The following is a 54,805-nucleotide window of genomic DNA, read 5'->3' on the forward strand; positions in this document are numbered from 1 at the left end:
TCGCCTTTGCAGAATTGAACGCACACACCTGGACGAGACATTCAAGTGCAGATAACGATCGTGCCGATCGCGTATTCGACCGTCGACATCCCGGCATCGTCGACCGCCGCCAGCACCACTCGCGCCTTCAATCTTCGAAACATATTGTTGCTCAATTATTTTCCTCCCTTGATACCTTTACAAAATTCCCGATGCGAAGACGTCACCGGCCAAGCCGGCCACCACCGGCACGATGCCCAGGCAGACGAATGCCGGCAGAAAGCACAGGCCCAGCGGTCCGGCGATCAGCACCGAGGCTCGCTCTGCCGCCGCCGCCGCGGTGTGGCCGGCGTCTTGCCGCGACTGCTCGGCGAGTTCGGCCACACCCTGTGCCAGTGCGCTTCCCGACGACGCCGACCGACGCGCCAACCTGGCCAGGGCATCGCTGTCCTCGCCGGGTTGCGGGCACCAGGCAGTGTCGGCGTCGGCGCCCAGCGCCAACAGGTCTGCTGCACGTCGCAAGACCGCACCGAGCCGATCCGGTGCCGAGGGCGCCGTCGCCGCGGCCGCAGCGGACACCGACATTCCGCCCGCCAGGCATACCGCGAACACGTCGAGCGCTGACGAGATCGCCAGCGGGTCGGTACTTGCGTCTGCGCGGCGGACGGGTGCAGAGGCACTGGTGGACAACCCTATTCGGCGACGGACCACGAGCGGTCCCGGTGCGAGCAGCACTGCGGCGGCCAACAACACTGCGGCCGTGGTCACGTCAGCAGCCGATCGGTGATGCGATCAGCCCACGCCAGTCCCGCGCAGACCAGCGCCACACCCACGGTCAACAGCCAGCCGCCCGCACCGCCGCCGAGGAGAAATCCGACCGGATGCGCACCGATCAGCTCACCGAGCAGGATCCCGAGCAGCGGTAGTCCGGCCAGGATCGCCGCGGTCGCGCGCGCCCCGGCCAGGCCGGCCTCGACCCGCGCGGTGAACCGTTGCCGCTCGACGATGTCGCGGTGAGCGGTTCGAATCAGCGCCGCCATCGCCAGCCCGTGATCGGCCGCCAGTTGCCAGCACACCGCAAGCCGCTCCCATTGCGCGGGAACCGATGTCGACTGAGCGAGCGCCCGCAGTCCGGTTCCGACGTCAGCGCCCAATCCGGCGCGGGCCGCGACCGACCGCAGCGCGGTGCCGATGGCGCCGCCGGACTCCCCGGCGGCGACGGCGAAGGCGCGCACCGGATGCGCACCCACTCGCAGCTCGCCGGCCAGCGTCTCCAGCGCCCCGGCCAATGTGGAGCCGGCCTCGCTGCGGTCCTGTCGCCGCAGTCGGCGCCGCCGCCGGTGGATCAGCGTGACACCCAGCGTCACCGAGGCCAGCAGCACCGCAGGCGGCAGCGCCACGGCGACGACCGCAAGCGACGCCACCAGCGCGGGCACCCGCGCACCGGCCCGCCGCGGCCCCAGCCCCAACCGCGACCGCGGGGGTGGCGGTGCCGCCAGCACCGCCAGCCCCAAAAGCAGAGCAGCAAAGGGTATTCCGGTCATGGACGCCGCCGCTGGTCGATCAGCGTCTGGAGTAGTTGCCGACCGTCCTGCCAACCCCGATCGGCATGCCACGCCGTGATCGCATGCACGCCGCCGGCGTCCGCGCGGGACAGCACCGCGATCTCGGTGAGCCGGCGTGTGCCGTCGCGGCGGCGACCCACATGCACCACCGCCTGAACGCCTTATCTGTAACGGGAACTGTGAAACCGTTCGCTGCCGCTGGTAGGCACGTAAGTTACATGTGTACTACCGACCGGGTAGGTCTGCTAATCCGTACGCATGTGTAGGACGTGTGTCAGGGGTCTGACTTGGATCCCCGCGTGACAGATCTGTTGTCCAATGGGCGGTCGACAGAAGTCAGGCGCCACTGAAGTGAACGCTCCTGCGTAGCGCTCATGGCGACCGCCCATGATCTCCAGATCGATCCGGGGCATCGTCGATCGGTATTGGTGAGCTAGTGGTTCAGTGAAGATTCGATGAAGAACGCGGCGTTTCGATTCATCGCCTGGGTGGCATCGGCATGATCGAGTCATGACCGAAACGCCCGAATCCCGGACTGAACCGACCGCGGTGGCCACCGAGCAGGGGCGCGGGGAGCTGTCGCCTGGATCGGACCGTCCCAACAGGCTCACCCAGAGCGCGGCATGGGTGGGCATCGTTGCTGGTGTCGTGTTCATCGTCGCGGTGATCTTCTTCTCCGGGTTCTTCGTCGGAAAGCAGTACGGCGGCGGTTACCGCGACGGGCGCGGAATGTCTTACCCCGGCGGGATGATGGGGCCCGGCGGGATGATGGGGCCCGGCGGGATGATGGGGCCCGGCGGGATGATGGGCCCCGGAGGACCCGGCGGGATGATGGGCCCCGGAGGACCCGGCGGGATGATGGGCCCTGGATCGTGGGGACCGGGCGGGATGATGGGGCCTGGATCGTGGGGACCCGGGATGATGGGCCCCGGTCAGCAGCCATCGCCGACCACAACTCCGGCCGTCCCAACCACGCCTCAGCGGTAGCCCTTTCACCCCGCGGGTTGGGCTGCACCAAGCCCCTACCGCTGTGCTGCGACAGGGTGGTGGAGCCACCTCGTTAGGGCATCGGCGGCGTGCTTCTTGCTATGCGCGTCCGAAGAGTGGTTCGCCGTCGTTGCCAGAGTAGGAAGATGAACCGGTCCAGGTCGGCGCGCAGTTCATCGGCGGTGCAGCCGGGATGACCGACGTAGTGGGTCAGTGATGCGTCGAGGCGCCCGGTGTCGGAGGCGAGCCAGTCGTTGACGAACTGCAGCAGCTCGGTCAATTCGACGGCATCGGCGATATCCAAGCGGCATAAACACGCCTCCGGATCGGGGTTGCCGTCGACGACAATCGGATTAGCCGGCCTGACGAGTGCAGGTCGGCCTTTGATTGCGGGTGTTCTCCAACAGCGTGGCCGGTGGCCTACCGCCCCAGCAGCACGCACTTGTCATCGTTCGCGCGGCGAACGCGGCCGGGGGAGGGTTAGGTGTGGTCGAGTGCGTCGATGACGGCTTGCAGTTTGGTGGTGACCTGTTCGGCGACCTGTGCTACTCCGGGTGCGTCGCTGAGGTCGGCCATCAGCGCGGGATTGATGGCATCGACGATGACGGTGTCGTTGCCGTGGGTGGTGTCGGCGCGCACGACGACGTTGCAGGGCAGCAGCAGCCCGATCTCGGGGTCGCTGAGCACGGCTTGATGCGCCAGGGGCGGGTTGCAGGCTCCCAGGATCAGATAGTCGGCCATGTCGACGTCGAGTTTGGCCTTCATGGTGGCTTTCACGTCGATCTCGGTGAGCACCCCGAACCCGTGGTCGGCCAGGGCTTTTCGGGTTCGCGTGACCGCGTCGTCGAAGGAGGTGTGCAGTGTGGTTGATAGTGCCAGTTTGGTCATCGTTGTCTCTTTCCTGCTCAGCGGTGTGCGGCGTTTCCGATCTGTGCTGTCGCGCGGCGGGTGCTCACCCGCCGGCCGTGTGGTTGCGGGATCCCGGCTAGGGGTTGGGTGCGCCCGGCGCGGACGCCGTTGGCGATGACGACGATTTCGGCGAGTTCGTGCACGAGCACCACGGCGGCCAGGCCGAGGACACCGAGTAGGGCCAGGGGCAGCAGGATGGTGATGATCGCCAACGATAGGCCGATGTTTTGCAGCATGATGCGCCGGGATCGGCGGGCGTGGGACAGCACTTGGGGCAGGTGGCGCAGGTCTTGGCCCATCAGGGCGACGTCGGCGGTTTCGATGGCGACGTCGGTGCCCATGGCGCCCATCGCGATGCCCAGGTCGGCGGTGGCCAGGGCGGGGGCGTCGTTGACGCCGTCACCGACCATCGCGGTGGGCCGCCGGGAGCGCAGTTCCTCGATGATGCGGGCCTTGTCCTCGGGCCGCAGGTCAGCGTGCACGTCGTCGATGCCGGCGTCGGCGGCCAGCGCCCGGGCGGTGCGCTCGTTGTCCCCGGTCAGCATCGCCACCTGGTAGCCGTGGGCGCGCAGCCCACCGATCACCTCGGGGGCTTCGGGTCGCAGTTCGTCGCGCACCGCCACCGCACCCAACACGGCGCCGTCGCGTTCGACGAGCACCGCGGTCGCCCCGGCGCGCTGCATCCGGTCGATGACCTCGGCCAGCGGGCCAGGTTGGATCCAGCCGGGACGCCCGAGCCGGACCAGACTCCCGTCCAGCCACCCGGACAGCCCGGCACCGGGTACCGATTCAACATCGCGGGCCGGAGTGAGCTGATCGGTGGCGGCGAGGATGGCCGCGGCCAGCGGGTGTTCACTGCGGGCCTCCAGCGCGGCGGCCACCGCCATCACCTCGCCGCCCGAAACCCCGTCGGCGGGTACCACGGTGATGACGGTGGGCTGGTTGCGGGTCAGCGTGCCGGTCTTGTCCAGGGCGATCCCACGGATGCGGCCCAATGCCTCCAGCGCGGCACCGCCTTTGATGAGGACACCCATCTTGCTCGCGGCGCCGATCGCGGCGACCACGGTGACCGGCACCGCGATCGCCAGCGCGCACGGTGAGGCCGCGACCAGCACCACCAGCGCCCGTTCGATCCACACCCGCGGATCCCCGACCACGCTGCCCGCCACGGCGATGATCGCCGCGGCGACCATGACGGCCGGCACCAGCGGGCTGGCGACCCGGTCGGCCAGGCGTTGGCTGGAACCCTTGCGAGCCTGCTCGGCCTCCACAATCGCCACGATCCGGGCCAGCGAGTTGTCGGTGGCGGTGGCGGTGATCTGCACGTCGAGCACCCCGGTGCCGTTGATCGAGCCGGCGAACACCGCATCACCGGGGCCGGCTTCGATCGGCACCGACTCCCCAGTGATCGCCGAGGTGTCCAGCGCGCTGCGGCCCGCGGTGATGACCCCGTCGGTGGCGATGCGCTCCCCGGGTTTGACCACCATCACCTCGCCCACGGCGAGTTCGGTGGGGGCGACCCGGTATTCGCGCCCACCGCGGCGCACCGTGGCGACGGCAGGGACCAGCGACAGCAGCGCCCGCAAGCCCCGGCGGGTGCGGGTGATCGAGTACTCCTCGAGGCCTTCGCTGATCGCGAACAAGAACGCCAGCATCGCGGCCTCGCCGACCTCACCGAGGGACACCGCACCGACAGCGGCGATCGTCATCAGCGTGCCGACACCGATCTTGCCCGCCACCAACCGCTTCAACGTGGACGGGACGAAGGTCACACCGGCGATCACCAGTGCCGCGGCCTCCGCCACCAGCGTCACCGGCCCGGGTCCGCCAGCCCAGCCCACGATCAGACCCGCCAGCAGCAGCACCCCGGCCAGCGCGGCAGCCCGGATCTCGCTGACCTGCCACAGTTTCTCCGGGCCCCGCTCGCGCTCATCGCGCTCGGCACCGGGGTCGTCGTGGCCGCAGCAGGTGTCACTCACAGGCAGACCCCGATGCGCTGCCTGTGCCGTAATTGGGGCACAACGCGACCGCGTTGCCGGTGGCCGCCAGCAGTGTTTCGGCCGCCGCCAACAGATCGAGCAGTTCCGGGCGGGTCAACGAATAGAACACCTGCCGTCCCTGCGGACGGCCCGCCACCAGACCGCACTCGCGCAGACACCCCACATGCGCCGACACCGTCGACTGGGCCAACCCCAACTCCGCAACCAGGTCGGCCACCCGGGCCTCCCTGTGAGCCAACCGGCCCACGATCGCCAACCGGGTGCCATCAGAGAGGCCACGGAACAACGCCACCGCCGCATCCACACCCGACGCCGGTCCGGCCAGACAACCCGCACTATCCATCGTCATTGGACGATAATACTGTGTTTTAGCTGGTAATACCGAAAGACACCGATCATTGAGGACCATCGGCCCTACCTGGCATCGGCACTGCGCGAGCAGGCTGGCCTGAGCAGCCCCCGGTGCGGGGCTTGGTATTTCAGGCGAAAGGGACACGACCATGATGTATGACGGCTGGGGCTGGGGCGGCATGGGCTCCGGTGGCTGGATCCTGATGACCGTGCTGATGGTGCTGTTCTGGGCGGCGGTGATCACCGCCGTGGTCCTGGCCATCCGCTACCTGACCGGTCCGCGGCACACCGGCGCGCACCCGCCCGGACCGGGGCCGGCACGCGCGGAAGGGCTGCTCGCCGAACGCTTCGCCCGCGGCGAGATCGACGAAGACGAATATCAGCGGCGTATGACCCTGCTGCGTGAACACCGTTGACCGCGATGCGCTCCCACCGTCTCTGGCTGATCTTGGCCATCGCGATCGCATCGGTGATCCTCGGGGTCACCACCACCGCGATCTGGCACCCCGGCGGGCCGTTCGGCCGCCAAACACCGGTCGCCAACGCCCCCTACCCGAACGCCCCAGGCGCCTGGGGTCCGGGCTCGATGGGCCCGGGCATGATGGGCCCCTGGCGGTACCCGGCCGCCCCGCCGCCGTCCTGTTCCGCGCCCGCCCTACCCGGTGCGGTGGTCGACGTCACCCTCGCCGACATGGGAGCGATGATGGGCCCCGGCGGCATGATGGGCCCGGGCATGATGAGCCGCGGCGGCATGATGGGCCCCGGCATGATGGGGCCGGGCTGGAACGGCCCGAATGGCCCGGGGCAAACCGGCTACCGATGGCCGGGCATGGGGATGATGCGCATCGTCGTCACCCCGGCCTCCGTTCCGGCGGGACCGGTGTCGTTTCGGGTACTCAACACCGGCGGGTTGAGCCACGAGCTCGTCGTGCTGCCCCTGGCACAGGGCCAGTACCCCGGATGGCGTGTCACCGGTCCCGACGGCAAGGTCGACGAGGCCGGCAGCCTAGGTGAGGCCTCCCGCACCTGCGGCGCCGACAAAGGTGACGAACAGTCACCCCAATACGGCATCGGCCCTGGCGGCACCGGCTGGACCACCATCACCCTGACCCCGGGACGCTACGAGCTGATCTGCAACATCGCCGGCCACTACTGGGCCGGGATGTATGCCGAACTCGACGTCACCAGCCCACCCAAATAAGCGAGACGAACCATGTTCACCAGACGTGCAACGATCACCACCGCGACCATCCTCGCGCTAGCCGGATCGGTCGCAATCGGGCTCAGCGGCGGCGAGACGACCACCCTCGCACAACCCCCAGGCGGGGTTTCATCGACCAGCGGGCCCGCACTGCCGGTCCAGGGCCCATGGGACCAGTGCTGGGGACCCAACGGCTGGGACCCCAATTGCTGGGGACCCGGACCATGGGGTCCCGGCGGATACGGACCGGGCATGACGGGCCCCGGCGGATACGGCGGACCGGGCATGATGGGTCCCGGCGGATACGGACCGGGCACGATGGACCCGGGACAGTGGGGGCCAGGCATGATGGGCCCGGGACAGTGGGGTCCTGGACAGTACGGACCGGGCATGATGGGCCCCGGGCCGTGGGATTACTAACAGCGCTGCCGTCGCACCACCGAAGCCGCTGTGATCGCCGAGAGTTCGGTGACGTCAAGCCCAGGCGCATCCGCGGTCGGCGCGAGGAATCCGGCGAGAATGCGGACGGCGTCGAGCGACACGCACTCACCGGTTGACCAATCACACCTGTCTCACCTGTCACACTCACACACGTGTTCGATGCCTGCGCGGCCCTGACTTCGGCGCCCGGCAGCGTCGCAGGGTCGGTTCGCTCGGGGCGGCTCACTGCAGCGGATTCGACACCGCCGCACCACCTAAAACCAGTCGAAATGGCCGTGTTTGCACAGCATTTCACCTCTTACACATGTATACTACGAAGGTGCCTGACCAGCAGAAATCGTCCACGCGACACACGGCGCGCCTCCGTGACGATGTAGGAATAGACGTGCAATATTTCAGCCATGGACCTACAGGAGTTGGTCGAGCGGCTGATGAAGCAGCATCGCTCCGCCTTCGCCCGGCTGCTCGGGGAGATCGAAGCGGCCTACGACGAAGTGGTGGCCCTGCACGCGCGGCGGTTTCCCGACCCGCGTCAGATCCCCGGGGGCATGCTCTGCGGGGACGTGCGGGCGACCGTGCTGGCGATGAACGGTATGGATGCGCTGACCCGTACCGGCGAGTCGACGCGAGAGGTGCCCACGAGCGCGTCCTGCGGCCCGGATTCCACGTTGCGGATGACCTCGGGGTCCAATACGTCGGTACGGCTTGGCGATTCGAATATGGCCATGGCCAGGGTGCGCAAGCTGGCACCCGACGTGGTGGACGGTCTGGCGCTGTTTCTGCCGCAGGCCACACCTGCGGCGAAGCCGGGGGTGCAGTTGTTCCTCGACGACGGTGCCGCCGAACCGGTGATGGGGCCGCCGGGCTTGGAGCAGGAATACGAGTTGATCGTCTACTGGTGGCCGACACCGGACAAGGCGTCGGTGGCGGGTGCGATCCTGGCCGCGGTGGCCGACTTGAACACCAACGACGAGCGGATCCTGGTGTTCACCGCGTTGCCGCCGGCGATCCGGCCCAAGACGGCGGCCGAGGAGCAGCAGGCAGTCACCGATTACCAGCCCGACGGGGACTTCAACGAGATTTTCGGCAAGAAGTCCACCGACACTGGGGATCCGGGCGCGTAAATGAGTGCGGGGTACCGGCCGGGGTTTACCGGGGACGAGGTGGTCGGTGATGACGGTCGAGGTGTTCGGCGCACGGGTCCGCCAGGCCCGGGTGCTGCGGCAGATGACCGCCACGGCGGTGATGGAGCACATGGGGTGGCGTTCCCCGCGCCAGACGCGTCTGGAGCAGGCCGAGACCGCCACCTTGGACGCCCTCGAGTTCGAGGCGCTGGTCGCGTTGTTGCGTTTCCCGGCACGGTTTTTCACCACTGCACCGGTGTCACGGGTCGCAGCGCGGGATCTGCTGTTCCGGGCGCCCAAGGCTACGACGGTCACCGAGAAGGAGTATTTGGCGGTGTTCGCCAACGTGGTCGGTGATCTGGTCGATCAGCTCAACGGCGTGGAGAAGGGGCCCGTGGTGGCGCTGGAGCCGTTGCCGGTGGGCACCGATGTGGTCACCGCGGCGGCCAAGGCCAGGGCGTGGCTGGGCCGCGAGGCGTGCGAGCCGATCCGCTATCTGACCTATGACTTGGAAGCGGCCGGGGTTCCGGTGGTGTTGCGCACCAAGCATTCTCGCTCCACGGGTCGCATCGACTGGGACACCCAAGACGAGGAACCCGCCGGTGGGTTGACCGAGAAGCATCTGGGCTGCTCGGCGCGGACCGGGGAGTTCCGGCAACGCCCACTGGTGTTGATGCGCAGTATCGACTCCTGGGAACGCAGCCGCTGGACGGTCGCCCACGAGATCGGCCATCTGGTGTTGCACCGCCATGGCGAGGTCAGCGATGACCAGGAGAACGAGGCGTCGCGGTTCGCGTCGGAGTTCTTGGCGCCGGCGGCGGCGATCGCGGCCGAGATCACCGATGCCCCGACCCTGAATCATCTGATGCCGGTGAAGTTGAAGTGGGGAATTTCGTTGGGCGCGTTGATCATGCATCTGCGCGAATCCAAGCTGATCGATGAGCACCGCGCGGCGATGCTGCAGCGCCAGCTCTACACCCGGATCAACTCCGAGACCGGGCGCACCTGGGGAAAGACCGAACCTGGGTGGGACGCCCGCCTGCCCGAGCAGCCGCGGCTGCTGATCAAGTGGGTCGAGGCCTGCTACGGCGCGACGTCGGTGGAGATGCTGGCTGCATTGGATTTGATCTTCCCGGCCGATCTGCTGGCCGACATCCTAGCCGGACAGCGCGGGGCGAGCGCGCCGCGGCCGGCGCGGGTCGATGTTGCGCTGGCCCCGGTGGGCGGCACCGACCGTGGTGACACGGTGGTGGTGGCGGCCTCGGAGCGGTTCCGGTCGCGCCGGCAAGCCTGAACGGATTCGTGGGACATCGGCGATGGCACGCACGCAACGCATCGCCCTGGCCGAGGACACCGATACGTTCACCGTGGTGGGTCCGGATTTTCTGCCGATCGACCCGGCCGAGGAGTTCCTGCAGTTTCTGCGCGACGACGAGGCCTCCCCTAACACGGTGAAGGCCTACGCCGCGGGGCTGGCGGCCTGGTGGACGGTGCTGGAGCACACCGGTACCGACTGGCGTGAGATCAGCACCAGCCTGTTCGGGCAGTTTCTGGCCTATCTGCGCACCGGGGACCTGCCGGGCACCGCCCGCATCGGCGCCCCCGAGGGCTGGCTCGGCGCGGCCAGCACCGCGTTGCGGGCCGCGGCGGTGCTGGCCTGCTACCGCTACCACGCCGACGCCCACGGGCTCGTCGGCCCGTATCAGCGGCTGCACACCAGCCGCGGCAAACGTGGCCGGTCACGTTACATCCCGATGCTGGCCGGGGTCGGTGCGGCGCGGCCGGCCAAGGACCGCCCCATTTACACGGTGCGCCGCGGCAATCGCGCCGCCACCCCGGTGCTGCTGCCCGCCCAGGTCGGGCTCATTCTCGATGGCTGCGCCACCCAAACCGGCCATGAGTGGTCCGGGCCGGCATCGGGGCTGCGCGACCGTTTGTTGTTCGCGGTGCTGGCCGAAACGGGGATGCGGTTGGGGGAGGCATTATCGTTGCGGCACCACGATTTCCACATCGGCGCTGGCGGCACCCCGTGGATCGATATCGCCGCGCGCCAAGACCACCCCCGCGGAGCGCGCGGCAAGACGCTCTCCCCGCGGCGGGTCTATATCGGTGACGACCTGGAGGCGCTGTATTCCTCCTACGTGTGGCATCTGATCGATCACGGCGCGGATCTGGCAGTGCCGGACCTGACCACTCATTTCGTGTTCGTCAACCTGACCGCGGGGACACCGTTCGCGCCGACGCGTCCTGAAACCGTCTACGCCAAAGTCGATTCGGTCACCAGCCGCGCCGCCGGGGCGCTGCCACAGGGGTGGTCTCCGCACTGGCTGCGCCACACCCACGCCACCGCGCTGCTGCTCTCCGGCGCGGCCCCACACGTGGTGATGCGCCGCCTGGGCCACGCCGACATCCAAACCACCCTCTCCACCTACGGGTGGGTCACCGAGGACGCCGAGATGCGCACCCTGGCCCAATGGCGCAACTACGTGGCCGGCTGGAAAGGACTCACACCGTGACCACACCGATGGACCCACCGCCGCCCCGGGGCGCGGCCTCATCCCCGGTCGCGGTCAGTTCCTGGCAGTCCCAATGGGCCCGAGTGCCCGGGCAGTGGCGTAAGCCCGTCTATCCGATCGACACCGCACCCTTCCAGGAGGTGTTCCTGCGCAACCAGTTCTACCTGCGGGGCAACCGCGCCGGGGCCGCCCACGACTTCACCCCCGCCGCACCACCGCGATTCGCCGAGGAAATCGCTTGGTGGGTGTGGTGGTGCTGGGATCAGCAGCTGCGCAAGATCGAGCCGTCGCTGCTGGCGTGGCTGGTGCGCACCCTGCCCGCGGCCATCTCCGAGCACACCACCCGCACCGGCGCTGCGCCCACTAGTATCGCCGAGCTCGATCCCACCGAGCTGATCCGCCAGGCCGCGTTGAGCTTTCAGCGCCGCAACAACCGGCTGCCCTCACCCGGATCGCGGCGCAACATCAGCCACCTCATCGAACACCTGCACTTGAACGTGTCGGTATCGTGCACCGACACCCCGTGGTGGGCCCACGACATCTGGGATCTGCGCGCCGATCCCCGCATCCCGCAACGCCCGCACGAACCCTGCCACGACCAGACGGTGCGGCTGCGCGGGATCACCCCAGACTGGCTGCGCGAAGGCCTGCGGTTCTGGCTGCGCAGCGCCCTGACCTACGACCTGCTCACCTGGTCCTCGGTCGTTGACCGGGCCCGCAACCTCGGCTCGCAGCTGGGCCACTTCGCCACCACCGCAGGTCATCTGCAAGACCCCTTGATCAGCACCGACCCCGACCAGCTGCGCACGGTGTTCCTCGACTACCTCGACTACCTGCGCTCACCGCAGGCCGCCACCCATTCCGAGCGGCTCACCTCCGACACGGTCGCTAGCCTGCAAGCCCAAACCCAGTCGTTCTACACGTTCATGCACGACCACGCCGCCGAGGCAGCGACGGCCACCGCCACGGCACGCTGGCGCGACATCACCCTGACCCACACGGCGTTATGGTCGCCCATCAACGCCCCCAAACACCGCCGCCGCGCACGCGAACTCACCTGGCATTCCACCGCCGACCTGCAACGCATGCTCGCCTACCTCGACGTTTTGGCCGCAGAACCCAAACAGAAAGTGGTGCTCACCGGCCCCGACGGGGACCTCTCGGTCCTCGCAGGCCTCGGTGACCCCCAAGCCGCCCGGATCTGGCTGCTGCAAGCACTCACCGGCAGGCGGGCCTCGGAGATCTTGATGCTCGATTACGACCCGCTCGAGGCGATCCCGGGCCAGGACCGGCCCGTCGGCACCGAACCCGACAACGGGGCGTTCGTGGCGCGGCTGCGCTATCAACAGACCAAAGTCGACGGGATCGTCCCCACCATCCTGGTCGAGCAAGCCATCGTCGACATCATCGGTGAGCAACAACGATGGCTCACCACCAAATACCCTCAGCTGCAATCCAAATACCTGTTTCTCGGGCTGAAGAATCAGCACCGCGGGCAACGGCCCCGCTCCTACACCACCTACCGGGCCATGCTCGACAAACTCGACAAGTGCCACACCCTCACCGACAGCGCCGGGCGGGCACTGCGATTCACCCAAACTCACAGGCTGCGTCACACCCGGGCCACCGAACTGCTCAACGATGGCGTTCCGTTCCACGTCGTGCAGCGCTACCTCGGCCACAAAAGCCCCGAAATGACCGCCCGCTACGCCGCCACGCTGGCCGCGACCGCCGAAGCGGAATTCCTCAAACACAAGAAGATCGGGGCACACGGTGCCGACATCGACATCACCCCGCACGACATCTACGAGATGACCCAGCTGGCCGCCCGCACCGACCGCGTCCTGCCCAACGGGGTCTGTCTGTTGCCCCCGCTCAAACAATGCGACAAAGGCAACGCCTGCCTGGGCTGCGGGCACTTCGCCACCGACACCACACACCTGGACGAACTGCGCGCCCAGCTCGCCGCGACCGAGGCGCTCATCGCGACACGGCGCGACCAATACCGGCAACGCGCCGGCCGCGAACTTGGTGACGACAACATCTGGATCATCGAACGACACCGCGAAATCGACTCGCTGCATGCCATCATCGACCGCCTCGCCGCCACCGCCGACAACTCCGTCGCCGGCCCAGGCACAGGCAAACGACTGCCGCTGCTGCAGATCCAAACCCGCGGAGCCCACCAATCCGCCCTCGACAAGGCCAGCCGACCCCGCACCGGTGAGCAATGACCACACCGCGCTCCACCGACGCGATCGTCGCCCACGCCAAGAAGCGCTACGCCGCCACCGAAAACAAGATCGCCAAAGCGATCAAGGACATGCGCCGAAAAGGGCTCACGATCAACCCGCAAACCGTCGCCAAACACGCACGGGTTTCCCGCAAAAGCGTCTACAACCACAGCAACCTGCTCGACCAGATCCACGCCGAATCAGCCAAACCCACCCTCAACCCGGCACCCACGACACCCCAGCCCGACACCGAATCCAGCATCGTCACCGCCTTGCGCGAACAACTCCGCACCCAAAAGCAGCGCTACCAGACAGAGATCGCCGAACTCAAAGCCGAGAACAAAACCCTCGAACAAGCCCTCGCCACCGCACACGGCGAACTGCACCGCCTCCGCAACACAGCAACACCCACCGCGAGCCAACGTCGGTGACACCGTTACAGATAACAGTGTCCCCTACGAGAAAACCCCATCTAAAACCCACGTGGGTGACAGTCCTACACACCCCACAACCCGTTACAGATAACACCGCCGCGGCCAGTTGACTGTGCAACGCCGCGCGGTCCAGACCGCCGAGGGCCGCGAGAGCTTCCAGCCGGGCCGGCACCTCGGCCGGGCTGTTGGCGTGCACGGTCCCCGCCCCGCCGTCGTGGCCGGTGTTCAGAGCCGTCAGCAGGTCGACGACCTCGGCGCCGCGCACCTCCCCGACGACGATCCGGTCCGGCCGCATCCGCAGGGCCTGCCGGACCAGCTGCCGCATCGTGACCTCGCCGGCGCCCTCCACATTGGCGGCCCGCGCCACCAGCCGCACCAGGTGGGGGTGGCGCGGCGCCAGTTCGGGGGCATCTTCGACGCACACGATCCGCTCTCCCCCGTCCACCGCCCCGAGCACAGCGGCCAACAGAGTCGTCTTGCCTGCGCCCGTACCGCCCGAGATGAGTAACGCCAGCCGGGCGTCGATGATGCCGGTGAGCAGCTCGGCGGCGTCCGGCGCGATCGCCCCCGCCGCGATCAGGGCGGCAAGATCCTGGGTCGCGGGCCGCAACACCCGCAGCGACACGCAGGTGCCCGCGACGGCGACCGGCGGCAGCACGGCGTGCAGACGCACCGAGAACTCGCCGGTTCCGACCCCGGTGAGCTGTCCGTCGACCCAGGGCTGCGCGTCGTCCAGTCGTCGCCCCGCGGCCACGGCGAGCCGCTGTGCCAGCCGGCGCACGGCGGCTTCATCGACGAAGCGGACCGAGGCGGAACGCAGGCCGGTGCCGTCGTCGACCCACACCGCGTCGGGGGCGGTCACCAGAACGTCGGTCGTTCCCGGTGCACGCAGCAACGGCTCGAGCGGCCCGGCGCCCGTGAGTTCGGTCTGCAGGACCCGCAAGTTGTTCAGGACCTCGGTGTCGCCAAGCACTCCCCCAGATTCGGCACGGATGGCGGCCGCGACAGCCGCCGGCCGTAACGACGATGACTCGGCAGCCAGTCGCTCGCGGACCCGTTCGACGAACGACCCGTTCATGCCACGCGCACCTGTCCGCCGACGGCCAGGACCTCGAGCACCGTTCGGGCCGCCGCACCGAGCGGAGAACGCCGCCGCAGCCGCAGCCCACCGCGCTCCAGACGTTCCGCAAGCATCGGCTCGGGGCGCATGGCCGCCAGAAGCGGCAGGTCCGCGAACTCGGCCGCCTCGGCGGCGCGCAATCCACCGGGGGCCGGACCGCGCACCACGAGGCCGACGTTCGGGTTGGTCCCGCGCAACACCGGCGCCAGGGCCGCAGCGGCCGCGACGCCCCGGACGTCGCAGCTGGTGATCATCACCACCAGGTCGGCACTGTCCAGTGCGGAAGTGACCGCCGCAGTCATTCGCCGCGGCAGATCGCAAATCACCAGAATTCCGCCGCGTCGCCCGGCATCGACAACAGCCTCTACGGCCCCTGGTTCGATCTGGTGGCCGTGCCGATCGCCGGACAACACGCTGACACCGTGGTGCCTCGGGAGTGCATCCCGCACCGCCGTCCACGCCAATCGACCGCCCTGCAGGCTCAGATCGGGCCACCGCAGCCCGGGCACGGCCTCACTTCCGATCACGAGGTCGATCCCGCCGCCCCACGGATCGAGGTCGACCAGCAGCGATGACGACGCTACCTGCGCCAGCGCCGTCGCGAATGTCGATGCGCCTGCGCCGCCCCGGCCGCCGGTCACGGCGATCACCCGCCCGGTGCGAGGGCCGTCCCGAACCGCCTCGGCAGCGTCTGCGAGATGCCGCACAAGCTCAGCGTCTTGCGCTGGAAGTGTGCAAACTTGCTGAGCGCCAACGGCCATCGCCGCTGCCCAAACTGGTCCATGCGGGTCGGTCGGGCAGACCAGAATCACCCCGTCGCGCCTGGGTAGGCCGTCTCGCTCGCAGCTTCTGGCGGCGTCCTGATCGAGGATGACGGCGACGGCGGCCGACCACGCTTTGCGACTGAGCGGCGCAGAAACCGCCATCGGGCGCAAGCCCACCGCTGCGGCGACCCGCTCAGCTTGTTCGCGTAATTCGGTGTCGCCCGAGAGGACGAGGACGACACCCGGACTGCTGCTCACCACGTAAGAGTCGCCGGCGCGACGCGTCAACGCCAGTCGCCACGGAAGGATCCTGTGGATGAGCGCCGATCTGGGGAGTGGCCATCGACACCCAGACAACACAGAAGTGATCCCGGCAACGTTTCGCACGTTTGCCCGGGATCGCCGGAGATTTCTTTGTCAGAAAAAAAGACGACCCCCGCCAGGGGGGGAGGAGGCGGAGGTCGTCGTGTATCAGCCCCGGGGGGTCGGGCTGATGCACACCCGGCATAAGCCGAGTGATTCTCACTATACACACGACATTGCGGAGTCGCGCAAGTGTTGCTACCAGTTAGAAACCGTGTATTCGCTGTGAAAATGCAGGGTGCGACACGTGGCTTGGCCTGCCACTTTGCCCTCGCGTCCGAACCGGGGAGTTCACCACGCCTATCCTGGGCAGCGTGACCGACCCTGCCTCGGCCGCCGACCAGCTAATCCACGTTCATCCAGAGCCCGCGACTGGGCTCAGTTCGCGGACGGCGGCGTTCTTCGACCTCGACAAAACGGTGATCGCCAAGTCGAGCACGCTGGCTTTCAGCAAACCCTTCTTTGATCAGGGCCTCCTCAACCGGCGCGCGGTCTTAAAGTCGAGTTATGCGCAGTTCCTCTTCCTGATGTCCGGCGCTGATCACGACCAGATGGACCGGATGCGCTCCTACGTCACCGCGATGTGCGCAGGCTGGGATGTCGAACAGGTGAGAGCCATCGTCACCGAGACGCTCCATGACATCGTCGACCCCCTGGTCTTTGCGGAAGCTGCCGAACTGATCGCGGACCACCGATTGTGTGGGCGCGACGTCGTGATCGTCTCGGCCTCCGGCGAGGAGATCGTCGCCCCGATCGCGCGTGCGCTGGGTGCCACCCACGCCATGGGCACCCGGATGGTCATCGAGGACGGCAAATACACCGGCGAGGTTGCCTTCTACTGTTATGGCGAGGGAAAAGCCGCAGCCGTCCGCGAGCTGGCCGCGCTGGAGGGGTACACCCTCGAGCACTGCTACGCGTATTCCGATTCGATCACCGACATGCCGATGCTCAAATCGGTCGGCCACCCGACGGTCGTCAACCCCGACCGCGCATTGCGCAAGGAAGCCACCGCACAGGGCTGGCCGGTGCTGACGTTCCTGCGCCCGGTGCCGTTGCGCGACAGGATCCCGGCGCCGTCGGGCGCGGCGGTGGCGACGACGGCCGCGTTGGGAATCAGCGCGCTGGCCGCCGGCGCACTGACGTACTCCGTGCTACGCCGGCTGTCGTTCTAAACGCATCCAATTCGTTGCCGATTAGCCCCTTGCTGTGACCGTGGTCACGGAGTACAAAGGAAGGCACGGACGCCTGGCAAGGCCAAGATAGCGCCGGAAGAGAAGGCACTATCTCCCAAGCCAAGCGGCCCAGCACGGTTCCCGGCACCCACGCGGAGCACGCCGCGATAAAGGCAGAAGTGTTGCGGGCCTGCGTAATTGCGAAGAGCGGACGGACAGAACGACTCCTTGGGTGGGGTTGTAAACGAAACGCGTCGCAAGACCGCCGAGGCCAACCCACGCAGCCCACCTGGCACGCTTGGTAACCGAGAAACCGTGCTAGCGGGCGGCGAGCCGAAGACCTTCGGATCGTCGCCCGCTTCGCTGTCCGGGTCTATTTGGCGGCCGCGTCCGCGATCGATATCGCCTCTCGCGCACCGTCTTCCAACGCTCGGCACGACATCAGCAGCCAGGCTCCGACGGCCGAGGGGTCGCCCGTCGCGAACGCCCGCGCGCGGTCCTGATACTCATCGGCGCGGCGCATCCAGTACACCTCCGGCACCCCCAGCCCGTGCGGGTCCAGACCCGTGGCCATCGTGACAAGCCGCGACACCGCGCGGGCCACGACCCCGTCCCCTGGACCGAACGGCGCCAGGGCGAGAAGCTCGCCGTGCGCGACGGCCGCCAGCACCGGCGCCGGCGTCGAGCTGCCGCCGGTGGTCAGCCGGGTGACCAGATCCAGCCGAGCGGCCACCTCCGGATTCTGGCGCGGCCGGCCAAGAAGGTCCCCGTCGATCAGGTCGGCGGCGGCCAGCGCGTGCAGCCGCGCCAGCGCCTGCAGAGGGGCGCGCTGCCACACTCCGACCAGGTTGGTGGTTCCGCCCTCCAGCGCTTGGCCGACGCGCAGCGCACCGGCCAGCACCGGATCGTTGGGCTCGGCACCGGAGGCATCCAGTTGCACAGCGCCGCCGTCGAGGGCTGATGACGAGCGCGCTCCGCGGACGGCTGACTCTGCGGCGGTCACCGGCCAATTCCGCAGATTGGTGCGATGCCGGTGCGCCTTGGCCAACGCTTCCCGGGCGGCCTCGGCGGCATCAGCCACCCCGGGCAGAGTCATCAGCGGGGCCAGGACATCACTCACGTTCGGTCACGCTATCCGATTCCCAGTTGCCGTTCGGCGCGCGGCAGTAACCGCCCGCCGACGATTGTGACGTGCCAACTCCTATGCAACCTTCGGTGACTACGCTCACAGACATGACCGAGGCGCACACCGAAGTTCAGTCAAGTTTCCCGGCGTCGGACGATTTCGCCGCCACCGCCAACGCCACCGCCGCCCTCTACGACGAGGCCGAGGCGGACCGGTTGGCGTTCTGGGCAGAGCAGGCCAACCGGCTGTCGTGGGAGACGCCCTTCACCGAGGTACTGGACTGGTCGGGCGCGCCGTTCGCGAAATGGTTCGTCGGCGGCAAGCTCAACGTCGCCTACAACTGTGTCGACCGGCACGTCGAGGCAGGCAACGGGGACCGCGTGGCCATCCACTGGGAGGGCGAACCGGTCGGCGACTCGCGGGTGCTGACCTATGCCCAACTCAAGGACGAGGTGTGTAAAGCCGCCAACGCACTGACAGACCTCGGACTGGCGGCGGGCGACCGGGTGGCCATCTACATGCCGATGGTCCCGGAGGCCATTGTGGCGATGCTGGCCTGTGCGCGTCTGGGCGTGATGCACAGCGTGGTCTTCGCAGGGTTCTCGGCAGCGGCGCTGCGGGCCCGCGTGGAGGACGCCGAGGCCAAGGTGGTCATCACCACCGACGGCCAGTATCGGCGGGGCAAAGCGGTGTCGCTCAAAGAGGCTGTCGACGAGGCAGTGCAAGGCCAGGAGTGCGTCCAGCACGTTCTGGTGGTGCGCCGCACCGGCATCGACATCGGCTGGACCGAGAACCGCGACCAGTGGTGGCACGAGGTCGTGGACTCGGCGTCGACTGAGCACACCCCCGAGGCGTTCGACTCCGAGCATCCGCTGTTCCTGCTGTACACCTCCGGCACCACCGGTAAGCCGAAGGGGATCATGCACACCTCGGGCGGCTATCTGACGCAGGCGTCCTACACCCACTACAACGTGTTCGACATCAAGCCGGAGACCGACGTGTATTGGTGCACAGCCGATATCGGCTGGGTCACCGGCCACACCTACATCGTCTACGGGCCGCTGTCCAACGGCGCGACTCAGGTCGTGTACGAAGGCACCCCGGCCTCCCCCGATGAGCACCGCCACTTCCAGGTGATCGAAAAGTACGGTGTGACAATCTATTACACGGCGCCCACATTGATCCGCACGTTCATGAAGTGGGGCCGGGAGCTCGCATTCGAACATGACCTGTCCAGCCTGCGGCTGCTCGGATCGGTCGGCGAACCGATCAACCCGGAGGCCTGGCGTTGGTACCGCCTGGTTTTCGGCGCCGACAAGACTCCCATCGTCGACACCTGGTGGCAGACCGAGACCGGCGCGATCATGATCTCGCCGCTGCCCGGTGTGACGGACTGCAAGCCGGGTTCGGCGATGCGGGCGCTTCCGGGCATCTCGGCCAAGATCGTCGACGACGACGGAAATGAGCTGGCCCCCAGCGTCGACGGTGGTGAACACGTCACCGGCTATCTCGTGCTGGACAAGCCGTGGCCGTCGATGTTGCGCGGCATCTGGGGTGACCCGGAGCGCTTCAAGGAGACGTACTGGTCGCGCTTCGGCGAGCAGGGCTGGTACTTCGCCGGTGACGGCGCCCGGTACGGGAGCGACGGCGAAGTGTGGGTGCTCGGCCGCATCGACGACGTGATGAACGTGTCAGGGCACCGGATTTCGACCGCTGAGGTGGAGTCCGCACTCGTCGGGCATGCCGGAGTCGCCGAGGCCGCCGTCGTCGGCGCCACCGACGACCACACCGGGCAGGCGATCTGCGCGTTCGTCATCCTCAAGGCGCACCACGCCGAGATGCCGAGCGATCAGATGGTCGAAGAGTTGCGCGCCGAGGTGGCCAAGGAGATCTCCCCCATCGCGAAGCCGCGCGAAATCCATGTCGTCCCAGAGCTTCCCAAAACCCGCAGCGGCAAGATCATGCGACGGTTGCTGCGCGATGTCGCCGAAGGCCGGGAACTCGGCGACACGTCGACCCTGGTCGATCCCACGGTGTTCGAAGCGATCCGGGCGAGCAAGACCTGAGTCAGCCGACGTCGGCCGTCGGTACGAACCCGGTGCCGGGCCGGTTCTTGCCTGCGACGTCGCCCAGGATCGCGTTGATCGACATCGTCACCGCGGGTGTGTGCAACGGGATGAACTTGACCACGCAGGTGGGCAGGTCTTCGCTGAACGCGCCGTGAATCATTCCGACCAGTTTGTTGTTCACCGTGACCGGCGCACCGGAGTCGCCCGGTTGGCCGCACACCTGATTGATGATCGTGCCCGGATCCTGGCCGGGGCCCCAGGTGACGCCGCACGAGTAGCCGGTGGTGCGGCCGAGCTTGCAGGCGACCTCACCGAACGTCGGGTCTGGACCTATGCCGTCGATGACGAAGCCCTTGTAGTTCGAGATCGGCTGCACCTTGGCAGGGTCGAACCGGATCACCGCGTAGTCGAGGCCGTCGTTGCCGGCGACCATGGTGCCGATCACGCCGTCGGCGGGACGGTCCTCGGAGGCGACCTGGGCGCCGGGGCCACCGCAGTGCGCGGAGGTGAAGCCGATGAGCGCGCCGGTGTTGTCGTTGCCGATGGACGTCAGAGTGCAATAGGTGTCGCCGTTCACGACGATGCCCGCCCCACCGCCCATCGGCACCTTGCCGTCGGCCGTCGCGACCGGTGCCACGCCGGAGATCAGGGCGACAAGGGCCACCACAACGGACCCCGCGATCAGGCGTACACGCTGCGCGGTCGTCACTGGCAACCTCCATTCACCGTCCGCCCCGACAGGGCGAGTCTAGCTTGATCACACCCGTACCTTGCGTAACAGCTCAGTGGGTATCCCCGCTGCGGGCACGGCATGGCAACATGAACCGCGACGACAGAAAGTTGGAGGACAGCCGTGAGCAATGGCGATCGCAAGACCGGTGTACCCACCACCGTCACCTCGATCCCGCTGGTGGATCCGAACGCGCTACCGGCCAATCCCTCCGTCGGCGACCTGGTCAAGGACGCCACAGCACAGATGTCCACCCTCGTGCGCGCCGAGGTCGAACTCGCCAAGGCGGAGATCACCCGCGATGTGAAGAAGGGTCTCACCGGCAGCGTCTTCTTCATCCTCGCGCTGGTCGTGCTGTTCTACTCGACGTTCTTCCTGTTCTTCTTCCTCGCCGAGCTGCTGGACACGTGGCTGTGGCGCTGGGTGGCCTTCCTGATCGTCTTCCTGCTGATGGTGGTCACCACCGCGGTGTTCGCGCTGTTCGGCTACCTCAAGGTGCGCCGGATTCGCGGGCCGCAGAAGACCATCGAATCGGTCAAGGAAGCACGCGAGGCATTCACGCCCGGCCACGACAGGTCACCGGCCAAGGTCGCCACGACCGGCACCCCGCCGCCCACTGACCCCTCCGGCTGGTGATTTTCGATCCCTCGGTCACCCGTATCGCGGGGCCATGGCGGCATTTCGACGTTCACGCCAACGGAATCCGGTTCCACTGTGTCGAATCGACCGATGGCGGTGATCCGCGTACTGAGGCGTCGCGGCCGCTGGTGATCCTGCTGCACGGTTTCGGCTCATTCTGGTGGTCGTGGCGTCATCAGCTGCACGGGCTGTCCGGCGCCCGGGTGGTCGCCGTCGATCTGCGCGGGTACGGCGGCAGCGACAAGCCGCCGCGCGGCTACGACGGCTGGACACTCGCCGGCGACACCGCCGGCTTGATTCGCGCGCTCGGCCACAGCTCGGCCACGCTGGTGGGGCATGCCGACGGCGGGTTGGTGTGCTGGGCGACGGCCGTGTTGCATCCGCGCGCGGTGCGGGCGATCGCACTGGTGAGCTCGCCGCATCCCGCCGCGTTGCGGGCGTCAGCGCTCGGCCGGCGCGACCAGGGCCGCGCCCTGCTGCCCACGCTGCTGCGCTATCAGATTCCGATCTGGCCGGAGCGCGCCCTCACCCGTCACAACGCCGACCTTCTCGAACATCTGGTGCGCAGTCGAGCATCGGGCAAATGGCTTGCTTCCGAGGACTTTTCCGAAACCATCGCGCACATGCGCCGGGCCATCCAGATCCCGTCAGCGGCGCACTCCGCGCTGGAGTACCAGCGCTGGGCGGTCCGCAGCCAATTGCGCAGCGAGGGCTGGCGATTCATGAAGCTGATGAACCGTCCGCTTGTCGTCCCGCTGCTACACCTGCGCGGCGACGCAGACCCCTATGTGCTGGCCGACCCGGTGGACCGCACCCAGCGGTACGCGCCGCGCGGCAGGTTCGTGTCGGTCTCCGGTGTCGGGCACTTCGCCCATGAAGAGGCCCCGGACGAGGTCAACGAACACCTGCGGCGGTTCCTCGGGCAGGTCTACGACACCGCTAGGTGACGCAGGCCCCGGTGGGCACCTTGGCGGTGTTGCCGATCTTGGCCAGCTGCCGCGACACCTCGTTGGCCGTCAGCACGAACCCGGTGTCGTTGTCGTCCACCGCGGCGCCGAACACCACACCGAGCACCTGGCCCGCCCGGTTGATCATCGGTCCGCCCGAGTTGCCCTGGCGCACAGTCCCTCTGATCGTGTAGACCTCGCGGTTGACCGTCGTCGTGCGGTAGATGTCCGGGCCGTTGAGCTCGATCGTCTCGCGTACCCGCGCCGGAGTCGCCGCGAACTCGCCGCCACCGGGGTAACCCAGGACCACCGCGTCGGTGCCGGATTTGGCCGGCTGGTCGGCGAACACCAGCGGGCGCTCCGGCAGGTTCGGGACGTCCAGGATCGAGATGTCCTCGTTCGGGTCATAGGACACCACGGTCGCGTCGTAGGTCTGCCCTTCGGCTTCCACGGTGACACTGTCCGATCCGGCCACCACGTGCGCGTTGGACATCACCCGGTTCGGGGCGATCACGAAACCGGTGCCCTCGAGCACCTTTTGGCAGCCGGGGGCGACACCGCGGATCTTCACCACGCTGGCACGCGCATTGCCGACGACCAGGCTGTCGGCCAGCGATGCGTCGGGGGCGTCCACGGCCTGAATGGGAGTGCGGCCGAAGGGCTGCAGAACATCCGGCAGACCGGAGGTGCGCAGCAGTGCCGACATTCGCTTGGGCACCGCCTTGAGCCACTCGGGTGCGTATTTGTCCACTTCGGCAAGCACTTTCGAGCCGCGTGTGGCGGCTGCCAGGTTCGGTTGATCCGACGACGTCAGCGGGCTGGCGAGCAGCCACGCCGCGACCATCACCACCAGCAGTTGCACCGCAACGCCGATCACCGAGTCGACGGAGCGGACGGCGCGGTTGCGGATCGCGCCGCGTACCGCCCGGCCGAGGACCACGCCGGCCACTTCACCGACGACCACCAGCGCCAGAATCAGGAACAGTGCGGCAAACAGCTTGGCCCGCGGCGAACTGATGTGGCTGACGATGTGGGGAGCGAGCATCACTCCGGCGATGGCGCCGAGGATCACGCCGACGAACGACATCAGCGAGCCCAGGGCGCCGGACCGCCAGCCGGAGACGGCGGCCACCAAGGCCACCGCCAGTACGGCGATGTCCAGCCATTGCGAACTCGTCACAGGGGCTCCTCACTGCTTCTGACGAGCGCCATGGCCTCGTCCAACTCCCGGACGTCTTCGCTGTTCCACGGTTGCGACCAACCGGCCACATCGAGCATCGCTGAGATTACGTGTCCGGTGAACCCCCACACCAACATCTGGTTGAGCAGAAACGCCGGCCCCGCCAGCCCGCGTCCAGCTCCCGTCCGGTAAACCATCAGCCGGTTCTCAGGATTGATGAACGCCCGCAACGGAACTCGCGCGACGAGTGCGGTTTCACCGCTGTCGACGACGGCAACCGGCCCCGGATCCGGCGAGTACGCCAGCACCGGTACGACGTGAAAACCCGAGGGCGGGATGAACATTCGCTCCAGCACGGCGAGCGGATGGAGGCGATCCGGGTCAATGCCGGTCTCCTCCTGCGCTTCTCGAAGCGCGGTGCCCACCGGCCCGTCGTCTCCCGGGTCGGCAGCACCACCGGGGAACGCGGCCTGGCCGGCGTGGTGGCGCAGCGAGCCGGCCCGCACCGTGAGCAACAGATCGGCGTCATCAGGCAACTGCCCGTCGGTGTGACCGGCGCTCGGCCCGGAGAACAGCACGAGCACGGCGGCGTCGCGGGCATTGGTACCGGCCTCGCGAGCTTCGACAACCGCTGCCAACAGCTCAGGCGGAACCTTGCGGCGATAGGCATGCGGAACGAGGTCGACGTTGTCGACCAGCGGCGCCAGCCACGGCGGCCGATACTCCGGGGTGAGCGCGCCCGAGCCTGCCGAGCGGGGGAAACCCTGGGTCACCGGCGCGTCTCTCTCGTCTGTCGTCACTGCACTGCATTCTTCACCGCAGCAGCGATCTCGTCGGCATTGGTGAACGCCTGCGGCAGGATTTTGGCAACGCTACCGTCCGCGCGCAGTATGACGGTCGCAGGCATCACGTTGGGCACTCCCAATGCCGCGGCGATCCGGCGCTGGCCGTCCTGCAGGGTGGGTAGCCGCACGCCGAGCTCAGCCAGTCGCAGCAGGCCGGCCGCCTCGTTCTCGTCCTGATGCACGGTCACCACGGCAACGTCCGGCCCGACTCGACGCTGGTAGTCCGCCATCGCAGGCAGTTCGTCCGCGCACGGCCCGCACCAATAGGCCCAGAGGTTGAGCACCACCGTGCGGCCGGCCAGCGCGCGCGCCACATCTACCTGTGCGCCGTCGGCGGCACACTCGACGACGATGCCGCGCAACTCCTTCGGGCCGGGGTTGTCGGCTGCGGCCGGACACGGCGGCAGGTCGGCGCGCCGGCGCGGCTCGGCCAGCGCCTCGGGCGTGTCGGCGTCGCGGTGGGTCCGCGACACCGGGGCGCCCGGCGACCCGCCCGACCCCGGCGGGGTGTCACCGAGCTCGAGGGCAAACGCGACGATCAGGGCTGCCGCCACAGCGAGCACCACCAGTGTCCAGCGGGTCGACGTCGTCATCAGTGCAGTTCGGGCCGCAACGTCAGAGGCCGGCCAGGGCCAGCAGATGCTCGGTTTCGGGACCCTTGACCAGTGGCGCGGCGATCAGCGGATCGGTGGGCCCGAGCCCGAACGACGGGCAATCCTTGGCCAGGACGCACACACCGCAGGCCGGCTTGCGGGCGTGGCAGACCCGGCGGCCGTGAAAAATCACGCGATGGCTCAACAGCGTCCACTCGCGGCGCTCGATCAGTTCGCCCACGATGTGTTCCACCTTGACCGGGTCTTCCTCGGCGGTCCACCGCCAACGGCGAACGAGCCGCCCGAAGTGGGTGTCGACGGTGATGCCGGGGATGTCGAAGGCATTGCCGAGGATCACGTTGGCGGTCTTGCGGCCCACGCCGGGCAGCGTCACCAATTCGTCGAGGGTGCGCGGCACTTCACCATCGAACCGCTCGACGAGTTCTTGGCCCAGCCGGATCAGCGAATTGGCCTTGTTTCGGTAGAAGCCGGTGGGACGGACCAGCTCCTCGAGTTCGGCGCGGTCGGCCTGCGCGTAATCGCGGGCGGTGCGGTACTTCTTGAACAACGCCGGCGTGGTGCGGTTGACGCCCTTATCGGTGGACTGCGCCGACAGGATGGTGGCGACGGTCAGTTCGAGCGGGTTGGTGAAATCGAGCTCGCAATACACATGCGGAAACGCCGTGGCCAAGGTGCGGTTCATCCGCCTGGCGCGCCGCACCAGACCCAGATGGGTTTCGGAGTCCCACTTTTTTGTTTCCGCCGTGCTCGCGGCCGGCGGGGTCGCAGCGCCGCCACCGGTCTTGCGCCTGGTTGACGGGCTGTTCGTGGTCACGATGCAAGGGTACTGACTGGGGTACGCCGAGCTGCGGACCGACCGGTGACAATTCGTGATCCCGCTGAGACCTTGCCCGTGTTTACTTTCCCCCGTGACCTGGTTGCTCGCGGTATGCGTCCCCGGGCTTTTGATGCTTTCAACCTTCGGGTTGCAAAGACTTGAAGAGGCCTTGCGTGTCGATCGGACCGCCGCCGACGAGGTCACCGAATATCTGGAACGGGCTGCCACGACGCCGGCCGCACAGGTTGCGCCGCACGCCGAACCCGCGTCCGGACGGGCCGAAACACCGGTCCGGCGCAGCGATGACGAGCCCGGTTTGCCCACGCGCTCACATGCCTACCCACGTCCCAATCCGCAATTTCACCGGACTCAATACGCCAATCGTGTGTAGCGTTGGCACGTCGAAAGACCGGCAACCACTAGACTGACCTTGCCCAGCCACACAGCTGGCCTGCGCATTTCATATCACCGAAGAGTTTAAGAGGGGCGACGTGGACGAGATCCTGGCGAGGGCCGGAATCTTCCAGGGAGTTGAACCCAGCGCTGTTTCCGCGCTGACGAAACAGCTTCAGCCGGTTGACTTCCCGCGGGGGCATACGGTCTTCGCCGAGGGCGAGCCCGGCGACCGGCTGTACATCATCATCTCCGGGAAGGTGAAGATCGGCCGCCGTTCCCCGGACGGCCGGGAAAACCTGCTGACAATCATGGGTCCGTCGGACATGTTCGGTGAACTGTCCATCTTCGACCCGGGGCCGCGGACGTCCAGCGCCACCACGATCACCGAGGTGCGCGCGGTCTCCATGGACCGTGATGCGCTGCGGGCGTGGATCGCCGACCGGCCGGAGATCGCCGAGCAGTTGCTGCGGGTGTTGGCCCGCCGCCTGCGCCGCACCAACAACAACCTCGCCGACCTCATCTTCACCGACGTCCCGGGGCGGGTCGCCAAGCAGCTGCTGCAGCTGGCCCAGCGATTCGGCACCCAGGAGGGCGGCGCACTGCGGGTCACCCATGACCTCACCCAAGAGGAGATCGCCCAGCTGGTGGGCGCCTCGCGCGAGACGGTCAACAAGGCCCTGGCCGATTTCGCCCACCGCGGCTGGATCCGCCTGGAGGGCAAGAGTGTGCTGATCAGCGACAGCGAGCGGCTGGCGCGGCGAGCACGCTAGAGCCCGCTGATCACGCGCGCAGATAGTCCAGCTGGGCGCGCACCGATTTCTCGGCGGCGTCCCACAGTTTCTGGTCGACGTCGGTGTAGACGTGTTCGACGACCTGCCGCGCGGTGGCGTCCGCACCGAGCGCCCGCAGGGCCTGGCGAACCTGCTCGAGCCGTTCTTCGCGGTGCGATAGATACAAGGTGGTGACGGCTTCGAGGTCGTCGAGGTCGGGGCCATGCCCCGGCAGCACCGTGCGAGGCCCGAGCCCCTGCAGCCGGCGCAACGAATCCAGGTATTGGGTCAGGCTGCCGTCCTCGTCGTCGATGACGGTGGTGCCACGGCCGAGCACCGTGTCGGCGGTCAGCACCGGACCTTTCCCGGCGCTGCGCTTGCCCCTGGCATCGTCGACCAGGAACGACAGTGAGTCCGCGGTGTGTCCGGGGGTGGCCATCACCGTGATCCGCAGGCCGGCGGCGTCAATGACCTCACCATCGCTCAACGGTCCGCCGAGCCCGCGCAGGAACCCGCTGCCCACCGAGCGCACCACGGCTCCGGTCCGGTCGACGATCTTGTCGATGCCACCGGTGTGGTCCTCGTGCTTGTGACTGATCAGCACCAGCGAGATGGTGCCGAGCTCGGCGAGCCTGTCGATGTGCTCGTCGTCGTCGGGACCCGGGTCGACGATCACCATCTCGTCGCTGCCGGGCCCGCGCAGCACCCACGTGTTGGTGCCGTCCAGCGTCATGATCCCCGGGTTGTTGCACAGGAGTACCGAGGCCGTGTCGGTCACCGGCCGCAGAATCCCGTACGCCGGATGGGTCATTCCACCTCGGCGATGAGCTCGACCTCCACCGGCGCGTTCAGCGGCAGCTCGGATACTCCGACCGCGGAGCGAGCGTGCGTGCCGGCCTCGCCGAACACCTCACCCAGGAACTCCGAGGCCCCGTTGATGACACCGGGTTGACCGGTGAAGCCGGGCGCCGACGCGACGAACCCGACCACCTTGACCACCCGCGTCACCTTGTCGAGGCCCACCAGCGCGTCGATCGCGGCCAGGGCGTTCAGCGCACACACCTGCGCGGCCTGCTTGGCCTGCTCGGCGGTCACCTCGGCGCCGACCTTGCCGGTGTGGACCAGGCTGCCCGATTCGGTCGGAAGCTGGCCGGAGGTATAGACGAGGTTGCCGGTCCGCACCGCGGGCACGTACGCCGCCAGCGGCTTGGCGGGCGTCGGCAGGGTCAGCCCGAGCTCGGCCAACCGCTGGGATGGGGTCACTTGGGGCGCTTCAGGTACGCGACATGCTGTTCACCGGTAGGGCCGGGGAGGACCGCGACCAGTTCCCAGCCGTCGGCGCCCCACTGGTCGAGGATCTGCTTGGTGGCGTGGGTCAGCAGCGGAACCGTGGCGTATTCCCATGTCGTGGGTTGACTCATGACCGAAGCCTATCGCTCGCTCCCTTTGCCGCCGGGGCCCACAGGGGCTTGGCTAGCATGCACTGATGGCGACCACATCGAGCGACGGCAGCTCTCTGGCCTGGCCCTCCCGTCTGACCAAGGCGCGGCTGCACTTCGTGACCGGCAAGGGCGGTACCGGCAAGACCACGGTCGCAGCGGCGCTCGCACTGACCCTGGCCGCGGGCGGTCGCAGGGTGCTGCTCGTGGAAGTTGAAGGGCGGCAAGGCATTGCGCAGCTGTTCGACGTTCCGCCGCTGCCCTACGAGGAGCTGAAGATCGCCACCGCCGAGGGCGGCGGCCACGTCAACGCGCTGGCTGTCGACATCGAGGCGGCGTTCCTGGAATACCTCGACATGTTCTACAACCTCGGCCTGGCCGGCCGGGCGATGCGCCGGATCGGTGCCATCGAGTTCGCGACGACGATCGCGCCGGGCCTGCGTGACGTCTTGCTCACCGGCAAGATCAAGGAGTCGGTGGTGCGACTGGACCGCAACAAGCGCCCGGCGTACGACGCGATCGTCGTCGACTCTCCTCCGACCGGCCGGATCGCCCGGTTCCTCGACGTCACCAAGGCCGTCTCGGACCTGGCCAAGGGCGGCCCGGTGCACTCGCAGGCCGACGGCGTGGTCAAGCTGCTGCACTCCGAGCAGACCGCGATCCATCTGGTGACCCTGCTCGAGGCGCTGCCGATCCAGGAGACCATCGAGGCCATAGAGGAACTCAAAGAACTCGGCCTGCCCATCGGCAGCGTGATCGTGAACCGCAACATCCCGCCGTTCCTGCCCGCCGCCGACCTCGCGAAGGCCGCCGAGGGCGACATCGATGCCGACGCGGTGCGCGCCGGCCTCGACATGGTGGGCATCAATCTGGCCGACGACGACTTCGCCGGGCTGCTGACGGAGACCATCGAGCACGCCAGCCGGATCAAGGCCCGCTCCGAGAGCGCTGAGCAACTCGACCGTCTGGAGGTTCCACGCCTGGAGCTCCCGACGATCGCCGACGGGGTGGATTTGGGAAGTCTGTACGAGTTGGCGGAAACGCTTGCGCAGCAAGGTGTCCGATGAGTGATGCGAAGAGGGCACGTCAGGCGGACGTGACGACGACAATCGGAGTGAAGCGATGAGCACCGCGCCCCCAGTACTCGACATGAAGTCGATCCTGGCCGACAAGTCCAACCGGGTCGTGGTGTGTTGTGGCGCCGGCGGCGTCGGCAAGACCACCACCGCGGCGTCGATGGCATTGCGCGCCGCCGAATACGGCCGTCACGTTGTGGTGTTGACCATCGACCCCGCCAAGCGACTGGCGCAGGCCTTGGGAATCGAGGAGCTCGGCAACACGCCGCAGCGGGTACCGCTGGCTCCGGAGGTGACCGGCGAGCTGTACGCGATGATGCTCGACATGCGCCGGACGTTCGACGAGATGGTGGTCGAATACTCGGGATCCGAACGCGCACAGTCGATTCTGGACAATCAGTTCTATCAGACCGTCGCCACATCACTGGCCGGCACGCAGGAATACATGGCCATGGAGAAGCTCGGCCAGCTGCTCGGTCAGGACCGCTGGGATCTGGTGGTGGTGGACACGCCGCCGTCGCGCAACGCCCTGGACTTCCTCGACGCACCGAAGCGGCTCGGCAGCTTCATGGACGGCCGCCTCTGGCGGTTGCTCCTGGCGCCCGGTCGCGGCTTCGGCAAGCTGGTGACCGGTGTCGTCGGCCTGGCGATGAAGGCCATGTCGACCATCCTCGGTTCGCAGATGCTCTCGGACGCTTCGGCATTCGTGCAATCGCTGGATTCGACGTTCGGCGGTTTCCGCGAGAAGGCGGACCGCACCTACGAGTTGCTCAAGCGCCGCGGCACTCAGTTCGTGGTGGTGTCGGCGGCCGAGCCGGATGCGCTTCGCGAGGCGTCATTCTTCGTCGACCGGCTCTCGACGGAGGGCATGCCGTTGGCGGGGCTGATCCTCAACCGCACCCACCCGACGCTGTCCTCGCTCACCGTGGAGCGCGCCATCGACGGCATCGAGGAGTTGGAAGCAGCGGGCCCCGACAACGGGAATCAACTTGCGGCGGCGGTGCTGCAGATCCACGCCGACCGGGCGCAGACCGCCAAGCGGGAGGTGCGGTTGTTGTCGCGGTTCACGGGCGCCAATCCGCATGTTCCGGTGGTGGGCGTGCCCTCGTTGCCGTTCGATGTGTCGGATCTCGACGCCTTGCAGGCGATCGCCGATCAGATCACGGGAGAAACCGCGTAAAGAGAGTCCCGGCCGATCGGCCGGGACTCCTCGCGAAAATTAGCTGACGCTGCGGTGCTTGCGCTGCGCGGCGAAGAATTCCGACCAGGACACCACTTCGGGGTGCTGCTTGAGCAGTGCGCGACGCTGACGTTCCGTCATGCCGCCCCACACACCGAATTCCACCCGATTGTCGAGCGCGTCCGCGCCACACTCGGCCATGACCGGACAGTGACGGCAGATGACCGCGGCCTTGCGCTGGGCGGCGCCGCGGACGAATAGCTCATCGGGGTCGGTTGACCGGCACAAAGCTCGCGAAACCCACGCGATCCGGGCTTCCCCGTCCGCACCTGGGATGGATCCGTGCAAAAGCGCTGCGCTTGGCTTGCGAACAGCGGTCCGAATACCTGACACCGACGGTCCCCTTCGTCCGGCCGCTGTCTGCGGCTGACAATCTTCTGGTGTAGGCCGCGTATGCGATCTACGCCACATTGCGACTTGGAGTGTTACCTGTATCGCACTGTCTGTTTAAGTTAGGTGGTCAGGTATCTTTTGCGCAACAGTTGAATCACAGGTTTTTTGGGACGACCGTCCAGACCGATCATGAACTGGCATTTTCTGACTATCGCGTAAATACCGTCGATATCCTCGTAGGCCGAGGGACGCTGCGCAAGACCCGTCCCGGTCTCTCGTTACTCTGTAGCTCATGTCGGAACGCCCGCCAGCCGGGGCCACGATCATCAAGCTGGCCTGGTGCTGCCTGTTGGCCAGCGTGATACTGGCGGCGCTCCTATTTCCCGTGGTCGGCGGGGTGGGACTGATTTCCAACCGCGCCTCCGATGTGGTGGCCAACGGCTCGGCTCAGCTGGTCGAGGGCGAAGTGCCCGCGGTGACCACCATGGTGGATGCCAAGGGCAACCCCATCGCCTGGCTGTACTCGCAACGTCGCTTCGAGGTTCCGAGCGACAAAATCGCCGACACCATGAAGCTGGCAATCGTGTCCATCGAGGACAAGAGATTTGCCGAACATAACGGTGTCGACTGGAAAGGCACGCTCACCGGCTTGGCCGGTTACGCCTCCGGCGACGTCGACACCCGCGGCGGCTCCACGATCGAGCAGCAGTACGTCAAGAACTATCAGCTGCTGGTGATCGCCCAGACGGACGCCGAGAAGCGTGCGGCCGTGGAGACCACGCCGGCCCGCAAGCTGCGGGAGATCCGGATGGCGCTCACGCTGGACAAGACGTTCACCAAAGCTGAGATCTTGACCCGCTATCTGAACCTGGTCAGCTTCGGCAACGGCGCCTTCGGCATCCAGGACGCCGCCCAGACGTACTTCGGCATTGACGCCTCCCAGCTGAACTGGCAGCAGGCCGCACTGCTGGCCGGGATGGTGCAGTCGACCAGCGCGCTGAACCCGTACACCAACCCCGACGGCGCGCTGGCGCGCCGCAACCTCGTGCTCGACACGATGATCGACAACGTCCCGGGCAAGGCCGATGAGCTGCGGGCCGCCAAGCAGGAACCGCTGGGCATCCTGCCGCAGCCGAATGAACTGCCGCGCGGCTGCATCGCCGCCGGCGACCGCGCGTTCTTCTGCGATTACGTGCAGGAGTACCTCGCGCGGGCCGGCATCAGCAAGGACCAGCTCGCCCGCGGCGGCTATCTGATCAAGACCACGCTGGATCCCGATGTGCAGAATTCGGTGAAGAGCGCCGTCGACTCGCTTGCCCCGCCGGATATCAACGGCATCGCCAGCGTGATGAGCGTCGTGCTGCCGGGCAAGGACTCCCACCCGGTGGTCGCGATGGTCAGTAACCGGACCTACGGTCTGAACTCCGCGGTCGGGGAAACCATGCAGCCGCAACCCTTTTCGCTCGCCGGTGACGGTGCGGGCTCGATCTTCAAGATCTTCACCACGGCCGCCGCGCTGGACATGGGCATGGGTATCAACGCCAATCTCGACGCCCCCTCGCGCTTCGAGGCGAAAGGGCTCGGCAGTGGCGGCGCCAAAGGCTGCCCACGGGACACCTGGTGTGTGCAGAACGACGGCAACTACCGCGGATCGATGAGCGTCACCGACGCGCTGGCCCAGTCGCCCAACACCGCGTTCGCAAAGCTGATTTCCCAGGTGGGCGTGCAGCGCACGGTCGATATGGCCGTCAAACTGGGCCTGCGTTCCTACGCCGAGCCCGGTACCGCGCGTCCGTACGATCCCGACACCAACGAGAGCCTCGCCGACTTCATCAAGCGGCAGAATCTCGGATCGTTCACGCTGGGCCCCATCCAGGTCAACGCGCTCGAGTTGTCCAACGTCGCGGCCACGCTGGCCTCCGGTGGCACCTGGTGCCCGCCCAACCCCGTCGACAAGCTCTACGACCGCAACGGCAACGAGGTCTCCGTCACCACCGAGACCTGCGATCAGGTGGTGCCGGAAGGCTTGGCCAACACGCTGTCCAACGCGCTGAGCAAGGACGATGTCAGCGGTACCGCGGCAGCGTCGGCCCGCTCGGTGGGCTGGGACCTGCCGACGTCGGGCAAGACCGGCACCACCGAGGCACATCGGTCCTCGGGTTTCCTCGGCTACACCAACCGCTACGCGGCGGCCGCCTACATCTACGACGACTCCACGTCCCCGTCCGATCTGTGTTCCTTCCCGCTGCGGCAGTGCGGCGACGGCAACCTCTACGGCGGTAATGAACCGGCCAAGACCTGGTTCACGGCGATGAAGCCGATCGCGACGAACTTCGGCGACGTCGCGCTCCCGCCCACCGATCCGCGCTACGTCGACGGCGGCCCGGGCTCCCGGGTGCCGACCGTGTCGGGCCTGACCCAGGACGCGGCGCGGACCCGCCTGAAGGAATCCGGCTTCCAGGTGGCCGACCAGGCCAGCCCGGTCAACAGCACATCGCCGGCCGGCACGGTGGTCGGCACGTCGCCGGGCGGGCAGACGATTCCCGGCTCGATCATCACGATCCAGATCAGCAACGGCATACCGCCTGCCCCGCCGCCGCCTCCGCCTGGGGCTCCGCCGATACCGGGGCTCGACGGTGCGCCGTTCGGGCAGACCGTCGTCGAGATCCCCGGACTCCCGCCGATCACCGTTCCGCTGCTGGCGCCGCCTCCGCCGCCACCATGATCGGGTGAACGGCGGACGGGGGCAGTATTCTTGCCGTTATGGCTGTGCCGTCCGCTGTGAAGTCGTCCGCCCTCGTGGCCGCCGGCTCGGCCGCGCTTGCGGTCGGCTATGCCACGGTGATCGAACGCAACGCGTTCGTCGTTCGCGAAGTGACCATGCCGGTGCTGTCGCCCGGCTCCACCCCGTTGCGGGTGCTGCACCTCAGCGACATCCATATGCGCCCGTCGCAGCGGCACAAGCAGGCCTGGCTGCGTGAACTGGCCCGCTGGGAGCCCGATCTGGTGGTCAACACCGGCGACAACCTGTCGCACCCGAAGGCCGTGCCCGCGGTGGTGCAGGCGGTCGGGGACCTGTTGTCGGTGCCGGGTGTTTTCGTGTTCGGCAGCAACGACTACTTCGCCCCGAAGTTCAAGAACCCCGCGCGGTACCTGTACGACAGCAACGGTCGTATCCACGGCAAGCCGCTGCCGTGGCAGGACCTGCGCGCCGCGTTCACCGAGCGCGGCTGGCTGGATCTGACCCACAACCGCCGCGACTTCGAGGTGGCCGGGCTGACAATCGCCGCCGCCGGCGTCGACGACCCGCATCTGGGCCGGGACCGCTACGACACCATCGCCGGGCCGCCGTCGCCTGCGGCCAACCTGTCCCTCGGTGTCGCGCACGCGCCCTACACCCGGGTGCTGGACCGCTTCGCCGCCGACGGCTATCAGCTGATCATGGCCGGCCACACCCACGGCGGACAGTTGTGCCTGCCGTTCTACGGTGCCCTGGTCACCAATTGCGATCTGGACCGGTCCCGCGTCAAGGGCGCCTCGCGGTGGGGCGCTGATACCGCCCTGCACGTCTCGGCGGGCATCGGCACATCGCCGTTCGCGCCGTACAGGTTCTGCTGTCGTCCCGAAGCCACGCTGCTGACCTTGGTGGCCGCACCGACCGGCGGCCACGACGAGACGCGAAGCGTGGTGCGGTCCAGCCCCACCGCCTCGATGCGGTGACCGCCGCCTGCCATTCCAGCCGGCCATGACGTCGATCGCCGCTCACACCCGCCCGCGCGGCTGGGTGGACAACGCCATCCGGCTGATCGAGGCCGACAGCAGGCGCAGTGCGGACACCCATCTGCTGCGTTATCCACTGCCGGCGTCGTGGAGCGGTGGCGTCGACATCGCGCTATATCTCAAGGACGAGTCAACGCATATCACCGGCAGTCTCAAACACCGGCTGGCCCGCTCGCTGTTTCTGTACGGGTTGTGCAATGGCTGGATCGGCGAGCACACCACGGTCGTCGAGGCGTCCTCAGGATCGACAGCGGTCTCCGAGGCGTATTTCGCCGCGTTGTTGGGATTGCCGTTCGTCGCCGTGATGACCGCCTCGACGAGCGCGTCCAAGGTGAAGCTGATCGAGGCGCAGGGCGGGCGGTGTCATTTCGTCGACGAGCCCGGCCAGGTGTACACGGCGGCTCAGCGGATCGCCGAGGAGACCGGCGGCCACTACCTGGACCAGTTCACCAACGCCGAGCGGGCCACCGACTGGCGGGGCAACAACAACATCGCCGAGTCGATCTACGACCAGATGAGTGCCGAACGCCATCCGATCCCGACGTGGATCGTGGTCGGCGCCGGCACCGGGGGCACCAGCGCCACGATCGGGCGCTATGTCCGGTACCGACGCCATGAAACGAAGTTGTGCGTGGTGGACCCGGAGAACTCGGCGTTCTTCCCGTCCTACGCACACGGCCGCGACGTCGTCACCGGGGCGCCGTCGCGCATCGAGGGCATCGGCCGTCCGCGCGTCGAGCCGTCGTTCCTGCCGGAGATCGTCGACCGCATGGTGAGCGTTCCCGATGCCGCGTCGATCGCGGCGGCACATCACGTCTCGCGGGTATTGGGCCGTCGTGTCGGGCCCTCGACGGGAACCAACGTCTGGGGCGCGTTCGGCCTGTTGGCCGAGATGGTCGCGGCCGGTGTCGGCGGCTCGGTGGTCACCCTGATCGCTGACAGCGGCGACCGCTACGCCGACACGTACTACAACGCCGACTGGTTAGCGGGTCACAACCTCAACCCCGGCGAGCACGCGGACGCGCTGGCCGAGTTCGAACGATCCTGCGGCTGGGTCTGGTCCGGCTCGTCGACGACGTCGTAGTCGCCGGTCACCACCAGCCACAGCGCTGCGAGCAGGAAGAAACCCCCGTACACCACGGCCCCCAAAGCGGTCATCATCCGCCCCACCTTTCGCTGCTCGGCGCATTTGTGTCGCCGTCAGTTTCCATAACGCCACCGACAGGTCAGATCCATCCCGCGACACGCCGTGAACTTCGCCGAGGGCCCGACAAGCCGTTTGGCTTCTCACCGGTCGCGTGCGATACGCTGTCGAGGCTTCACGCGGGGTGTGGCGCAGCTTGGTAGCGCGCTTCGTTCGGGACGAAGAGGTCGTGGGTTCGAATCCCGCCACCCCGACTGCGAAAAGTAGAGGGCCTCGATCGATTATTCGGTTGAGGCTTCTTTCGTTGCTCTACAGGCCCAGCGACTGATAGATCCCGGCCCGCTCCCGGTAGGCGTCAGGCAGGGGCGCGAAGATCGTCCAGTCGTGGAACTGGCCCTTCCTGAGCACGAACGTGAAGTCCGCACCGGCCGCGGTCGCCTTGTCACGCAACCGCAGCGCCTGCTGGGTCAGCAGATCCCGAGAGCTCGAGTACACCGTCGTCGGCGGCAGTCCGCCCAGCGAGCCGAAGATCGGGCTGACGACGGGATCGTTCGCGGCGAGATCGCCCGCCCACGACAGCAGGTTGTTGTCGTGCCCGTCGTGGGGATTGCCCAGCAGCGGGTCGTCCACCGGGTTGGGGAACGTGTCGCTGAGATCGAGGGCGGGGGCCAGCAGAAGGAGTCGATGCGGCTGGGTGCCGTCGCGCTTGACGATTTCCTGCAATGCGGCCAAGGCGATGGTGCCACCGGCCGAGTCGCCCATCACGCTCACGTTGTCCGAGCCGTGGGCGGCGATCTGCGCGCCGATGAAGTCGGCCATCACCGGGATGTCGGTTGCCGCAGTGCCAACGGGCGCAAGGGTATACAGCGGGACCACGATCGTCGCGTGCGTATCGCGGGCCATGTCTGTGTAGGTCCACCAGTGGAAGATGCTGATCTGGCCGATGAACGAGCCACCGTGAATGGCCACCACGTACTGGCCGCTGGGGTCACGCGGTGTCAGCGTCCACACGGCCATGCCTTCGTATTCCGTCTTCTGCGCTGCGATCCCGGACAGCAGGAAGAAGTCCGGCTTCCCGTCAGTGAAGAATGGGATCTGCGCGCTGGTTCCACTCAAACTGAAGGGCAGGTTGAGAGCCTTGGTCACGAAGTTGATGGCGCGCAGGCCGGCCACCACCGCGCGCTGAAAAATAGTGGGCGGCGGACCACTGTACAAACTCATCTCAACCGGCGGTGCCGCCTCGGCGGACACCGCCTCCGCCTTGGGTGTCACCCTGGCCGACGATGCGTGTGCGACGACATCGGTGGTGGGATTGACCACCAAAGACGTTGTAGCCGAGGGCTTTGCCGTCGCCGCCGCCGGTGAGACCGCGTCCTGGTTGTCGCGCCGGGTGGCACCGAGAACTGAGAGTGCCACCGCCACGACGTTGGGCGTCTTCGGCGCGGGGACTGTGGACGTGATCCGCACCGGATTCGAAACCACCGACATTGCTTGCGATTTCGTCGCTGAACGAGGCTTTTGTCGAGCGCTGGACGCGGATGTGTTCTTGGTCGACGCCGCCGACGAGGAGGGGCCGTCCGACGCGGATCCGGTGTCCGCCCATGCGACACCTTGGGCGGCCAGCGCTATGCCCGCACCCACCCCGAGGGCGGCGGCAAGCCCACCGACTCGCCCGACGAACACGCCTGCTGCCATGGCCCGACCTCCCGACGACGCTGTGGTTAGGCCGAAACTAGCAGGACCGCCCGGGTCGCAACGCGATTTGCGGCGTGGCCAGCGAGGTGAACATAGACAGAGACCGTTCGCCGGCTCATGCGGCGAACGGTCCAGCCTCAATGGCTCCGCGTCAGAACGGCGGCGGCGGTAACCCCGGCGGCGGCGGCAGCGGGGGCGGGCCGGGTAGCGGCGGCGAGCCCGGCAGGAATGGAATCCACGGCGGCGGCGGCAGCGCGGGTGGCGGCGGCAGCGGCGGCGGTCCGATCGCGGGCGGCGGAGGCAGCGGGCCGAGCGCCGGTGGCGGAGGCATGGGGCCCAATGCCGGTGGCGGAGGCAACACCGGAGCTGCCGGCAACGCAGCTGCCGCGGGCGGTGGTGGCAACGCGGGGGCTGCCGGTGCCGGAGGCAACACCGCAGCCGCCGGCACCGCAGCCGCCGGAACCGATGCTGCGGCCGGAACCGCTGCTGCCACCGGAACCGAGGCTGCCGCGGGAACCGCCGCGCCCGTCAAGGCCGCGAGCGGGTTCCCATTCTGGAATGCGGAGAACACCAGCGCAGAGCCCACACTGCCGGCCACCGCGGTGGTACCACCGATCGCACCATTGGCGATCGGTACCCCGATGGCGAGCCCGACGTTTTGCGCGGCCTGGTCCTGGGCCGTCTGGCGAGCCTCATCCACCGAACGACCGATGGTGTTGTTGTACGTGTTCGTCAAGCTGTCGAGGTACGTCTGAAGATCCGACCCCTGATCGGCCGTCGCATTGGGGGCGGCTGCACCCGTGCCAGCCGCCGCAAACAACGCCCCCAGCGACAACGAAGTCGCAGCCACCGCCCGAAGCGATGTATGACGAAGGCTCATAACGGCCCCCTTCCTGATGGCGCCATACTATCGGGCCGGGCGACAAACCGACACTTACGATTTTCTAAGCTAATGCGAATCCGCCCAGCAACGTGGCAAACCCTCAGTTCAGGCGGCTGGACGACATCAACGTCGCGGCTTACAGTGCTGCTGCGGCCGCCCTGCCCGCGGTGCGACCGGAGAACAGGCACCCGCCGAGGAACGTTCCCTCCAGCGCGTTGTAGCCGTGGACGCCACCCCCGCCGAACCCGGCGACCTCCCCTGCCGCGTACAGACCGTCGATCGGCTTGCCGTTCGCTCCGATGGCTCGCGATGACAGATCGGTCTGGATACCGCCGAGAGTTTTACGCGTGAGGATGTGCAGCTTCACCCCGATCAGCGGTCCCGCGGCCGGGTCGAGGATCCGATGCGGCGCCGCGGTCCGGCCGATGCGGTCCCCGATGTAGCGGCGAGAGTTGCGAATGCCTTGTACCTGAGCGTCTTTGGAGTACGGATTCGCCATCTGCAGATCGCGCGCCTCGATCTGTCGGCGAATCAGCCCGGCATCCAGCAGCGGTTCGTCGGTCAGTGCGTTCATCTTCGCCACCAGTTCGTCGAGGCCGTCGGCCACCGCGAAGTCCGCTCCGTTGCGCTTGAAGGCTTCCACCGGCGCCGGCGCACCCTTGCTGAACAACCGCTCCTTGAGGAACCCGGCGCGGTCCTTGCCGGTGATGTCGGGGTTCTGCTCGGAACCCGACAGGGCGAACTCCCGCTCGATCATCTTCTGAGTGAGGATGAACCAGCTGTGGTCATATCCGGCAATTTCCGGGGTGGTGCGTAGATAGCGCAGCGTGCCCAGGGTGTCATAGCCGGGCAGGTACGGCTGGGGCAGCCGCCGGCCCAGTGCGTCGAACCACATCGATGACGGTCCCGGCAGAATCCGGATGGCATGCTTCGGCCAGATCGGATCCCAGTTCTGCACACCTTCGGTGTAGTGCCACATCCGGTCTCGGTTGACCAGTCGCACGCCGGAGCCGGCGGCGATGTCGAGCATCCGCCCGTCGACGTAGGCCGGCACACCGGTGATCATTGACGCCGGTGGCGTGCCCATCCGCTGCGGCCAGTAGCGCCGGACGATGTCGTGGTTCCCACCGATACCGCCGGTGGTGACGATCACGGCTTGGGCCTGAAATTCGAAGTCGCCCAAGCGATCCCGGTTCGACGGTGCGCCGCGAGGGGCGTCGTCGGGTGCCAGAACCGTGCCTCGTACGCCGGTTGCGACACCGTCCGCGATGACCAGTTCGTCGACCCGGTGCCGGTGCCGGAAGGTCACCAGGCCGCGCTCGGCGGCAGCGAGCGCGGAGTTGACGAACGGCTCGACCACGCCGGTGCCGGTGCCCCAGGCGACGTGGAAGCGCGGCACCGAATTGCCGTGCCCGTCGGCCCGGAGGTCACCACGCTCGGCCCAGCCGACGGTCGGCAGGAACTTGATGCCGTGCCCGAGCAGCCAGGAGCGTTTCTCGCCGGCGGCGAACTCGACGTAGGCGCGGGCCCACCGCACCGCCCAGCTGTCCTCGTCGTCGACCCGGTCGAACTGCGCACTGCCGGACCAGTCACCCCAGGCGAGCTCGAGACTGTCCTTGACGCCCAGCCGACGCTGCTCGGGGGTGTCGACCAAAAACAGGCCGCCGAACGACCAGAACGCCTGGCCGCCGAGGTTGGCCTGGTTCTCCTGGTCGAGCAGCAGCACCTTCTTACCGCGGCTGGCCAGTTCGTGGGTGGCGACCAGACCGGCCAGGCCGGCGCCGATCACGATGACGTCTGCGTCCATTTGATCTGAGCCCTTCGGTGTCGAGAGAGAATTATCGTCCCCCTATGACGGAAATCAGTTTCGATCGGTGGTACCGGCCACTGGCTGCTCCGCTGGGCCTCGGCCCCGGCCGCTGCGACGTATCGGTCGTCGGCGGCATCTTGCACGTGTCGATGGGCTGGGGTTTCTCGGCCGACATTCCACTGGCGTCGATCACCGAGGCCAAGCCGGCGAAGGGGCCTTTTCTCGGGTGGGGGGTGCACGGTTGGCGCGGCCGATGGCTGGTGAACGGCTCGTCGAAAGGGGTCGTCGAGCTGGGCATCGATCCCCCGGTGCAGGCCAAGGTGGTCGGAGTTCCGACGACTCTGCGATCTCTACTCGTCAGCGTCACCGACCCCGATGCACTGGTCTCCGCTTGCTCACACAAATAAAGCCGCAACTGAAGTGACAGACGGGGTTTAGCTCCTCGCCTCTAGGGGGACAAGCTTTCAGTGACGCTTGCTCCCATAGTTGTAGAACCGCGCCTCCCCGAAGCTCGTGGGCCGGTATCGATGGCAGTCCTCGAGCTTCTCACCGAACGTGCGCCGCGCAACCATCTGCAGCGGATCGAAGCATCGCTGCATGACTCCGATCCTTACGGCATCGACATCCAGCTTGCGCTCTACGTCTGCTACGAGCTCCACTACCGCGGGTTTGCCGGCGTCGATCCGGGTTGGGAGTGGAACCCGGGACTGCTGCACTTGCGCGCCCAACTCGAAGAGATGTTCCTGACCGCTGTGCAGCGTGATGTCGGTGACATCAGTCCCGAGGACACGGCCGACGCCGAAATGGCGAAGCTGACGATCGAACCGGCCGACGGGGCAGGCCCGTCCTACTATCTGCGCAGCACGGGCACCTGGGAGCAGATGCAGGAGTACTTCGTGCATCGCTCGCTCTATCACCTCAAGGAGGGCGACCCGCACGCGTGGGCCATCCCCCGGTTAACCGGGCTGGCCAAGGCAGCCTTCGTCGCCATCGAGTTCGACGAATTCGGCGGTGGCAGAAGCGATCACGCGCATCAGCAGCTCTTCGCCGACCTGATGGTCGCCGCCGGGCTGGACGCGAGCTACCTCGGGTACATCGACGCGGTGCCCGCCGAGTCGCTGGCCGTGGTGAACCTGATGTCGATGTTCGGCCTGCACCGCGCATATCGGGGAGCCGCGATCGGGCACTTCGCCTCCACCGAGATCACCTCGTCGCCGGGATCACGGCGCCTGGTCGATGCCATGGAGCGCATGGGTGCGCCCGAGACGTGCGCGCAGTTTTACCGGGAGCATGTGGAGGCCGACGCCGTGCACGAGCAGGTGGTCCGCACCGATGTGGTCGGCGACCTGGTGAGTCGCGAGCCGGCGCTGGACCGGGACGTCATCTTCGGGATCCGGGCCCACCTGATGGTGGAAGATCGGCTCGCCGATCACCTGATGCGGTGCTGGACCCGCGGGCGCAGCTCGCTACGTCGGCCGCTGACCAGCTGACGCATCGTCGTCGCCGGTACGCCGGCGACGACGATGACTGGTATCGCACAGCGGATAAGTCTTGCTGCGCTTGCACATACAGATCGCGACCATGAAGCGGTCGCACTCGACGACGGAGTTGTCGGGGAGCTCGATCCGCACCGGACCCTGCACCATCATGGGGCCGCCGCTGACGATCCGGACCACCCGGGGTTCGTCGTCGCTCACCGCTTTTCCGCGCGGATCACCACGATTTCCTCCTCCCGTCTGCCGGCCGGGAGCATACCGATCTTCTCCATCCACGACGCCCGGGCGCTGAGCACCGGGCCGAACGGAATGACCTGTCGGAGAAGGACGTCCGCGTCCAGCCCGGCGCCGCGCAGGCGGCTCAGCGACTGCTCGGTGTCCGAGAACTCCGACTGCACGATCAGCATCGTTCCGTTGTCGCTGAGCAGCTCGGCAGCCGAATCGCACAGTGGATTCAGCACCTGGCGGCCGTCGACGCCGGCATTCCAGGCCGTCGACGGGCCCACTTCGGCAGGGATCTGCTCGAGGTGCGCGTCGGGACTCGTTGGCACATAAGGCGGATTGGAGACCACCAGATCGAAGGGACCGGCCGCGACGGCGTCGCACCAGGTTCCCAGCTGCGCGTCAACACCAACGCCGGCGTCGTCGGCGTTGTCGGCCGCACATCGAACTGCCTTGGGGCAGATGTCGAAAGCGGTGACACTGCGAGCTCCCAATTGTGCGGCCGCGATCGCGATCACGCCGCTGCCCGTGCAGAGATCGACGACACGGCGGCCGGTAACGGCGCCGGTGAGCGTCATGGCTTCGATGAGCAATTGTGAATCATGTTGCGGTGCATACACACCAGGAACAGCAGCAACCGAACTTTGAAGGTCGGGGTAGAGAATGGTCAACATTGGCCTTTCGACAGTCGATCGCGCCCGTGTTTTCTCACCGCGCTGCGAGATACATGCCCCATTACGGGGGCGTTAAACCCGCTGGTTGGTTTGCCCACCCCACCGACCGGGAAGGTGTTCGGTGTGATAGCTTCCGATCTTGCTGCCCTACCCATCGCCGCGGGCGCGGCCCTCCGGCACCGCCGGTTCTTCCATCCGAGCGGAGTGTTGGCCAACGGCACGATCGAGCGGTTGTCGCCTCCCAGCGAAGGCCTGCCGGTCGAATCCGGCGACATCGTCGGCCGCGTCTCCAAAGCGGTGGGCACCCCCGGAGCTCTCCCAGACGCCGCGGGGCTGGCCTGGCGGGTGCCCCCTGCCCCGTTCGCGGCCACCCCGTGGGACGTCTTGCTGGTGTCGGCGGGCTTTGGGTCGAGCGCCTTCGTGCCCAACCGGGTCGCGTTGCGCGCGGTGACCTCGTGGTCCGAGGCGATGTACTCGAGCCTGCTGCCGCTGCGATACGAGGATGAACTGTGGTGGATCCGGGCTCGTCTGGCCACACCCGTGGACGGCCCCGGCTTGTCGCTACAGACGGTGCACCAACGCATCGACGACGGCGGTCTCGAATTCGACATCGAGCAGGCATCCGGTAGCGGCGAATTCGAGCCGATGGCGACGCTGCGGCTCACCGAGGTTGTGCCGCTCGCCGACCACGCCGAGCACGACGTTTCCTTCGACCCGGTCCGGCACAGCGCACCGGATGTGCAGGTATGGCCGGAGTGGTTGCGAAACGTCCGGGCCAAGGCGTACCGCAGCAGCCGCGAAGGACGCGACGCCGAGTCCTAGTCCGGCGGCTCTTGGTCGGGTAACGCGGCGACATCGGGGGCCACTTCTCGGGTGGCCATCCCGCCCTGGCCACCCTTGTCCGCGGGGCCGGGCCTGCCGCCGCGCGGCTCGTCCTGGTGATCGTCGGTGTAGTCGGCGTGGTCTTCCTCATCGGAGGTGGGGTCGGTCATGACCACCGGGATTACCCCGCGCCTTTCGTTTCAACCCATTGGTGGGGGGTATCACGCGCGCAACCCTGGCTCGGCACCCGCCTATTCGGTGCCAAACGCCGCGAGAGGTAAGGGAAGTGCGATCAGTTGGCAGCGTCTCGGAGCTTCGCCAACAACGGTTCGGCTGCCTTCGCCAGGAATTCGTCCTGCCCCTCGTCACCGATCTGCACGAGTGCGATGTCGGTGAATCCGGCTTCCCAGTAGGCCCTCACCGATTCGACGATGGCGTCCAGGTCGGGTCCGCACGGAATGCTGTCGGCGACGTCCTCCGGCCTGACGAACTGAGTGGCGCCTGCGAAGCCGGCCGGGGTGGGCAGGTCTGCGTTGACGTCCCAGCCGCCGCCGAACCAGCGGAACTGGTCGTGTGCCCGCTGGATCGCGGCGTCACGGTCAGGGTCCCAGCACACCGGGATCTGCCCGATGACCCGGCCGCCGCCGGCCAGGCCGGTGGCACGGCGCGCGCCGTGCCAGGCGTCGACGAGTTTGTCGTCGGGTTCCACGGCGATCAGGTGGTCGCTCAGGGTCGCGAAGGCCTCCACGGAACGCTCGCCCGACATCGCGACGCCGATGGAGACCGGCTCGTCGGGGACATCCCATATCCGTGCCGAATCGACTTCGAAGTATTCGCCCTTGTGGTCGACGAGGTCGCCGCTCAACAGCTCGCGAATGACAACGATCGCTTCTTTGAGCATGTCCTGGCGCCGCTGGATCGTCGGCCATCCCTTGCCGACGACGTGTTCGTTGAGGTTCTCGCCGGACCCCAGACCCAGGGTGAATCGGCCGTCGGCGAGGATCTGCAGGGTGGCGGCCTGCTGCGCGACGACCGCGGGGTGATAGCGCATCGTCGGGCACGTCACGTAGGTGTAGAGCGCCACCCGCTCGGTCGCGTGTGCGACCGCGCCCAACGTCGTCCAGGCATTGGGGGCATGCCCTTGGGACGTGAGCCACGGTGAGAAGTGGTCACTGGAGACTTCGAAGTCGAAGCCTGCTTGCTCAGCCGAAACAGCGTAGCGCACAAGGTCTTTGGGCCCGCTCTGCTCGGTCATCAGGGTGTATCCGAAGCGCGTCATGCGCGACGAGTACCCCGACGCACGCGAGCGAAACGACTACAGGCGCGCTTTGACCGCCGCGGACAGCCGCGAACCGTCGGCCTTACCCGCGGCGATCGCGTTGGCCGCCTTCATCACCAAGCCCATCTGCTTGGTCGACGGTCGCTCACCGATCTCCTCGGCCACCTGCGCGATCGCGGTGTCGGCCACATCGGCGACCTCGGCGTCGGTCAGCGGCGTCGGCAGGTACTCGTCGATGATCCGGGCCTCGGCGTGTTCCTCGGCGGCCAGCTCGCCTCGTCCGTTCTGGGTGTAGATCTCGGCGGACTCGCTGCGCTTCTTGGACTCCCTCGCCAGGACCTTCAGCACCTCCTCGTCGGACAGATCCCGGGCTTGCTTGCCCGAGACCTCCTCGGTCTGGATCGCCGCAAGCAGCAACCGCAGCGTCGCGGTACGCAACTTGTCCTGGTTCTTCATCGCTTCTGTGAGGTCCGATCTGAGCCGGTCCTTGAGCTCCGCCATGGCGCAAACGCTACGCGCCCGGGATGGCGAGGACGTTGAGAAATACTTCGCCGCTCGACAGGATGGACTGATGAGCTACGACGTCGGGAAGGTTCGCCGGTGACGGTACCCCCAGGACCGCCGCCGGGATGGCCTGGTCAACCGCCCTTCCCGCCGTCCGGATATCCCCCGCCGGCTTACCCGCCGCCGGGCTACGGCCCGCCAGGGTTCCCGCCGCCGGGCTACGGGCCGCCGGGCTATCCACCGCCGGGATATCCACCACCGGGCTACCCACCCCCGGGCTACGGCCCCCCAGGGTTCCCGCCGCCCGGCTACGGTCCGCAGCTACCCATGGCGCCCAAACCGGGCATCATTCCGCTGCGGCCGCTGTCACTCAGCGACATCTTCAACGGCGCAGTCGGCTACATCCGGGCCAACCCGAAGGCCACGCTCGGCCTGACAACGGTCGTCGTGGTGATCACTCAGGCGCTCGCGCTGATTCTGCAGCTGGGGCCGCTGCTCTCGATGGGCAAGGTGGGCGCCCAGCGCGGCGAGGAGCTGTCTACGCCGGCGATGCTGGGCTCCGTGGCGTCCAGTGCGACCAGCGGGCTGACCACCGCGCTCGCCGGAATTCTGCTGTCGGGCATGCTCACCGTCGTCGTGGGCCGAGCGGTCTTCGGCACCAAGATCACTGTCGGCCAGGCGTGGCAGCGCCTCCGCGGCAGGCTGTGGGCATTGATCGGCTTCAGCGCCCTTGAAGTCCTCGCTGTCCTGCTGTTGGCCGGCGTGGTCGTGGCGGTCATCGCCGGTGTTGCGGTGGCCGGTAACGGCACCGCTGCGGTGATCGTCGGCATTCCGCTGGTGCTCGGTTTGATCGCTGCGCTGGTCTACCTGTACACCGCGCTGTCGTTCGCGCCGGCGGCCGTCGTACTCGAGCGCAAGCCGATCATGGCATCCGTCCGGCGCTCGTTTGGCTTGGTACGCAACCACTTCTGGCGCATATTCGGTATTCGGTTGCTCGCGTCGGTGGTGGCCGGTGTCATCGCCGGAGCGGTCGCCGTTCCGTTCAGCATCGCCGGGCAGGTGTTCCTTCTCGGCGCGGACTCCTCGGGACCGATCGTCCTCGCCACCACATTGACCGCCATCGGGGGTGCGATCGCGCAGATCATCGTCGCGCCGTTCACCGCAGGTGTCACGGTGCTGCTGTACACCGACACGCGCATTCGCGCGGAGGCCTTCGATCTGGTGCTGCAGACCGGTGCCACCGCGGCGCCGGCGGAACCCGCGGCTGCCGACGATTTATGGCTCACGCCGCCGCGCTGACGCTCCGGATCACCATGCCTGTCATCGACATCGACCGGGAGACCGCGCACGACGCGGCCCAGCGTGAGCTGGCCAAACCGATCTACCCGACGGAATCGTTGACCGACAGGCTCAACGAGTGGTTCCAGGAACTGCTGTACCGGGTGATCGCAAAGGGGTCTTCCATTCCGGGCGGGTGGTTGACCATCGCGGTGCTGGCGATCGTGGTGCTGGTGGCGTTCATTCTCGCGGTGCGGATCGCCAAGCAGACAATGCGCACCAACCGCGGTGGCGACGCGGGACTGTTCGGCGCGCGCGAACTCAGCTCGGCCGAACACCGCGAAACTGCTGAGACGTATGCGGCGCAAGGTAACTGGGCTGCGGCCATCCGTCACCGGCTTCGCGCGGTGGCCCGCCACCTGGAGGAGACCGGTCTGCTCAACGCTGTCCCGGGCCGTACCGCCAACGAACTCGCCGCGGATGCCGGCGAGCTGCTGCCCGCTTTCGGCGGTGACTTACGCCGGGCGGCAACGGTGTTCAACGATGTCACCTACGGGGAACAGCCCGGAACCGAACCGGACTACCGGATGGTGGCCGCCCTCGACGACGCCCTGCACCGGCATGCCGACCCGACCGGTTCCGACGGCGGAGCTCCAGTCGTCGCCGACACCTGGGCTCCGCTGCGGTGAGCACCACCCTCAGCCAGCGGTGGCGCACCGGACGCTGGATTGCCTTGGCGCTGATCGTGATCTCGGCGATCGCGGCGGTCAGCGCGTTCCTCACCGCACCGCGACCGGGCGGCCGGATGGATCCGGACTCGACCAGCCCGGACGGCGCACACGCCCTGGTCGCCCTGCTGCGCGACCGCGGTGTCGACGTCGTCGTCGCCGAGAGCGTGGCGGATGTCGAGAAAGCCGCCCGCCCGGACTCCCTGCTGCTTGCGGCCGAAACATACAACACCCGCGGCCAGGATCTGCTGACCCGGCTCGCGGACGTCCCCGGCGACCGCCTGCTGCTGGAACCCACCTCGCGAGCGCGGCAGGCATTGGCCGCCGACGTCCGGCTCGGCGGTGCCAGCATGCTGACCTCCGAGCCCGATTGCGATCTGCGCGAGGCGAACCGCGCCGGAACCGTGCAATTGGGCGCCACCGACACCTATGAAAAGGCCGGCGACGTCGACGTGACCCGCTGTTACGGCGGCGCAGTGGTGCGCTATCAGGACGGCGGCCGCACCGTCACCGTCGTCGGCAGCGCGGACTTCATGACCAACGGCGGCCTACTCAGCGAGGGCAACGCCGCGCTGGCGATGAATCTGGCGGGTGACCGGCCCCGGCTCATCTGGTACGCCCCGCAGAAGCCGGAAGGTGAAGGGACAGCAGGATCGTCGCTGACGGATCTGATGCCCGACGCGGTCAACTGGCTGGTCTGGCAGCTGTGCCTGGTGGTGGTGCTGCTGGCCGTCTGGCAGGGCCGCCGGTTGGGGCCGCTGGTCGCCGAGAAACTGCCGGTGGTGGTGCGGGCCTCCGAGACGGTCGAGGGTCGCGCCCGGCTCTATCGGTCGCGCCGAGCCCGCGGACAGGCCGCCGAGGCCCTGCGTACCGCAACGCTGCAGCGACTGGCGCCGCGACTCGGCCTGGGCCCCAATGCCTCTCCCGCGGCGGTGACATCCGCGGTTGCGCAGCGCTACGCCGGGGACCCGAACACCCTGCAGCACCTGCTGTTCGGACCGCCCCCGTCGACCGATACCGATTTGCTCCACCTAGCCCATGCACTCGACGACATCGAAAGGCAGGTCACGACGTCGTGACGAATTTTGCCCAGCCTCCCGCACCCATCGCCGAGCATGACGCGGCGCGCAGCGCCCTGCTCGCCCTGCGCGGTGAGATCGCCAAAGCCGTTGTCGGGCAGGACGCCGTGGTGAGCGGGCTGGTGATCGCCCTGTTGTGCCGCGGACACGTTCTCCTGGAGGGCGTTCCGGGGGTGGCGAAGACACTGCTGGTGCGGGCGATGTCGGCCGCGCTGCAACTGGACTTCAAGCGCGTGCAGTTCACGCCGGACCTGATGCCGGGCGACGTCACCGGGTCGCTGGTCTATGACGCCAAGACCGCGGCGTTCGTGTTCCACGAAGGGCCGGTGTTCACCAACCTCATGCTGGCTGACGAGATCAACCGGACCCCGCCGAAAACGCAAGCGGCGCTGCTGGAGGCCATGGAGGAGCGTCAGGTCAGCGTCGACGGTGAGCCGCGTCCACTGCCGGACCCGTTCATCGTGGCCGCCACCCAGAACCCGATCGAGTACGAGGGCACCTATCAGCTGCCCGAGGCGCAGCTCGACCGGTTCCTGCTGAAGCTGAACGTCCCGCTGCCGCCGCGCGATCAGGAGATCGCGATCCTGTCCCGGCATGCGAACGGATTCGATCCCCGCGACCTGAGCGCCATCCGCCCGGTGGCCGGCACCGCCGAACTTGCCGCGGGCCGCGAAGCGGTGAAGCGGGTGCTGATCGCCGACGAGGTGTTGGCCTACATCGTCGACATCGTCGGCGCTACCCGGAATTCCCCGTCGCTGCAGCTGGGTGTGTCACCGCGCGGAGCGACCGCACTGTTGGGCACGGCCCGGTCCTGGGCGTGGTTGTCCGGCCGCGGTTACGTGACCCCGGACGACGTCAAGGCCATGGCCCGGCCGACGCTGCGCCATCGCATCGCGCTGCGCCCCGAGGCCGAACTCGAAGGCGCCACCCCCGACGGCGTGCTGGACGGCATCCTGGCCGCGGTGCCGGTGCCGCGCTAGTGATCCTCACCGGACGCGCCGGCCTGATCGCGCTGCTGGGCGCCCTCCCGATCACGCTGTCGCCCTGGCCGGCAACGACATTCGTCGTCGCGCTGCTGGTGCTGCTGCTCATCGTGGCCCTCGACCTGGCGCTGGCCGGAAGTCCGCAGGCTCTGCGCCTGACCCGCGAGCCAGACACCTCAGCGCGGTTGGGGCAGTCGGTGGATGCTGTGGTTCACATTCACAACACCGGGCGTCGCCGGTTCCGCGGTGCGGTGCGGGATGCCTGGCCGCCCAGCGCGTGTGCCGAACCTCGCGCGCATGACCTGTTCCTGCGCGCATCCGAAACTGCCACTGTCACAACTGTTTTACGTCCCGTCCGCCGCGGCGATCTCCGGTCGGAGGTGGTCACCGTCCGCTCGATCGGTCCCTTGGGTGTCGCCGGGCGGCAGCGGTCCCATCCGGTCGCGGGGCAGATGCGGATTCTGCCGCCGTTCCTGTCGCGCAAGCATCTGCCGTCGCGGCTGGCCCGGCTGCGGGAGATCGACGGGCTGCTGCCGGTGCTGATCCGCGGCCAGGGAACCGAATTCGATTCACTCCGCGAATATGTCGTCGGCGACGACGTCCGCTCGATCGACTGGCGCGCCACCGCGCGCCGAGCCGACGTGGTAGTGCGCACCTGGCGCCCCGAACGTGACCGGCGTGTGGTGATCGTGCTCGACACCGGTCGCACGTCGGCGGGTCGTGTCGGTGTCGATCCCACCGCCCGGGACCCCGGCGGCTGGCCTCGGCTGGACTGGTCGATGGACGCCGCGCTGCTGCTGGGTGCGCTGGCATCGCGCGCCGGCGACCATGTCGACTTCCTGGCCCACGACCGGCTCACCCGCGCAGCGGTTTTCGGCGCCTCCCGCACCGAGCTGCTGGCTCACCTGGTGGAGGCGATGGCGCCGCTGGAGCCGGCGCTGATCGAATCGGATGCGACCGCGATGGTGGCCGCCGTCCAGCGCCGGGTGCGCCGTCGGGCGCTGGTGGTGCTACTGACCGACCTGAACTCCTCTGCACTCGACGAGGGGCTGCTGCCGGTGCTCCCGCGGTTGTCGGCCAAACATCAGGTGATCGTTGCCGCGGTGTCGGATCCGCGGGTCGACGAGCTGGCTGCCGGCCGCGCCGACGCCGCCCAGGTCTACGACGCGGCAGCCGCCGAACGGGCCCGCAACGACCGGCGCAGCATCGCAAGCCGGCTGCGGCACAGCGGTGTCGAGGTGGTCGACGCGTCGCCGGAGGACCTCGCACCGGCCCTGGCCGACCGCTACCTGTCGATGAAAGCCACCGGCCGCCTGTAGGTCAGCCGGTCGGCACCACGTCGGGGGCGTTCTCGACGTCGCCGGTTTCTCCGGCGCGGCTGGCTTTGCGGCCGAAGTAGACGACATACGCCAGGAATCCGGCCTCGGCGGCCACCCCGATGCCGATTCGGACGAACGTCGGCAGCGGCGACGGCGTCACCAGCGCCTCGATCAGACCCGACACCAGCAACACCCCGGCGAGCCCGACCGCCGCCGCGACCACGGCGCGGCCCTGCTCGGCGAGCGCCTGGCCGCGTGGCCGGTCACCCGGCGAGATGACCGTCCACCCCAGCCGCATGCCGACCGCGCCGGCCAGGAACACCGCCGTCAGTTCGAGCAGCCCGTGCGGTATGAGCAGCCCGAACAACACATCAGCCTTGCCCGCGTGGATCATCAAGCCGCCCATCACACCGAGATTGGCCGCGTTCTGGAAGATCACCCACGGGATCGGGATGCCCAGCAGGATCGCGAACCCGATGCACTGCGCGGCCACCCAGGAGTTGTTCACCCACACTCGCAACGCGAACGAGCCGGCCGGATTCTCGCTGTAGTACGAGGCGAAGTCGTGGTTGATCAGATGTTCGATCTCCTGCGGCGTGCTCAGCGCCGACTGCACCTCCGGACTGCCACCGACCCAGATCCCGATGACCGTCGCCACGGCGAAGAACGCGACGGCAGTCGCCAGCCACCAGCGCCAGGCTCGGTAGGCCACCACCGGGAACGACACCGTCCAGAACCGGGCGAACTCGTGCCACATCGGGGCGTGCGCACCGGTGACGGCCGCGCGGGCCCGCGCCACCAGGCTGGAGAGCCGCCCCACCAGAACCGAGTCCGACGAGGCCGAACGCACCATCGACAGATGCGTCGAGACCCGCTGGTAGAGCTCGACGAGTTCGTCCACTTCCGGCCCGGACAGGCGACGGCGCCGCTTGACCAGCTGCTCGAGCCGAGTCCAGGTGTCCTGGTGGGCCAGCACGAATGCGTCGACGTCCACCCGGCCGACACTAGTACCGTTGACCGTTATGGTGCCCGAGACGGTGGTGACCGGGGACGCCGTCGTCCTCGACGTCCAGATCGCCCAATTGCCGGTGCGGGCCGTCAGCGCACTCATCGACATCGCGATCATCCTGGTCGGCTACATCATCGGTGTGCTGCTGTGGGCCGCCACGATCACCCAGTTCGACGAGGCACTGTCCGCCGCGATTCTGATCATCTTCACGGTGCTGGTGATGGTCGGCTATCCGGTCGTCTTCGAGACCGCCACGCGGGGAAGGACACTCGGCAAGATCGCGATGGGCCTTCGAGTAGTGTCCGACGACGGCGGCCCGGAACGCTTTCGCCAGGCCCTGTTTCGGGCATTGGCGGGTTTCGTGGAGATCTGGATGTTCATGGGCGGACCCGCGGTGATCTGCAGCCTGGTCTCACCGCGGGGCAAACGCATCGGTGACGTCTTCGCCGGCACCGTCGTGATCAGTGAACGGGGCCCGAAGATGCCGCCCCCGCCTGCGATGCCGCCGTCGCTGGCGTGGTGGGCCGCCTCGTTGGAACTGTCCGCGCTGGGCCCCGAGCAGGCGGAGCTGGCGCGTCAATTCCTCGCTCGCGCACCTGAATTGGATCCCTACGTGCGTGACGACATGGCGTTCCGCATCGCGGTCGACGTGGTCGGCCGCATCTCGCCTCCGCCGCCACCGGGCACGCCGCCGCACTATGTGTTGGCCGCTGTGCTCGCCGAGCGGCACCGCCGCGAGTTGGCCCGGCTCCGCCCGCCGGAATTTGTCCCGCAGTATCCACCCGGGCCGCCGCCGTATCCACCCGGGCCGCCGCCGTCGTATCCGCTCCCCCCGCCGCCGGGGCCCGTGCCGTCGGCGCCCCCGCCGCCCGACGGATTCGTACCGCCCAGCTAGCGCAGGCGCACACCGGTCAGTATCAGCGCCGAACCCGCCAGTGCCGCGACGGTCCGCACGTGGTTCCACGTCGTCCAGGTCCGGTAGTAGTCCTGCCATGTCAACGACGCGGCCAGCCGGTCGTTCAGCGGCACGTTCACCACGATGGTCACGATGAACGGCACCAACGCCAGCACGGCCCCGGCGACCAGCCAGCCGCTGCCCGGAAGCCGCCACTGCATCAACGCGGAGACGCCCACGAGGACGGCAACCAACGCCGACCCCACAAAGAGGGTCAAGAACGGGGCATTCGTCCCGGCCTCGGCGTTGATACCGCGCATCGCAGTGGCGGCGTCGTCGGGACCGGTCTGGTCCAGGCCGCGCATCACGAACGTGGAGAAGGCGTAGAACACACCGCCAACTGCGGCAGCGGCGATCGCGGCGACGGTGGCGAGCACGACGACGGGAGAATTCGGCATGGTGCCAGCAGACCAGGTGACGGTGAGACTGAGAATGGTTCAGAATGCATAATCCATACGCGTAAGTCTCTAGTCTGGGCGATGTGGATGCGTTAGTGGGCCTGCTGGATGGGGTGCGCGCTCACGGCGCGTTCGTTCTGCGGATGGTGCTCGACCCGCCGTGGTCCATGCGTCTCCAGGATGAGGCCCCGCTGACGGTCATCTGCCTGACCGACGGGGACGCGGTGCTCTCCCCCGACGGCGGCGAGGCGATCGGCCTGCATTCCGGTGACGTCGCCTTGACCCGCGGCACCAAGCACTACGTGCTCGCCGACGACATCACCACACCCGCCCAGATCGTCATCCACCCGGGTCAGCGGTGCACGACGCTGACCGGTGCTGACCTGACGTTCACGATGGCGCTGGGGCTCCGCACATGGGGCAACAGCGCAGCCGGCGCCACCCGCGCCGTCGTCGGGGCGTACGAAGGCCACAGCGCGGTGAGCGCCCGACTACTCGGCGCGCTGCCGGACGTCGCCGTGTTGCGGGCGGCCGACTGGGTCAGTCCGCTGCCGCAGGCATTGGCCGCCGAGGCCGTTCGCGACGGCCCCGGTCAGGAAGCCTTCCTCGACCGCCTGCTCGATCTACTCCTGCTCGACTTCCTGCGAACCTGGTTCAACCGACCGGGCAACGCCCCGACGTGGTGGGCCGCCGAGGCCGATACGCTCGTCGGTCCGGCGATCCGACTCATGTACAACGACCCGGCTCATCCATGGACGGTTGCGAATCTTGCTGCCGCGGTGGGGAGTTCACGCGCGTCATTCGCCAAGCGATTCACCGCGCTGGTCGGAGAATCCCCCATCGCGTTCCTGACCGGATGGCGGCTGGCCCTGGCCGCAGATCTGTTGAGCTCCTCCGAGCTCACCGTCGGCGCCGTCGCACGCCACGTCGGCTACGGCACACCGTTCGCGCTCAGCACCGCGTTCAAACGGGCCCATGGTGTGAGCCCCACGGCCTTCCGGGTTAGGAGAACGTAGCGAACAGGATGGCGATGTCGACGATCAGCAGCACCCACGCGGCGACGGGAACCACCCAGCCGCGTGGATGTTTCGCCGTGAAGATGGTGATGACGACAGCCAGGACCGCGATCACCGGCGCGCCGTAGGTGAGCAGCCCGTAGACGAAGCCGCTCGGCTTCGGGCAATTGGGATTGCTGCACGCAGCGGTCCCCATCACCGCGCCCATGGCGAACAATTGAACAACCCCCGCGCCCACCAGGGTGGACAGCGCCAACAGCCAGTTGGTCCAGAGCCGCGCGCGCGGCGCCTTCTCGGGGTTGGTTTCGGTGGCGTTCGATGCGGTCATGGACGTCGGCTACCCCAACCGG

General features: G+C 67.8%; 61 protein-coding genes, 1 tRNA gene and 1 pseudogene. 31 read left to right on the forward strand and 32 right to left on the reverse strand.

Annotated elements, in window-relative coordinates:
• Positions 1 to 56: 56 nt before the first annotated feature.
• The 4 genes and pseudogenes from CRM90_RS24185 to CRM90_RS24200 form a co-directional block, all read right to left on the reverse strand.
• Positions 57 to 143 (reverse strand): annotated as a pseudogene (locus CRM90_RS24185) (DUF4244 domain-containing protein); the annotation flags it as partial.
• Between the two features lie 34 nt (positions 144 to 177).
• The gene (locus CRM90_RS24190) at positions 178 to 747 is read right to left on the reverse strand and encodes a type II secretion system F family protein (RefSeq protein ID WP_199190032.1); all 570 of its coding nucleotides are present in this window, start codon (positions 745 to 747) and stop codon (positions 178 to 180) included.
• Positions 744 to 1,523 carry a type II secretion system F family protein gene (locus tag CRM90_RS24195; protein WP_102809470.1) on the reverse strand — a complete coding sequence of 260 codons (780 nt, stop codon included), beginning with the start codon at positions 1,521 to 1,523 and terminating at the stop codon, positions 744 to 746. The genes CRM90_RS24190 and CRM90_RS24195 overlap by 4 nt, the downstream gene beginning before the upstream one ends.
• On the reverse strand, positions 1,520 to 1,684 hold the full coding sequence (locus tag CRM90_RS24200) for a conjugal transfer protein TrbB (protein WP_142391441.1): 165 nt from the start codon (positions 1,682 to 1,684) through the stop codon (positions 1,520 to 1,522). The genes CRM90_RS24195 and CRM90_RS24200 overlap by 4 nt, the downstream gene beginning before the upstream one ends.
• 370 nt (positions 1,685 to 2,054) lie before the next feature.
• Between CRM90_RS24200 and CRM90_RS24205 the strand changes: the two genes are divergently transcribed.
• Entirely contained in the window at positions 2,055 to 2,531 is a 477-nt protein-coding gene (locus CRM90_RS24205) for a hypothetical protein (RefSeq protein WP_011777812.1), read from the forward strand.
• Between the two features lie 73 nt (positions 2,532 to 2,604).
• On the opposite strand, the gene CRM90_RS31070 is transcribed toward CRM90_RS24205, so the two are convergent.
• The 4 genes from CRM90_RS31070 to CRM90_RS24225 all read right to left on the reverse strand — a co-directional run bounded on the left by CRM90_RS31070 (position 2,605) and on the right by CRM90_RS24225 (position 5,789).
• Complete coding sequence (locus tag CRM90_RS31070; RefSeq protein WP_233209490.1) at positions 2,605 to 2,835, reverse strand: hypothetical protein; 231 nt, start codon at positions 2,833 to 2,835, stop codon at positions 2,605 to 2,607.
• Between the two features lie 176 nt (positions 2,836 to 3,011).
• A complete protein-coding gene (locus CRM90_RS24215; RefSeq protein WP_011777814.1) occupies positions 3,012 to 3,419 on the reverse strand; it encodes a DUF302 domain-containing protein in 408 nt (135 codons plus the stop codon).
• 17 nt (positions 3,420 to 3,436) lie between these two features.
• A complete protein-coding gene (locus CRM90_RS24220; RefSeq protein ID WP_011777815.1) occupies positions 3,437 to 5,419 on the reverse strand; it encodes a heavy metal translocating P-type ATPase in 1,983 nt (660 codons plus the stop codon).
• A complete protein-coding gene (locus CRM90_RS24225; protein WP_011782545.1) occupies positions 5,412 to 5,789 on the reverse strand; it encodes an ArsR/SmtB family transcription factor in 378 nt (125 codons plus the stop codon). Before CRM90_RS24225 ends, CRM90_RS24220 begins: the two co-directional genes overlap by 8 nt.
• Before the next feature lie 154 nt (positions 5,790 to 5,943).
• Between CRM90_RS24225 and CRM90_RS24230 the strand changes: the two genes are divergently transcribed.
• The 3 genes from CRM90_RS24230 to CRM90_RS24240 are packed head-to-tail and all read left to right on the forward strand — an operon-like array spanning position 5,944 to position 7,412.
• Positions 5,944 to 6,207 carry an SHOCT domain-containing protein gene (locus CRM90_RS24230; protein WP_011777817.1) on the forward strand — a complete coding sequence of 88 codons (264 nt, stop codon included), beginning with the start codon at positions 5,944 to 5,946 and terminating at the stop codon, positions 6,205 to 6,207.
• A 5-nt stretch (positions 6,208 to 6,212) separates the two neighbouring features.
• A complete protein-coding gene (locus tag CRM90_RS24235) occupies positions 6,213 to 6,992 on the forward strand; it encodes a hypothetical protein (RefSeq protein WP_011777818.1) in 780 nt (259 codons plus the stop codon).
• A gap of 12 nt (positions 6,993 to 7,004) precedes the next feature.
• Positions 7,005 to 7,412, forward strand: a complete 408-nt coding sequence (locus CRM90_RS24240; RefSeq protein WP_011777819.1) for a hypothetical protein — start codon at positions 7,005 to 7,007, stop codon at positions 7,410 to 7,412.
• On the opposite strand, the gene CRM90_RS31370 is transcribed toward CRM90_RS24240, so the two are convergent.
• A complete protein-coding gene (locus tag CRM90_RS31370; protein ID WP_279304521.1) occupies positions 7,409 to 7,534 on the reverse strand; it encodes a hypothetical protein in 126 nt (41 codons plus the stop codon). The genes CRM90_RS24240 and CRM90_RS31370 overlap by 4 nt on opposite strands.
• A 300-nt stretch (positions 7,535 to 7,834) precedes the next feature.
• Between CRM90_RS31370 and CRM90_RS24245 the strand changes: the two genes are divergently transcribed.
• Genes CRM90_RS24245 through CRM90_RS24265 form a run of 5 tightly spaced genes read left to right on the forward strand, consistent with a single transcriptional unit; the run spans position 7,835 to position 13,738 of the window.
• The gene (locus tag CRM90_RS24245) at positions 7,835 to 8,557 is read left to right on the forward strand and encodes a hypothetical protein (RefSeq protein WP_011777820.1); all 723 of its coding nucleotides are present in this window, start codon (positions 7,835 to 7,837) and stop codon (positions 8,555 to 8,557) included.
• A 46-nt stretch (positions 8,558 to 8,603) separates the two neighbouring features.
• Positions 8,604 to 9,851, forward strand: a complete 1,248-nt coding sequence (locus CRM90_RS24250; RefSeq protein WP_308212981.1) for an ImmA/IrrE family metallo-endopeptidase — start codon at positions 8,604 to 8,606, stop codon at positions 9,849 to 9,851.
• A 22-nt stretch (positions 9,852 to 9,873) separates the two neighbouring features.
• Positions 9,874 to 11,073: a tyrosine-type recombinase/integrase gene (locus tag CRM90_RS24255; RefSeq protein ID WP_011777822.1), complete on the forward strand. Its 1,200-nt coding sequence runs from the start codon at positions 9,874 to 9,876 to the stop codon at positions 11,071 to 11,073.
• An 8-nt stretch (positions 11,074 to 11,081) separates the two neighbouring features.
• The gene (locus CRM90_RS24260) at positions 11,082 to 13,307 is read left to right on the forward strand and encodes a tyrosine-type recombinase/integrase (protein WP_011777823.1); all 2,226 of its coding nucleotides are present in this window, start codon (positions 11,082 to 11,084) and stop codon (positions 13,305 to 13,307) included.
• A complete protein-coding gene (locus CRM90_RS24265; protein WP_011782546.1) occupies positions 13,304 to 13,738 on the forward strand; it encodes a DUF6262 family protein in 435 nt (144 codons plus the stop codon). Before CRM90_RS24260 ends, CRM90_RS24265 begins: the two co-directional genes overlap by 4 nt.
• Here CRM90_RS24265 and CRM90_RS24270 read toward each other — a convergent pair.
• Positions 13,635 to 14,819, reverse strand: a complete 1,185-nt coding sequence (locus CRM90_RS24270; RefSeq protein ID WP_102809472.1) for a TadA family conjugal transfer-associated ATPase — start codon at positions 14,817 to 14,819, stop codon at positions 13,635 to 13,637. The genes CRM90_RS24265 and CRM90_RS24270 overlap by 104 nt on opposite strands.
• A complete protein-coding gene (ssd, locus tag CRM90_RS24275; protein ID WP_102809473.1) occupies positions 14,816 to 15,883 on the reverse strand; it encodes a septum site-determining protein Ssd in 1,068 nt (355 codons plus the stop codon). Before ssd ends, CRM90_RS24270 begins: the two co-directional genes overlap by 4 nt.
• Positions 15,884 to 16,302: 419 nt before the next feature.
• On the opposite strand from ssd, the gene CRM90_RS24280 reads away from it, so the two are divergent.
• A complete protein-coding gene (locus CRM90_RS24280) occupies positions 16,303 to 17,160 on the forward strand; it encodes an HAD-IB family hydrolase (protein ID WP_502693314.1) in 858 nt (285 codons plus the stop codon).
• Between the two features lie 373 nt (positions 17,161 to 17,533).
• Here CRM90_RS24280 and CRM90_RS24290 read toward each other — a convergent pair whose 3' ends face one another.
• Positions 17,534 to 18,280 carry a Fic family protein gene (locus CRM90_RS24290; RefSeq protein WP_102809474.1) on the reverse strand — a complete coding sequence of 249 codons (747 nt, stop codon included), beginning with the start codon at positions 18,278 to 18,280 and terminating at the stop codon, positions 17,534 to 17,536.
• A gap of 113 nt (positions 18,281 to 18,393) precedes the next feature.
• Between CRM90_RS24290 and acs the strand changes: the two genes are divergently transcribed.
• Positions 18,394 to 20,352 carry an acetate--CoA ligase gene (gene acs, locus CRM90_RS24295; RefSeq protein WP_199190033.1) on the forward strand — a complete coding sequence of 653 codons (1,959 nt, stop codon included), beginning with the start codon at positions 18,394 to 18,396 and terminating at the stop codon, positions 20,350 to 20,352.
• A gap of 1 nt (position 20,353) precedes the next feature.
• Here acs and CRM90_RS24300 read toward each other — a convergent pair whose 3' ends face one another.
• Positions 20,354 to 21,022, reverse strand: a complete 669-nt coding sequence (locus tag CRM90_RS24300; RefSeq protein ID WP_502693315.1) for a chymotrypsin family serine protease — start codon at positions 21,020 to 21,022, stop codon at positions 20,354 to 20,356.
• A 186-nt stretch (positions 21,023 to 21,208) separates the two neighbouring features.
• Between CRM90_RS24300 and CRM90_RS24305 the strand changes: the two genes are divergently transcribed.
• Both CRM90_RS24305 and CRM90_RS24310 read left to right on the forward strand, forming a co-directional pair.
• A complete protein-coding gene (locus CRM90_RS24305; RefSeq protein ID WP_036341835.1) occupies positions 21,209 to 21,721 on the forward strand; it encodes a phage holin family protein in 513 nt (170 codons plus the stop codon).
• On the forward strand, positions 21,715 to 22,671 hold the full coding sequence (locus tag CRM90_RS24310) for an alpha/beta fold hydrolase (protein ID WP_102809476.1): 957 nt from the start codon (positions 21,715 to 21,717) through the stop codon (positions 22,669 to 22,671). Before CRM90_RS24305 ends, CRM90_RS24310 begins: the two co-directional genes overlap by 7 nt.
• Here CRM90_RS24310 and marP read toward each other — a convergent pair.
• The 4 genes from marP to nth are packed head-to-tail and all read right to left on the reverse strand — an operon-like array spanning position 22,664 to position 25,992.
• On the reverse strand, positions 22,664 to 23,851 hold the full coding sequence (gene marP / locus CRM90_RS24315; RefSeq protein WP_102809477.1) for an acid resistance serine protease MarP: 1,188 nt from the start codon (positions 23,849 to 23,851) through the stop codon (positions 22,664 to 22,666). The genes CRM90_RS24310 and marP overlap by 8 nt on opposite strands.
• Positions 23,848 to 24,624, reverse strand: a complete 777-nt coding sequence (locus tag CRM90_RS24320) for an NUDIX hydrolase (protein ID WP_102809513.1) — start codon at positions 24,622 to 24,624, stop codon at positions 23,848 to 23,850. The genes marP and CRM90_RS24320 overlap by 4 nt, the downstream gene beginning before the upstream one ends.
• 23 nt (positions 24,625 to 24,647) lie before the next feature.
• On the reverse strand, positions 24,648 to 25,289 hold the full coding sequence (locus CRM90_RS24325) for a TlpA family protein disulfide reductase (RefSeq protein WP_102809478.1): 642 nt from the start codon (positions 25,287 to 25,289) through the stop codon (positions 24,648 to 24,650).
• Positions 25,290 to 25,311: 22 nt separating this feature from the next.
• The gene (nth, locus tag CRM90_RS24330; protein ID WP_199190038.1) at positions 25,312 to 25,992 is read right to left on the reverse strand and encodes an endonuclease III; all 681 of its coding nucleotides are present in this window, start codon (positions 25,990 to 25,992) and stop codon (positions 25,312 to 25,314) included.
• 226 nt (positions 25,993 to 26,218) lie between these two features.
• Here nth and CRM90_RS24335 point away from each other — a divergent pair, with 226 nt between their 5' ends.
• Entirely contained in the window at positions 26,219 to 26,518 is a 300-nt protein-coding gene (locus CRM90_RS24335) for a hypothetical protein (protein ID WP_102809480.1), read from the forward strand.
• Positions 26,519 to 26,618: 100 nt separating this feature from the next.
• Positions 26,619 to 27,293 (forward strand): cAMP-activated global transcriptional regulator CRP, encoded by a 675-nt coding sequence (gene crp, locus CRM90_RS24340; protein ID WP_005138643.1) that lies wholly within the window; start codon positions 26,619 to 26,621, stop codon positions 27,291 to 27,293.
• A gap of 10 nt (positions 27,294 to 27,303) precedes the next feature.
• Here the strand turns inward: crp and CRM90_RS24345 are convergent, their stop codons facing one another.
• From CRM90_RS24345 to sp36, 3 genes are read right to left on the reverse strand one after another with little or no spacing between them, the layout of a single operon-like run.
• Positions 27,304 to 28,104 (reverse strand): MBL fold metallo-hydrolase, encoded by an 801-nt coding sequence (locus CRM90_RS24345; RefSeq protein WP_102809481.1) that lies wholly within the window; start codon positions 28,102 to 28,104, stop codon positions 27,304 to 27,306.
• The gene (locus CRM90_RS24350; protein ID WP_102809482.1) at positions 28,101 to 28,556 is read right to left on the reverse strand and encodes a RidA family protein; all 456 of its coding nucleotides are present in this window, start codon (positions 28,554 to 28,556) and stop codon (positions 28,101 to 28,103) included. The genes CRM90_RS24345 and CRM90_RS24350 overlap by 4 nt, the downstream gene beginning before the upstream one ends.
• A complete protein-coding gene (gene sp36 / locus CRM90_RS24355) occupies positions 28,553 to 28,714 on the reverse strand; it encodes a Sp36 family protein (protein ID WP_005138621.1) in 162 nt (53 codons plus the stop codon). The genes CRM90_RS24350 and sp36 overlap by 4 nt, the downstream gene beginning before the upstream one ends.
• 62 nt (positions 28,715 to 28,776) lie before the next feature.
• On the opposite strand from sp36, the gene bagA reads away from it, so the two are divergent.
• Both bagA and bagB read left to right on the forward strand, forming a co-directional pair.
• The gene (gene bagA / locus CRM90_RS24360; RefSeq protein WP_102809483.1) at positions 28,777 to 29,799 is read left to right on the forward strand and encodes an ATPase BagA; all 1,023 of its coding nucleotides are present in this window, start codon (positions 28,777 to 28,779) and stop codon (positions 29,797 to 29,799) included.
• 55 nt (positions 29,800 to 29,854) lie between these two features.
• Positions 29,855 to 30,988 carry an ATPase BagB gene (gene bagB, locus CRM90_RS24365; RefSeq protein ID WP_102809484.1) on the forward strand — a complete coding sequence of 378 codons (1,134 nt, stop codon included), beginning with the start codon at positions 29,855 to 29,857 and terminating at the stop codon, positions 30,986 to 30,988.
• A gap of 39 nt (positions 30,989 to 31,027) precedes the next feature.
• Here bagB and CRM90_RS24370 read toward each other — a convergent pair whose 3' ends face one another.
• Positions 31,028 to 31,381 carry a WhiB family transcriptional regulator gene (locus CRM90_RS24370; RefSeq protein ID WP_083120837.1) on the reverse strand — a complete coding sequence of 118 codons (354 nt, stop codon included), beginning with the start codon at positions 31,379 to 31,381 and terminating at the stop codon, positions 31,028 to 31,030.
• 292 nt (positions 31,382 to 31,673) lie between these two features.
• Here CRM90_RS24370 and ponA2 point away from each other — a divergent pair, with 292 nt between their 5' ends.
• The 4 genes from ponA2 to CRM90_RS24390 all read left to right on the forward strand — a co-directional run bounded on the left by ponA2 (position 31,674) and on the right by CRM90_RS24390 (position 36,559).
• Positions 31,674 to 34,106, forward strand: coding sequence for a transglycosylase/D,D-transpeptidase PonA2 (gene ponA2 / locus CRM90_RS24375; protein ID WP_102809485.1), 2,433 nt, complete (start codon positions 31,674 to 31,676; stop codon positions 34,104 to 34,106).
• A gap of 38 nt (positions 34,107 to 34,144) precedes the next feature.
• Positions 34,145 to 35,101: a metallophosphoesterase gene (locus CRM90_RS24380; protein WP_102809486.1), complete on the forward strand. Its 957-nt coding sequence runs from the start codon at positions 34,145 to 34,147 to the stop codon at positions 35,099 to 35,101.
• A 25-nt stretch (positions 35,102 to 35,126) separates the two neighbouring features.
• Positions 35,127 to 36,245, forward strand: coding sequence for an L-cysteine desulfhydrase Cds1 (gene cds1, locus CRM90_RS24385; protein ID WP_102809487.1), 1,119 nt, complete (start codon positions 35,127 to 35,129; stop codon positions 36,243 to 36,245).
• A gap of 240 nt (positions 36,246 to 36,485) precedes the next feature.
• Positions 36,486 to 36,559: transfer RNA gene (locus CRM90_RS24390), tRNA-Pro, on the forward strand.
• A gap of 55 nt (positions 36,560 to 36,614) precedes the next feature.
• On the opposite strand, the gene CRM90_RS24395 is transcribed toward CRM90_RS24390, so the two are convergent.
• The 3 genes from CRM90_RS24395 to CRM90_RS24405 all read right to left on the reverse strand — a co-directional run bounded on the left by CRM90_RS24395 (position 36,615) and on the right by CRM90_RS24405 (position 40,690).
• Entirely contained in the window at positions 36,615 to 38,000 is a 1,386-nt protein-coding gene (locus tag CRM90_RS24395; RefSeq protein ID WP_102809488.1) for an alpha/beta hydrolase, read from the reverse strand.
• A 151-nt stretch (positions 38,001 to 38,151) separates the two neighbouring features.
• Positions 38,152 to 38,880 carry a hypothetical protein gene (locus CRM90_RS30765; RefSeq protein WP_199190034.1) on the reverse strand — a complete coding sequence of 243 codons (729 nt, stop codon included), beginning with the start codon at positions 38,878 to 38,880 and terminating at the stop codon, positions 38,152 to 38,154.
• A gap of 139 nt (positions 38,881 to 39,019) precedes the next feature.
• Positions 39,020 to 40,690, reverse strand: coding sequence for an FAD-binding dehydrogenase (locus CRM90_RS24405; protein WP_102809489.1), 1,671 nt, complete (start codon positions 40,688 to 40,690; stop codon positions 39,020 to 39,022).
• Between the two features lie 44 nt (positions 40,691 to 40,734).
• Between CRM90_RS24405 and CRM90_RS24410 the strand changes: the two genes are divergently transcribed.
• A complete protein-coding gene (locus tag CRM90_RS24410) occupies positions 40,735 to 41,100 on the forward strand; it encodes a hypothetical protein (RefSeq protein ID WP_102809490.1) in 366 nt (121 codons plus the stop codon).
• Positions 41,101 to 41,160: 60 nt separating this feature from the next.
• Entirely contained in the window at positions 41,161 to 42,183 is a 1,023-nt protein-coding gene (locus tag CRM90_RS24415; RefSeq protein WP_102809491.1) for an iron-containing redox enzyme family protein, read from the forward strand.
• On the opposite strand, the gene CRM90_RS24420 is transcribed toward CRM90_RS24415, so the two are convergent.
• Both CRM90_RS24420 and CRM90_RS24425 read right to left on the reverse strand, forming a co-directional pair.
• On the reverse strand, positions 42,160 to 42,390 hold the full coding sequence (locus CRM90_RS24420; protein WP_199190035.1) for a CDGSH iron-sulfur domain-containing protein: 231 nt from the start codon (positions 42,388 to 42,390) through the stop codon (positions 42,160 to 42,162). The two genes, CRM90_RS24415 and CRM90_RS24420, sit on opposite strands and share 24 nt — an antisense overlap.
• The gene (locus CRM90_RS24425; RefSeq protein WP_502693316.1) at positions 42,387 to 43,082 is read right to left on the reverse strand and encodes a HemK2/MTQ2 family protein methyltransferase; all 696 of its coding nucleotides are present in this window, start codon (positions 43,080 to 43,082) and stop codon (positions 42,387 to 42,389) included. The genes CRM90_RS24420 and CRM90_RS24425 overlap by 4 nt, the downstream gene beginning before the upstream one ends.
• A 126-nt stretch (positions 43,083 to 43,208) precedes the next feature.
• Between CRM90_RS24425 and CRM90_RS24430 the strand changes: the two genes are divergently transcribed.
• Positions 43,209 to 43,907: a phosphodiesterase gene (locus CRM90_RS24430; protein WP_102809515.1), complete on the forward strand. Its 699-nt coding sequence runs from the start codon at positions 43,209 to 43,211 to the stop codon at positions 43,905 to 43,907.
• On the opposite strand, the gene CRM90_RS30770 is transcribed toward CRM90_RS24430, so the two are convergent.
• The 3 genes from CRM90_RS30770 to CRM90_RS24445 form a co-directional block, all read right to left on the reverse strand.
• Entirely contained in the window at positions 43,904 to 44,077 is a 174-nt protein-coding gene (locus tag CRM90_RS30770) for a hypothetical protein (RefSeq protein ID WP_199190036.1), read from the reverse strand. The two genes, CRM90_RS24430 and CRM90_RS30770, sit on opposite strands and share 4 nt — an antisense overlap.
• A 122-nt stretch (positions 44,078 to 44,199) precedes the next feature.
• Entirely contained in the window at positions 44,200 to 45,186 is a 987-nt protein-coding gene (locus CRM90_RS24440) for an LLM class F420-dependent oxidoreductase (protein ID WP_102809494.1), read from the reverse strand.
• Between the two features lie 36 nt (positions 45,187 to 45,222).
• Positions 45,223 to 45,687 carry a GatB/YqeY domain-containing protein gene (locus CRM90_RS24445; RefSeq protein WP_102809495.1) on the reverse strand — a complete coding sequence of 155 codons (465 nt, stop codon included), beginning with the start codon at positions 45,685 to 45,687 and terminating at the stop codon, positions 45,223 to 45,225.
• A 99-nt stretch (positions 45,688 to 45,786) separates the two neighbouring features.
• On the opposite strand from CRM90_RS24445, the gene CRM90_RS24450 reads away from it, so the two are divergent.
• The 5 genes from CRM90_RS24450 to CRM90_RS24470 are packed head-to-tail and all read left to right on the forward strand — an operon-like array spanning position 45,787 to position 51,077.
• Positions 45,787 to 46,989, forward strand: coding sequence for a DUF7847 domain-containing protein (locus tag CRM90_RS24450; protein ID WP_199190037.1), 1,203 nt, complete (start codon positions 45,787 to 45,789; stop codon positions 46,987 to 46,989).
• Positions 46,990 to 47,003: 14 nt separating this feature from the next.
• Positions 47,004 to 47,657 carry a DUF4129 domain-containing protein gene (locus tag CRM90_RS24455; RefSeq protein ID WP_102809516.1) on the forward strand — a complete coding sequence of 218 codons (654 nt, stop codon included), beginning with the start codon at positions 47,004 to 47,006 and terminating at the stop codon, positions 47,655 to 47,657.
• Entirely contained in the window at positions 47,654 to 48,775 is a 1,122-nt protein-coding gene (locus CRM90_RS24460; RefSeq protein ID WP_102809497.1) for a DUF4350 domain-containing protein, read from the forward strand. The genes CRM90_RS24455 and CRM90_RS24460 overlap by 4 nt, the downstream gene beginning before the upstream one ends.
• A complete protein-coding gene (locus CRM90_RS24465) occupies positions 48,772 to 49,755 on the forward strand; it encodes an AAA family ATPase (protein ID WP_115317595.1) in 984 nt (327 codons plus the stop codon). The genes CRM90_RS24460 and CRM90_RS24465 overlap by 4 nt, the downstream gene beginning before the upstream one ends.
• Positions 49,755 to 51,077 carry a DUF58 domain-containing protein gene (locus CRM90_RS24470; protein ID WP_102809498.1) on the forward strand — a complete coding sequence of 441 codons (1,323 nt, stop codon included), beginning with the start codon at positions 49,755 to 49,757 and terminating at the stop codon, positions 51,075 to 51,077. The genes CRM90_RS24465 and CRM90_RS24470 overlap by 1 nt, the downstream gene beginning before the upstream one ends.
• A gap of 1 nt (position 51,078) precedes the next feature.
• Here the strand turns inward: CRM90_RS24470 and CRM90_RS24475 are convergent, their stop codons facing one another.
• Positions 51,079 to 52,071, reverse strand: a complete 993-nt coding sequence (locus tag CRM90_RS24475; protein WP_102809499.1) for a stage II sporulation protein M — start codon at positions 52,069 to 52,071, stop codon at positions 51,079 to 51,081.
• A 28-nt stretch (positions 52,072 to 52,099) separates the two neighbouring features.
• Between CRM90_RS24475 and CRM90_RS24480 the strand changes: the two genes are divergently transcribed.
• Positions 52,100 to 52,981, forward strand: a complete 882-nt coding sequence (locus CRM90_RS24480; protein ID WP_102809500.1) for an RDD family protein — start codon at positions 52,100 to 52,102, stop codon at positions 52,979 to 52,981.
• Here the strand turns inward: CRM90_RS24480 and CRM90_RS24485 are convergent.
• Positions 52,978 to 53,439 carry an anthrone oxygenase family protein gene (locus CRM90_RS24485; RefSeq protein WP_102809501.1) on the reverse strand — a complete coding sequence of 154 codons (462 nt, stop codon included), beginning with the start codon at positions 53,437 to 53,439 and terminating at the stop codon, positions 52,978 to 52,980. The two genes, CRM90_RS24480 and CRM90_RS24485, sit on opposite strands and share 4 nt — an antisense overlap.
• Positions 53,440 to 53,522: 83 nt before the next feature.
• Here CRM90_RS24485 and CRM90_RS24490 point away from each other — a divergent pair, with 83 nt between their 5' ends.
• Complete coding sequence (locus tag CRM90_RS24490; protein ID WP_102809502.1) at positions 53,523 to 54,455, forward strand: AraC family transcriptional regulator; 933 nt, start codon at positions 53,523 to 53,525, stop codon at positions 54,453 to 54,455.
• On the opposite strand, the gene CRM90_RS31075 is transcribed toward CRM90_RS24490, so the two are convergent.
• Positions 54,442 to 54,783, reverse strand: coding sequence for a hypothetical protein (locus CRM90_RS31075; RefSeq protein ID WP_233209491.1), 342 nt, complete (start codon positions 54,781 to 54,783; stop codon positions 54,442 to 54,444). The genes CRM90_RS24490 and CRM90_RS31075 overlap by 14 nt on opposite strands.
• Positions 54,784 to 54,805 lie beyond the last annotated feature (22 nt).

Source organism: Mycobacterium sp. ENV421 (assembly GCF_002887815.1).
Lineage (GTDB): Bacteria > Actinomycetota > Actinomycetes > Mycobacteriales > Mycobacteriaceae > Mycobacterium.

Coding starts and splice junctions, on each gene's coding strand:
- CRM90_RS30765 (WP_199190034.1), bottom strand. CDS start 38,880: ATGAGCCTTCGTCATACATCGCTTCGGGCGGTGGCTGCGACTTCGTTG.
- CRM90_RS24325 (WP_102809478.1), bottom strand. CDS start 25,289: ATGACGACGTCGACCCGCTGGACACTGGTGGTGCTCGCTGTGGCGGCA.
- CRM90_RS31075 (WP_233209491.1), bottom strand. CDS start 54,783: ATGACCGCATCGAACGCCACCGAAACCAACCCCGAGAAGGCGCCGCGC.
- acs (WP_199190033.1), top strand. CDS start 18,394: ATGACCGAGGCGCACACCGAAGTTCAGTCAAGTTTCCCGGCGTCGGAC.
- CRM90_RS24480 (WP_102809500.1), top strand. CDS start 52,100: ATGGTGCCCGAGACGGTGGTGACCGGGGACGCCGTCGTCCTCGACGTC.
- CRM90_RS24485 (WP_102809501.1), bottom strand. CDS start 53,439: ATGCCGAATTCTCCCGTCGTCGTGCTCGCCACCGTCGCCGCGATCGCC.
- CRM90_RS24405 (WP_102809489.1), bottom strand. CDS start 40,690: ATGGACGCAGACGTCATCGTGATCGGCGCCGGCCTGGCCGGTCTGGTC.
- CRM90_RS24245 (WP_011777820.1), top strand. CDS start 7,835: ATGGACCTACAGGAGTTGGTCGAGCGGCTGATGAAGCAGCATCGCTCC.
- CRM90_RS24455 (WP_102809516.1), top strand. CDS start 47,004: ATGCCTGTCATCGACATCGACCGGGAGACCGCGCACGACGCGGCCCAG.
- CRM90_RS24195 (WP_102809470.1), bottom strand. CDS start 1,523: ATGACCGGAATACCCTTTGCTGCTCTGCTTTTGGGGCTGGCGGTGCTG.
- CRM90_RS24205 (WP_011777812.1), top strand. CDS start 2,055: ATGACCGAAACGCCCGAATCCCGGACTGAACCGACCGCGGTGGCCACC.
- CRM90_RS24380 (WP_102809486.1), top strand. CDS start 34,145: ATGGCTGTGCCGTCCGCTGTGAAGTCGTCCGCCCTCGTGGCCGCCGGC.
- CRM90_RS24240 (WP_011777819.1), top strand. CDS start 7,005: ATGTTCACCAGACGTGCAACGATCACCACCGCGACCATCCTCGCGCTA.
- bagB (WP_102809484.1), top strand. CDS start 29,855: ATGAGCACCGCGCCCCCAGTACTCGACATGAAGTCGATCCTGGCCGAC.
- sp36 (WP_005138621.1), bottom strand. CDS start 28,714: ATGAGTCAACCCACGACATGGGAATACGCCACGGTTCCGCTGCTGACC.
- CRM90_RS24440 (WP_102809494.1), bottom strand. CDS start 45,186: ATGACGCGCTTCGGATACACCCTGATGACCGAGCAGAGCGGGCCCAAA.
- nth (WP_199190038.1), bottom strand. CDS start 25,992: ATGAACCGCACCTTGGCCACGGCGTTTCCGCATGTGTATTGCGAGCTC.
- CRM90_RS24215 (WP_011777814.1), bottom strand. CDS start 3,419: ATGACCAAACTGGCACTATCAACCACACTGCACACCTCCTTCGACGAC.
- CRM90_RS24255 (WP_011777822.1), top strand. CDS start 9,874: ATGGCACGCACGCAACGCATCGCCCTGGCCGAGGACACCGATACGTTC.
- CRM90_RS24270 (WP_102809472.1), bottom strand. CDS start 14,819: ATGAACGGGTCGTTCGTCGAACGGGTCCGCGAGCGACTGGCTGCCGAG.
- cds1 (WP_102809487.1), top strand. CDS start 35,127: ATGACGTCGATCGCCGCTCACACCCGCCCGCGCGGCTGGGTGGACAAC.
- CRM90_RS24230 (WP_011777817.1), top strand. CDS start 5,944: ATGTATGACGGCTGGGGCTGGGGCGGCATGGGCTCCGGTGGCTGGATC.
- CRM90_RS24265 (WP_011782546.1), top strand. CDS start 13,304: ATGACCACACCGCGCTCCACCGACGCGATCGTCGCCCACGCCAAGAAG.
- CRM90_RS24235 (WP_011777818.1), top strand. CDS start 6,213: ATGCGCTCCCACCGTCTCTGGCTGATCTTGGCCATCGCGATCGCATCG.
- CRM90_RS30770 (WP_199190036.1), bottom strand. CDS start 44,077: ATGACCGACCCCACCTCCGATGAGGAAGACCACGCCGACTACACCGAC.
- CRM90_RS24410 (WP_102809490.1), top strand. CDS start 40,735: ATGACGGAAATCAGTTTCGATCGGTGGTACCGGCCACTGGCTGCTCCG.
- ponA2 (WP_102809485.1), top strand. CDS start 31,674: ATGTCGGAACGCCCGCCAGCCGGGGCCACGATCATCAAGCTGGCCTGG.
- CRM90_RS24395 (WP_102809488.1), bottom strand. CDS start 38,000: ATGGCAGCAGGCGTGTTCGTCGGGCGAGTCGGTGGGCTTGCCGCCGCC.
- CRM90_RS24345 (WP_102809481.1), bottom strand. CDS start 28,104: ATGACCCATCCGGCGTACGGGATTCTGCGGCCGGTGACCGACACGGCC.
- CRM90_RS24445 (WP_102809495.1), bottom strand. CDS start 45,687: ATGGCGGAGCTCAAGGACCGGCTCAGATCGGACCTCACAGAAGCGATG.
- CRM90_RS24260 (WP_011777823.1), top strand. CDS start 11,082: ATGGACCCACCGCCGCCCCGGGGCGCGGCCTCATCCCCGGTCGCGGTC.
- CRM90_RS24225 (WP_011782545.1), bottom strand. CDS start 5,789: ATGACGATGGATAGTGCGGGTTGTCTGGCCGGACCGGCGTCGGGTGTG.